Raw genomic sequence first — 55,402 nt, 5'->3', positions numbered from 1 at the left:
TCACGGATTCGCCGAGCGCGATGATGATGAAGAGGGCGCAGCGCTCGGCGAGATGGCCGCCTTCGACATTCCAGTCGCTGGTGAGCGAGCGTCCGAGGCCCAGGACACGGAAGCCGACGGCCGGGCCGGCATATTCGATGCCGAGCGCAATCAGCCAGAGCGCGAAGCGCAAAGGGCCTTCGCTCAAGCCGCCGGCGATCCAGAAAACGCCCGAGCAGGTGAGCCAGATCGTGATGCGCTGGAAGTTGCGGTAGTTGGCGGGCGAGGCGTCCCTGAGGCTCGCCATCGTGAAGATCGAGCGGAGAAGCTGGGCGGTGACGTAGGCGCCGGCGAAGGCGAGGCCGTTCGCGCCGAAGGCCTCGGGCAATGCACAGGACATCACCAGTCCGAGGAACATCAGGACGAAGAGCAGGATCCGGACCGGCGGGCGCTCGGGATCGAGCCAGTTCGTCACCCAGCTCGTATAGATCCAGATCCACCAGACGGCGCCGAGCAGGAAGGCAGCCTGGGCGAGCCCGAGCACGCTGAAATGCTCGAGCAGCGTATGCGAGATCTGGGTGATCGCGAAGACGAAGACCAGATCGAAAAACAGCTCAACATAGCTGACCCTCGCATGCTGGTGTTCGACGCGCTCCCTGAGCAGCGCGCCGGGCTTGTGAGCTTTCGCCATGCAGACCCCTGTCCCCTGCCGCGTGGCTTCGCGCGCAGCCTTGTCAGCGAGGGTGTCCTGTGGCCCGTGCCGCCGTCAATGGCGGAAGTGGCGGTGACCGGTGAAGACCATGGCGAGGCCGGCTTCGTCGGCCGCCTTGATGACCTCGTCGTCGCGCATCGAGCCGCCCGGCTGGATCACCGCGGTGGCGCCGGCTTCGGCCGCGGCCAGCAGGCCGTCGGCGAAGGGGAAGAAGGCGTCGGAGGCGACGACCGAGCCCTTGGCCAGGCTTTCGGCGACACCGGCCGCTTTCGCCGCTTCGGCGGCCTTCCAGGCGGCGATGCGCGAGGAATCGACGCGGCTCATCTGGCCGGCGCCGATGCCGACGGTGGCGAGGTCCCTGGCGTAGACGATCGCGTTCGACTTGACGTGCTTGGCGACGCGGAAGGCGAAGCGCAGGTCGGCAAGCTCGCGCTCGCTCGGCTGGCGCTTGGTCACGACCTTGAGCTCCATGTCGTCGACGACGGCGTTGTCGCGCGACTGGGCGAGGAAGCCGCCGGAGACGGTGCGCAAGGACAGGCCCGGCGCGCGGACATCCGGCAGGCCGCCGGTGAGCAGCAGGCGCAGGTTCTTCTTGGCGGCGATCATGGCGATCGCCTCCTCGTCGGCATCCGGGGCGATGATGACCTCGGTGAAGATCTCGACGATCTTCTTCGCCGCGGCGGCGTCGAGCTTGCGGTTCAGCGCGACGATGCCGCCGAAGGCCGAGACCGGGTCGCAGGCCAGCGCGCGCTCATAAGCTTCGAGCAGCGAGCCGTCGGCGGCGACGCCGCAGGGGTTGGCGTGCTTGACGATGACGCAGGCGGCTGAGGCCTCCGGCGCGAACTCGGCGACGCATTCGAAGGCGGCGTCGGTGTCGTTGATGTTGTTGTAGGAGAGCTGCTTGCCCTGGACCTGGCGGGCGGTCGAGACGCCCGGGCGGTTCTCCGGCGTGCGGTAGAAGGCGGCCCATTGATGCGGGTTCTCGCCATAGCGCATCGTCTCGGCAAGCGCGCCGCCGAGCGCGCGGAAGGCCGGGGCGGTATCGCCCAGCTCATTGGCGAACCAGTTCGAGATCGCGGCGTCATAGGCCGCGGTGCGGGCATAGGCCTTCTGCGCGAGCTTGCGGCGCAGCGTCAGCGTCGTCGCGCCCTTCTGGGCCTCGAGATCGGCGAGGACGGAAGGGTAGTCTGCCGGCTCGACCACGACGGCGACGTCGTGATGGTTCTTGGCGGCGGCGCGGATCATCGCGGGGCCGCCGATATCGATGTTCTCGATGCAGTCGTCATAGGCCTTGCCGGCAGCGACGGTCGCCTCGAACGGATAGAGGTTCACGACGAGCAGGTCGATCGGCTGGATGCCGTGGCCGAGCATCGAGGCCTGATGCTCGGGATGTGAGCGGATGGCGAGCAGGCCGCCATGGACCTTCGGATGCAGGGTCTTGACCCGGCCGTCCATCATCTCGGGGAAGCCGGTGAGGTCGGAGACGTCCGAGACCGGCAGGCCGGCCTCGGCGATCGCCTTGGCGGTGCCGCCGGTCGAGACCAGCGCGATGCCGAGCTTGTGGAGGGCGCGCGCGAAATCGATCAGCCCCGTCTTGTCGGAAACGGAAAGGAGCGCGCGTTCGACGCGGCGAAGCTCATTCGGCATCGGGGTCAGGTCCGGCTTTGATTGCAGGGAGGCAGTTTTCGGCAGACGCGCGCGGGCTATCATGCTGCGCTGCAAAAGGCAAAAGCCACCGTCGCAGAACCGTCACGCGTCGGGCGCGGGTTCCATGGCCTCGCGCTCGGCGATCACGTCGGCGATCGTTCTGCTCGCGCGGGGATTGGCGGCGCTGATGCGATTGAGGCGCCAGGCGACGCGCGATGTCGCCACGGCATCGAAGGCGACGACGATCTGCTCGGTGCGGCGCCTGCCGTCGGAGCCGGCGAGGAAAATGCTCTCCTCGATGGCGATCGTCAGCCCACCGGCCTCGAAGCTCCAGACTTCGCCCGAGGCCAGCGCCAGCAATGCGCCGGTGCCTTCCCGGACGAGACTGGCGCGGACATTCGGGTGGAGATGGAAGCGCAGGGCAGCGGGGAGTTCCGTGCGCGTGCCGGTCACCGCGACCTCGTCCTCGCCGGCGAGCGCCGCGCCGTCGCGCGCCAGCGTCAGGCGGCGGGTATGGGTGGCGCCGAGGCTGCGGCGATAGCCGTCATGGCTGGCGACCCATTCCGGGCCTTCCGCGCCATCCTGGCGGGCGACACGGACATCGCGCGGGCCGGCGACGACGCGCATCTCGCCCAGCACCATGCCGAAATTCGCACTGGAGCGATCATCGAGGACGAGGGTGGAATGGGCGGCGGTGCTGCGCGCGGCGAGCTTCAATTCAGGCAGGCCGAAGCGGCTGGCGCCGCAATTGACGATGATGCGCTGCGGGCCGCTGGAAAACTCGAAGGCGAGGCAGCCGGCATGGGCCTCGACCGAATAGGCGCCGCGCGGGGGCGGACCGGCATCGGTGACGACGATGCTGCGCTCGGCCGAGAGGCGGTCATAGCCGGAATAAGCGGCGTGCTCGGTCGGGCGGCCGCGCGCATCGTCATAGGCGGCGAGTGTCGCCATCAGGTCGGGCGGCGTCGTGCCCATGCCGTTGAACAGGGCGAGCGCGCCGTCGCCATGCCGGAACAGGCGCAAATGCGGCATCATCCGCTCGATCGCGGTCAGCACGCCGCGCGGCGGCTCGAGGCCGCGAGCGGCGAAGGTCTCGCGCAGGGGCAGGAGATCGAGCAGGAACTCGATCAGCAGGCGTGGATTGCGCGAGAGATGGCCGCCATCGGGCAGGATCTGCTCGGTCAATTCCTCGGAGAGCAGAATCTCGATCCTGCGCCGGCGGCCGTCCTGCCCGTCCAGGCAGATCGCGGCGAAGGCGATGGCGATCAGGCCGTTCAACCGGTCGGCGCCTTCGACGGCCCCGGCCAGCGCCAGGCTGACCCGGTCGGTGAGGCGCGAGACATGACGCAGATAGCGCTCGTAGAAGGCGTGGTCGGCCCCTTCCAGCAGCAGCGGAGAATGCGACAGGAAGGAGATCAGCCGGCGCGCCATCACGGCCGGGCGCCGGGCAATGTCGTGACGGTCGCGCCGCCGGACAATGAAATCCTCGACCAGGCTGCGGGCATTGGCGCGGGCGATCGCCGTGTCGGCGGCGCGCATGTGGCGCAGCCAGCCGAAACCGTAGAGTCCCTCTGCCCAGGCATCGCTCGGCGGCGTCGCGTCGAACGGCGATTCACCGTGGCTGCGCAGGGTGCGCCCGGCAAAAGCGTAATAGCCCGCGTAGAAATCGCTGGCCGTCATCGGGTCGGCGGTGCGCAGGTCGTGCGGAGCGAAGAGCAGGCGAGTGGCGTTGCCGCGGCCGAAAGGCCAGAGCTTGCGGATGGCGCCGACGAACTGGCCACGGGTCCGCCGCGCCGCCCGTCCGATCGCGGCCTGGGCCAATCCCCGTCGCTCAGACCAGCCGCTCAAATCCCCCGTACGCTCCGTCACCGGGCGCGGCGGTGCGCCGCGCGAATCCCGGTCCCGTCATAGCCTGATCAGGCGGGTTGCGTAAAATCCCGCCCATCCCGAAAGACGCGGGGATTCGCCCTGCAACTGGTGCGGAAGGGTGCGGATATCGCCGTTCGCATCGATCGCGTCCGCCAAACCGCCGATTTCCTCTGCGCGAACGGGCTCGCGACGAAACTGGGGATTGCGCGCAAGGAAGGCTTCGGTCTGCTCCTCGCCTTCCTGCGGCTCGAGCGAACAGGTGCAGTAGACGAGGCGCCCGCGGGGCTTGGTCAACGCGGCAGCGGCATCGAACAGGCGCGCCTGCAGGGCAGCCAGCCGGTCGCGATCCTCGGGCAGCTTCGTCCATGCGACATCGGGGTGGCGGCGGATCGTGCCGGTCGCGCTGCAGGGGGCGTCGAGCAGCACGGCGTCGAAAAGCTCGGCCTTCCAGGTCACTGCATCGGCGGTGACGACCTCGGCGGTGAGTCCGAGCCGGGCGAGATTGGCCTTGAGCCGACGCAGGCGCGGGCCGGAGCGGTCGAGCGCGGTGACCTGGGCGCCGGTCGCGGCAATCTGCGCGGTCTTGCCGCCGGGGGCGGCACAGAGATCGGCAATGCGCTCGCCGGCCATCGGCGCCAGCAGCTTCACCGGCAAGGCGGCGGCGGCGTCCTGCACCCACCACGCGCCTTCGTCGAAGCCTTGCAGGCCGGCGATGGCCTGACGCTCGCGCAAGCGCACCGAGCCGATCGGCAAGGCGATGCCATCGAGCTTTTCCGCCCAGCCGGCGGGATCGGCCTTGACGGAAAGGTCGAGCGGCGGCTCCTCGCGATGGCTCTGCGCGATCGCGGCGGCGGTGTCCTCGCCATAGGCGGTGCACCAGCTCTCGACCAGCCATTCGGGCGTATCGCCGAAGACTTCGGCCTGTGCTTCGGCGAGGACCGCGTCGCGCTCGCGGGCGAGGCGGCGCAGCACGGCATTGCCGAGCGCGGCATAGCGGGCCGAGCGCGGATCCTCGTGCAATTGCCGGATGGCGATATCGACGGCGGCATGGTCGGGCACGTCGAGGAAGAGGATCTGCGCGGCCGCGGCTGTCATGATGGGCTCGAACGGCCCGGATTTGCGCGGGCTGCCGCGGTCGAGCCGCGCGTCGATAGCCTGCTGGATCGTACCGAGCCGGCGGAAGGCGGTGACCGCGATGGCGCGCGCAAGGCTCGCATCGGCTGCGTCGAGCCCGGATTCAGGCAGCATCCGCTCCAGGGTTTCATCGAGCGCGACGCGGGCGCGCAGCACCTCGTCGATGACGGCGGCGGCGAGCCGGCGGGCTGGCAGGCCCGGGGCATCGTCGAGCTTCGGAGCGTCCGGCTGGGGCGGACGGTGTGTGGAGGAGTGATCTGCCATCTCAGCCCCACGGGCCCGGCTGGTGCGGGGCGCTGCCCCAGGGGTTGTTGGCGGCCTGGGCGGTGAATCCGGCGCCGGCATTGCCGCTGATGATGCCGAGAGCGCGCGCCTGTTCCATCAGGGCGGCGATGCGATTGCCGGTGTCGGGGTGTGTCGAAAACAGATTATCCATGCCGCCGCCGGTCAGGGGATTGATGATGAACATGTGCGCCGTAGCAGGCTTGGCCTCGGCTGTCTCGTTCGGGATGTGCTGGACGCCGGCCGCGATCTTGGCGAGCGCATCAGCCAACCAGACCGGATTACCGCAGATCTGACCGCCGAGACGGTCAGCCTCGTATTCGCGCGAGCGCGAGATAGCCATCTGGATCAGTGCGGCGGCCATCGGGGCGAGGATCGAGAGCAGGATCTGGACGACGAAGTTCGGGCGGTTGTCGCGCGAGCCCAAGAACATGCCGAAAGTGACGAGCGAGGAGATCGCGCCGGCGAAGGTCGCGGTGATCGTCATGGTCAGCGTGTCGTGGTTCTTGATATGCGCGAGCTCGTGCGCCATCACGCCGGCCAGTTCCTCATAGGTCAGCGTGCGCAGGATGCCGGTGGTCGCCGCCACCGCTGCGTTTTCGGGGTTGCGGCCGGTGGCGAAGGCGTTGGGCTGGTCCTCGTTGATCAGGTAGACGCGCGGCATCGGCATGTTCGCGCGGGCCGCGAGATCGCGCACCATGCCGTAAAGCTCGGGTGCCGTGCGCTCGTCGACCTCCTGGGCATTCTGGGCGGCGAGCGCCAGGCGGTCGGAATTCCAGTAGCTGAAGAGATTGGTCATGGCCGCGAAGCCGAGCGCCATCAGCATGCCGCCCCCGCCGCCGATGAGATAGCCGACCGCGCCGAACAGCGCCGTCAGGCCCGCCATCAACATGCCGGTGCGCACGTAGTTCATCGAATTCCCTTCTCTGGCGCCTATTCGCGCAAGCCCTCGCATCTGCGAGCTTTCGGCCCTATGTGGTGAGGGGAAACCCGATCCTGCAAGAGAATCCTGCAAGGAAACGCGCTGAGATGCCCGAGAAGACCGATCAGGACAGGCCGGTGGTGGCTGCCGAGCCCAAGGTTCTGTCCTCCGCCGCGCAGCGTGCGCTGGCTGAGGCGGCTGTGCGCCGCGCCGCGATCGACGCCCATGCTGCCGAGGTCGCGAAGCAGCGCGAGGTCAACGGCCGTGGCGGGCTGGAGCCGGTGCGCTACGACGACTGGGAAGTGAAGGGCATCGCCAGCGACTTCTGACGGCGGGTCCGCACCGGATTCCCCATAACATTGCCAATTTGTGCTCGTGCGTCCAAAGAGCAGCCGGACAGCAGCGGATTCGCCTCATGGACAGCAACGACAAGCGCCTTGCGGCCCTGCGCCGCCTTCTCGCCGAGGCGCATGAGAAACTCGGCCTGAAGCTCGGCTTCCGGCTCTGGGACGGCAGCATGGTGCCGAGTGCCTGGCCGGCGGATGGGCTCGCCATCGGCATCGCCGATGCCGGCGTGATGGCGGCGCTGATGCGCAAGCCGAAGCTCGACACCGTGCTCCATCTGCATATCGCCGACCGCATCTCGATCCTGAACGGCTCGATCTTCGATCTCGCGGCGGCGCGGCCTGAGGGCAGGATCGGCAAGCTCGCGCGCAACATCCCTAAGGGCGCGGTGTTCGATTTCGTCCGCCGCTTCCTCTTCGCGCCGGGCAAGGCCGCGGCTGCGGTCAGCCATCGCAAGGGCGACGAGATCGCACGCGACGGCGATCCGACGACGAACAAGGCGAATGTCGCCTATCATTACGACGTCTCGAACGATTTCTATCGGCTCTTCCTCGACGAGGAGATGGTCTACACCTGCGCCTATTTCACCGAGGACCACGGCGATATCGGCCGGGCGCAGCAGGACAAGCTCGACATGATCTGCCGGAAGCTGCGCTTGCAGCCCGGCGACCGCTTTCTCGATATCGGCTGCGGCTGGGGCGCGCTGGTCTGCCATGCCGCCCGCTATTACGGCGTCGAGGCCCATGGCGTGACGCTGGCCGAGGAGCAGCTGAAATATGCGCGCGAGAAGGTCGAGCGCTGGGGCCTGCAGGACAAGGTGACGCTGCACCTGCGCGACTACACGCAGATGGAAGGCGAGTTCGACAAGATCTCCTCAATCGGCATGTTCGAGCAGGTCGGCATCCGCAACTACCCGACCTATTTCCGCACGGTGAACCGGCTGCTCCGGCCGCGTGGCCTCTACCTGCACCACACCATCTCGCGCCGCGCCAAGAAGACCGAGAAAGCCTTCAACAAGATGCCGGCGGAGTATCGCGCACTGGTGCGCTACATCTTCCCGGGCGGCGAGCTCGATCATTTGGGCATGTCGATCACCAATCTCGAGCGCCATGGCTTCGAGGTCCATGATGTCGAGGGCTGGCGCGAGCATTACCAGCGCACGACGCGGCTGTGGTGGGAGCGCCTCGAGGCCAACAAGGACAAGGCCGAGGCCGAGATCGGGCCCGAGCGCACGCGGATGTGGCTGCTCTACCTGGCGGGCTGTTCGCTCGCCTTCGAGCGTGGCGGGGCGCTGATCAACCAGACGCTGGTCTCGAAGCGGCGCAAGGGCCCCTCCGGCCTGCCGCTGACGCGCGCTGATCTCTACCGCTCCTGAGCGGAACCAGGGCCGGCATGAACGCCGGCCTGCCATGTCATGCTGTCTTGAGGGAGATCGTCCGGCGCTGTGCCGCGCCGAGGCTTACTTCTTGACGAAGAGATCGAGCTTTCCGTGATGCTCTGCCAGCAGATAGTAGAAGGTCAGGCGGGATTTGGTCTTGTCGGCCTTCATGTGCTCGCAGACCGATTTGATCGAACCGTCGAGATCGCCGGACTTCAGGCCGAGCTTCTTCTTCAGGAAGTTCTCGCGGACGCGGTCGAGTTCGGCCGGATCGGTGCAGGCGACGTAGCGGGTATCGGGTTTGCCCATCACGAGCGCGTAGGATTTCGTCATGCCGGCGAAGGCGGCTTCGTTGAGCGGCTTCTTGGCGAATTTCTTCACGTCGGCGAGATGGTCCATCTGGTAGCCCCTTCCTGGCCCGCACCGGAGTACGGGCGGTTACGTGTCGCGGGCGAACGTTAACGCGGTTCTGCGCGGTCGGCGAGAGGGCAAAGCGGGGCGATTTCCGGTTTTTGGAACCGCCGGGGCCAATCTTTGGTCGAAGGCGGGAATGCGTGAGGGGGATGGCCGGGGCGATGTCAGCATGGGTTGAGCGACGGCCGGTGCGGTGCTGCGATGCAGCTTCCGCTGGAGCGATCTGATGAAGCCGACAATCCTGATGGTGCCGCGCATGCCGGCCGCGCTGATCGCGCGGCTGGAGGAGCATTTCACGCTGCTGGGGCCGATGGAGCATTCGACGCCGGAATCGCTGCCTCCGGAAGCGGAGCAGGCGCAGGCGCTGCTGACCATGGGCAGCCTCAGCACCAACGCGGCGCTGATCGATGCGCTGCCGAAGCTCCGGCTGATCTGCTGCTACGGCACGGGCATCGAGGGGGTCGACCGGGCGCATGCCAGGACGCGGGGCATCACGCTCGCCAATGCGGGGGATGCCAATGCGACCGGCGTCGCCGAATTCGCGATGGGGCTGTTGCTGGCCACGGCGCGGCAGATCCCGCAGGCCGACCGCTTCGTCCGGGCCGGGCGCTGGCAGGGCAATGCTGTCCAGCGCATGGCCTCGGTACCGGGATTGGCCGGGCGCAAGCTCGGTATTTACGGGCTTGGCGCCATCGGCAGCCGCATCGCACGCCGCGCCGAAGCCTTCGAGATGGAGATCGGCTACCATAACCGCAGCCGGCGCGCGGAGATGCCCTATCTCTATCACGACAGCCTGCTGGGCCTTGCCGAATGGGCCGATGTGCTCGTGGTGTCGGCTCGCGCCAGTGCGGAGAACCGCCATGCCGTCAATGCGACCGTGCTCGCGGCTCTGGGGCCGCGCGGGCATCTGGTCAATATCTCGCGTGGCATCGCGGTCGACGAGGACGCGCTGTGCACGGCGCTGGAGACCGGGGTGATCGCCGGCGCGGGGCTCGACGTCTACGAGAAGGAGCCCCATGTCTCCGACCGGATGAAGGCGCTCGACAACATCGTGCTGACGCCGCATATCGCCGCCGCCTCGGACTCGGCGCAGACCGCGCAGCAGGATGTCATGATCGCCAACCTGCTGGCCTTCTTCGCCGGCAAGCCGCCGGTTTCGCCCGTGCCGCTCTGATCGCGTGTTGCCCTCGGCCTCAGGGCAGAACGACCACCGGCGTGCCCATCTGGACGCGTGCGTAGAGGTCGATCACATCCTGGTTGTGCATGCGGAAACAGCCATAGGAGGCGGCGGTGCCGATGGTGTTCGGCATGTTGGTGCCGTGAATGGCGTATTCGCCGCCCGGCCCGAGGCCGATGACGCGCGCGCCCATCGGGTTGCGCGGCGAGCCGCCGGGGATGACGTCGGGCAGGCGGGGATTGTCGCGCTTCACCTCGGCCGGTGGCGCCCAGGCCGGATCGATCTGCAGTTCCTCGACATATTTGACGCCGCGCCACTGCTTGCCGGCCTTGCCGACGGCGATGGTGTAGCGGATCGCCTCGCCGGGAGAGACGACGTAATAGAGCTTCCGCTCGCCGGTGCGGATCACGATGGTGCCGGGATCGAAGCGTCCGTCGCGCATTCCGACGATCTCGCGCGCCCGCGCCGGCAACGCGACCGGAATGGCGGCCGACAGGGCAAGGGTCGCGATGGCGATATGCCTGAACATGTCTGGAACTCCCGCTCGAAATTGCGGGAGTCGTGACGCGAAAGCTGTGAAGCGCGGGTTGAGCTATATGGTGAAGCTGCGATTCAGGATGAATCGCCGGTGAATCCGGGCTTCAGGCCGCCGGCCGGGCCCGGTGCTGTTGCGGCAGCAGGAAAGGCAGGCCAGGCGCCGGCGCGCGGCTCAGCGTCAGGTCGACCTTGAAGACCTGGCGTAGAAGGGCGTCGTCCAGCGTCTTCGCCGGCGGCCCCTGCGCGATGATGTGGCCCTGGTCCATCACGACGAGATGGTCGGCATAGGTCACGGCGAGGTTGAGGTCGTGCAGCACGATCAGCACCGCGACGCCGCGCGCGGCAATGCTGCGGGACATGTCGAGCAAGGCGAGCTGGTGGCAGAGATCGAGGCTGGCTATCGGCTCGTCCAGGAAGAGCACCTGCCGCTCGGCGACGCTGCGGCCGGCTTCGAGCTGGCAGAGCACGCGGGCGAACTGGACGCGTTGCTGCTCGCCGCCCGAGAGCGTCTGGTAGCGCCGGCCGGCGAGGTCGATCACGCCGGCGGCCGCGAGGCTTTCGGCGACGATCGCCTCGCGCCTCTGGCGCGTCAGGGCCCGGCCGATGCCGTCGACGCCGAGGCTCGCCACCTCGTAGACGCTGAAGGGGAAGGCGAGGCGGGCATGCTGGGCCATGACCGCGCGCAGGCAGGCGAGGCGCCAGGCGGGAACCGCCGCGAGCGCTTCGCCGGCGATGCGAATCTCGCCGCCGGCCGGCTTGATCTCCCCGGTCAGGAGCTTGAGCAGGGTCGACTTGCCGGCGCCGTTCGGGCCGATCAGGATTGTCGTCGTGCCTCCGGCGAGTTCAAGGTTGGCGTCTGTGACGAGCCGGCGCTCGCCCGCGAGAAAGCCGACGCCATGGCCGGAGAGGATCGGATTCGCTTCAGACATCGATCAGGCTCGTGCGGCGGAGCAGCAACCAGAGGAAGAAGGGCGCGCCGATCGTGGCGGTGACGATGCCGATCGGCAATTCCGCCGGGACGACGATGAGGCGGGCGACGATATCGGCGCCGACCAGCAGCATTGCGCCGCCAAGCGCCGAGAGCGGCAGCAGCAGGCGGTGATCCGGGCCGACCGAGAGCCGGATCAGATGCGGCACGACGATGCCGACGAAGCCTACCATGCCGGCCGAGGCGACGCTGGCGCCGACGGCGAGCGCAACCAGCAGGATCGCCAATGCCTTGATGCGCTGTACGGGGATGCCGAGATGATAGGCCTCGGCCTCGCCGAGCATCAGCCCGTTCAGGCCGCGGGCCAGCAGTGGCATCAGCAGGAGCAGCGGCAGGATGATCGGCGCGACCACGGAGAGTTTCGTCCAGCTTGCGCCGCCGAGGCTTCCCAGCGACCAGAATGTCAGGTCGCGCAACTGCCGATCGTCCGACACGAAGGAAAACAGGCCGGTGAGGGCGCCCGCCATGGCGCCAAGCGCGACGCCGGCAAGGAGCATGGTCGCGACCGAGGTTCGGCCGCCACGCGTCGCGATGAGATAGAGCGCGAGCGTCGTGATCAAGCCACCGCAGAAGGCGCCGACCGGAAGGGCCGCGAAGGGCAGCTTCATCATGGTGCCCGCGAGGAAGCGGTCGCCGAGAACGATCGTGGCTGCCGCTGCAAGGCCGGCGCCGCTCGACACGCCGACGAGGCCAGGATCGGCGAGCGGATTGCGGAACAGCCCCTGCATCAGCGCGCCCGATACGGCGAGGCCGGCGCCGACGAGCAGGCCCAGCAGCACGCGCGGCAGGCGAATATTGAGCACGACGAGGACGTCACGCCCTTCGAGCAGGCTGGTATCGCCCGTGATGCGCGCCATCAGGATCTCGGCGACGCGGCCGGGCGCGATCGGGATCGCGCCCTGGCCGATGGCGACGATGGTCAGGAACAGGCAGGCCAGAGCGAGGCCGGTGACGGCGAGCAGGCCGGCGCGGCGCCGGCCCGCGATCAGCGTCGTCAGGGTCGCGGTCGCGGCCGGGGTGGGTGCCGCGAGGGTCACGGGGCGGCAGCGGTCTTGAGCGGCGGGATGGCGGCTTCCGGATAAATCGCGGCCATCAGGTCCCGGGCCGCCATCGGCGTGCGGGGGCCGAAGCCGAGCAGGTAGAGCCCATCCATATGGACCAGTCGCTTCTCGCCGGCCGCCGGAATCTGGGCGAAGGCAGGCATCGCGAAGAGCTCGTCGGGCGTGATGTTGTGGGCGCTGCTGTTGCGCATCATCAGCACCATCTCGGGCGCGGCGGCGGCGATCGCTTCATCGGTCATCGGCTTGTAGCCCTCGATCGCATCGGCGACGTTGATGCCGCCTGCGAGCGTGATGATGCCATCGGCCGAGCTGTTGCGGCCGCCAACCAGGGCGCGCCCGTTCTGCAGCGAGAGCAGGAAGAGGATGCGTTTCTTCTTCGCGATGCCGGAGCGCAGGGTCGCGAGCTCGTCGAAGCGCGCCTTGGTCTGCGCCGCCAGGCGCTCGGCGGGAGCGGCCGCGCCGATCGCGGCACCGATCGCGGCGATCTTGGTGGTGACGCCCTCCGGGGTCAGTCCGTCACGGATATGGGCGATCTTCACGCCGGATTCGGTGAGCAGCGACACCGCATCCGGCGGACCTGCGCCGTCGATCAGCATGATCAGCGAGGGCTTCAGCGAGAGCACGCCCTCGGCCGAGAGGGCGCGGACATAGCCGACATTGGCCTTCTCCTTCAGCGCTTCCGGCGGGAACTGGCTGGTCGAGTCGATGCCGACGATGCGGTCCTGCAGACCGAGCGCATAGATCACCTCGGTGATGACGCCGCCGGCGACGACGATGCGATCCGGCGTCTGCGCCAGCGCCGTGCCCGGCAGGGTGGCGGGGAGCCCGAGACCGAGCGCGCTCAGGGCGAGGGCTGCCGCTATCTCGCGGCGGTTCGGCTGCCGGAGGCCGCGATGCGCTTGGGTGATGCGCGAGCGAGACATATCGCAACTCCATTTGGGCGAGAGCGGATTTCACCGCCAAAGATGCCCAAGCAAAAAGGTTGTATGCAGTTTAAAATCATTCCATTCAAAGTAGATCTTGTTTATAATTATTCAAAACAATATCTACTTCATGGTGTTATTGACGCTGATATTAGCCTTTACTACAAGGGGTCAAGGGCAACGCCACAGCGCAGCCGGCCTCGTCAGGCGATACTGCCGGGTAGTCGGTCGTCGCTCATGCGCATTTCCGGGTCGAACCCTCCTTTTGGAGACGGTCGAGCGGGGTGGCGATCGCCCGGAATCGTTCGTTCTCGCCAATTCCGGCGCGTCAGATGCAGGGTTTACCGATGTTCATCGCCATGAATCGCTTCAAGGTCGTCAAGGGCGAGGAAGCCGCCTTCGAGACGGTCTGGTCCTCGCGCAAGACCCGCCTCGACGAGGTGCCGGGCTTTCTGACCTTCCACCTGCTGAAGGGGCCGGAGAAGGAGGATCACACGCTCTATTCCTCCCATACGAGCTGGGCCTCGAAGGAGGATTTCACGGTCTGGACCAAGTCCGAGCAGTTCCGCGAGTCGCATCGCAATGCCGGCCAGCCGCGACCGAAACCGATGTATCTCGGCCATCCCGAGTTCGAGGGTTTCGAGACCGTGCTGAGCGAGACCAATCCGCATCTGCCCCGCCAGGCGGCCGAGTGAGGCCTTCAGCCGATGACGACCGCTGACACCATCGCGCGCGATCCGATGGAGCATGCGCGCTCCCTGTTCGCCGCCAAGCCCGACGGGCTGATCGAGGCCGTCGCCCGCGAGGCCAAGGTCTCGACGCGCGCGGTGCTTGAGCTCCTGCCAGCCGAACAGCGGCAGCTTGTGGCGCCCGAGCGTTTCGAGGACGTCTGGAAGGAGCTCGCGACCTGGGGAACGGTGCTCTTCCTGATGCACACGCCGGACATCGTGCTGGAATGCGAGGGCTCGTTGCCGGTCGGCAGCTTCGGCCATGGCTACTATAATATTCATGGCGACAGCCCCATCGGTGGGCATATCAAGGCCGAGAACTGCCGGGCGATCTATCTGGTCGACCGCTCGACGGGGCAGGGCCGGCGCGCCTGCTCGGTGCAGTTCTTCAACGGCGCCGGCGAGGTGATGTTCAAGGTCTTCGTGCGGCGCGATGCCGCGCGCGCCTTGCTGGCGGATCAGCTGGCGAGGTTCGAAGCGCTCAAGACGGCCTTCGCCTGAGCCCTAAAAACGACACGGTAGGCAGTTCATGCATCGCGCGGTACGAGGCTGCGCGATGCGGCCACCGATGAAGGCGATGAGCGCTATTTACCAGTCGTTAACCATGTTGACGCAGCCTTCGCGGCAGAAGGCCTGCTGCGCATGACCGCATCTCGCGACCAGGAATCCCTGGACGACGATATGCGCCTGTCCGGCGAGAGGCCGTCAAACGGTCCGACGACAGGGGTCGATATGGCCGCGCATGTCACCATGGAACGAGCCCTTCTGCCGCATGGCCGCCCGGCGATGACGCTGGCGGCCGGGCGTCGCTTCGTGGCGGCGCGGGTGCCGGCGCTAAGTTCGAGCTTCGGTTCGGCGGTCCTGCTCGGCCTGCGCTTCGTCCAGGCCCGCCTGATCTCGGTCTGGGGCCTGATCATCGCGGCGGCCCTATGCCCGCCCTTCGTTTTTGCCGCTTTTGCCGTGTTTTCCGCGGCTGCAAACTTCGTTTCGATCGCCTCGCTCCTGCGGCTGGAAGCAGTGTTCTTCCAGAACAGTGACCGAGCGCGGCTCGGCCTTGCGTTCCGGCTCGCCGCTGCCGTCGGGCTGGCTTTCCTGACCATCGCTACCATTGTGCTGATCGGTCTTGCGGTCACCGGGTGGGTCGCACCGGCAGTCGCCTTCTTGTTCCTGGTCTCGCTGGCGGCGCGCTCGGTGCTGCGCTTGCTCTGGTCGGAGGCGACGGCGGAAGGCGATTTTCGCGCCATCGGAAACAGTAACGTCGTCCAGGCGGTCGTGCAGCCAGTCATCATGCTGATCCTGATCGGGATTTTCGGGCCGAAGGCACTCACGCTGTTCATGGCCGATGCGCTCGGGCATGTCCTGGCGGCCGCCTATCTGCTACGGCGCCGGCGCGACGCCGTCGCGGCGCTGGTTCGACCGGCGCTGTGGTCCCGGCAAAGCCTTGTGCAGGCGGCCTTCCGCTGGCGGGACGCGCCACGTGCATTGCTGCCTTCCGCGCTGTTGGCCTACGGATTTGCGATCGCGCCGCTGCTCGCCTTGCCCTATGCCAGCAACACCGTGCTCGCGGCGCAGGTCGCGCTGTCGATGCGACTCCTGGACATGCCGAGCCAGATGTTCGGCACGGTCTCGATCCCGCTCGTGCTGAACCGCCTGCGCACCCATGCCGGCGCACGCCGGCGCTTTTGGGCACGGATCATAACGCTTGGCCTAGTGGTCGGTGCCACGGCCCTGTTCAGTGCCGTTGCCATCGCCGCGCTCGTGGCCGACCATTGGCTCGTCGGCACCAAATGGCAGGACCTGGGCCAAGTCGTCGCGTTGCTGGCGGCGTTCTATATCGGCATCGCCGTGCTTGGGCCGCTGCAGGAGGTGGCAACGCTCTCGCGCCAACCCTTCTGGCAGGTCGCGATCAATGGTGTCGCGCTCGTCGCGATCGTGGCGGCGATGGCGTGGTTCCGTGCCCTCTCGCCGGAGCTGCTGCTGACGATCGGTGCCATTTCCATCCTGAGGACGCTGACGCATACCGTCTTCATCTGGCTGCACCTCGACGATCCCGCCGAGGCTCCTTCAAACGGCTACGCCGCATCAGGCGCGGCCCGCTGAGGGCTATTCGCGCCGGATCAGCCTGTCGGCGATGAGCGACGAGAACAGCCCGGGCTTGAACTCACGCTCCAGCCGCTCGGGATCGTAGATCGTGGCGACCCAATCCAGGAAGGGGATACCCTTCACTTCGCCCTCGCGGCGATAGGCCTCGAAAAAGGCGTCGAGGATACCGGTCTTGGCGAAGCGGAAATGGCCGTAGCGCAGCGCGAGCTGGCGCATGGCCTCGTCGAGCGGACGCCCTTCATGGACGAGCAGATAGAGCGCCGAGAAGAAGCCGGCCCGATCGGCGCCGGACTTGCAATGCACCAGGGCGGGCTCGTCGAGGCTCTCGAAGAAGGCCTTGGCGCCGAGAATGGTCTTGCGGTCCGGGGCGCCGCGCGAGCGCAGCACGAAATCGACGAGTTGGATGCCGTGGCGCTCGCAGGCTTCCTTCTGTAGCGGCCAGGAGCCGTGCTCACGCCCGCCGCGCAGATTGACGATGGTTTTCACGCCCTTTCGGGCGAAGGCCGCGATCTGGCCGGGTGCCGGCTGGGCCGAGCGCCAGAGCCGCGGGGTGACGCGGTGCGCATTGAGATAGGCGAGCCGGAAGATGCCGTGGTCGACCAAGATCATATTGGCCCAGGCGCGCAGGCGCTGGCCGCGCCCTTCGATCGGCCGGTCCCAGCGGGCGATGCGGGCCATGCGGCGGGCATAGCGCTCTTCGTCGGGGCGCATGCGGCTCAGCACGGCCTGATCTCGGGGCTGTTCATGGGGCGCCGGATAGCAGCGCGGGCGCGCCTGCGCAAATCGTCTGATGACCAATCATGGCGGAAGGGGTTGGACTTTTCGCCGCGAACTTGCATAAGGCCCGGCAAAATTCCCAAGCGACAGGTTCCAGCATGCGCATCGACGCCATCTCCATCGGCAAGAACCCGCCCGAAGAAGTCAATGTCCTGATCGAAGTGGCGATCGGGGGCGAGCCGATCAAGTACGAGATGGACAAGGAGGCCGGCACGCTCTTCGTCGACCGTTTCCTCTATACGCCGATGCGCTATCCCGGAAACTACGGCTTCATCCCGCATACGCTTTCGGAAGACGGCGACCCTTGCGACGTTCTGGTCGCCAATACGCGCCCGCTGGTGCCCGGCTCTTATATCGCGGTGCGTCCGATCGGCGTGATGCTGATGGAGGACGAGGGCGGCGGCGACGAGAAGATCATCGCCGTGCCGGTGCCGAAGCTGACCAAGCGCTACGAGAACGTGCACAACTACACCGATCTGCCGCAGATCACGCTCGACCAGATCCAGCACTTCTTCGAGCACTACAAGGATCTGGAGCCGGGCAAGTGGGTGAAGCTCAAGGGCTGGGGCGACGCCGCCATGGCCAAGAAGCTGATCGTCGAGGCGATCGACCGGGCGAAGGCAGAGAAGAAGGGCTGAGTGCCTGCGGCAGCCGTCACCTGCGTTGACGAAGGGTGTCATCCCGCACGCGCTGCGGCACGCAGTGCTGCTGCGCAGATGCGGGACCGTCTTCAGATAGGGGCGCCTGCCGGTCACGCGATCCCGTGTCTGCGCAGCGGCACTTCGCGCCGCGACGCGCACGGGATGACACTCGCCTTCCGGAAGCGAGATAGCCCTCAGGCCGCGATCGCGTCCGCCAGCGCCACCGTCCGCCTTGCCATCTCGGCATGCAGCAGTTCGACCATGCGGCCGTCGAGCTGGATCGCGCCCTTGCCCGCATTCTCCGGCAAGTCGAAAGCGGCGATGACGGCGCGGGCCTTGGTCAGCTCGGTCTCGTCGGGGGCGAAGACCGCATTGGCCACCGTGACCTGCGAGGGATGGATCAGGGTGCGGCCGTCGAAGCCGAGATCGCGGCCCTGCTTGCATTCGGCCAGGAAGCCGGCCTCGTCCTTGATGTCGTTATAGACGCCGTCGAGGATGTCGATGCCATGGGCGCGGGCAGCGAGCAGCGCGCTGGTCAGCCAGGGCAGCATCGGCGCGCGGCCGGGCACGAAGCGGGCACGGGTTTCCTTGGCGAGGTCGTTGGTGCCCATCACGAAACAGGCGAGCCGCGTCACGGGATCGCGGGCGGCACGGGCGATGCGCTCGACATCCAGGATGGCGAGCGGCGTCTCGATCATGGCCCACACGGCGATCGAGGCGTCGGCCCAGAGACCATTCAATTGATGGCCGACCTCGTGCAGCGTCTCGGGGCTTGAGACCTTCGGGATCAGGATCGCCTGCGGCTTGGCCTCGGCTGCGGCGGCGAGATCATCAGCGAACCAGGGTGTCCCGACGCCGTTGACGCGGATCACCAGCTCGCGCCTGCCATAGCCGCCGGCCTTCACCGCGGCGCAGACGCGCGCGCGCGCTTCAGCTTTCGCCTCAGGGGCGACAGCGTCTTCGAGGTCGAGGATCATCACATCGGCCGCGATCTCGCGGGCCTTTTCGAGCGCGCGGGCGTTCGAGCCGGGCATGTAGAGGGCGCTGCGGCGGGGGCGTATCGTGCTCATGGTCTCTCCTGACACGGGCCGGCTGTAGCTCTTGCAATTTCTTCACGCGAGCCGGGGTCCACTTCGCTTGAAAATGCTTTGGTGCTGCGCTGCACAGTAGACCAACGCAGATGCAATGCCAGCGCTGCGAAAGGCGGAGGAAATGGGGATGGCGTGGCTGGCCGGGGTCGATGGCTGCAAGGGTGGTTGGATCGTCGCCATCGCGTCCGATGACGGGAAGACCGCGCCGGTGGTCCGTGTGGTGCCGCGCTTTACCGATCTGTTCGCGGGCGAGATCGTGCCGGGCCTGGTCGCGGTGGACATGCCGATCGGCCTGCCGGACCGGGTGCAGGGTTCCGGGCGTGGGCCTGAGCAGGCTGTGCGGGCGCTGCTGGGAGACAGGCAATCCTCGGTGTTTTCGATCCCGGCGCGTCGGGCGGTCGAAGCGACCGATTATTGGGAGGCGTGCGCACTGGCTTTCGCGGCCTCCGACCCGCCGCGCAAGGTCTCAAAACAGGGTTTTCACCTGTTCCCGAAGATCCGTGAGATCGACGGGTTGCTGCGATCTGAGTTCGGTCTGCGCGAACGCGTATACGAGATCCATCCCGAGCTTGCGTTCCGGACGATGCGAGGCGCGCCGCTACTCCACCCCAAGAAGATCAAGGGCGTGGTCAATCCCGAAGGGCTCGCCGAGCGCCGCGGTCTGCTGATGGCGGCCGGCATTCCGGCCGAGGCGGCGAACTCACGCCCTCCGCGCGGGGCAGGCGTTGACGATCTGCTCGACGCGCTGGCAGCCTTGGTCGTCGCCCGGCACATTGCCGCTGGGCGCGGACGGCCCTTCCCCGATCCGCCGGGACGCGATAGCCACGGACTTCCGATTGCGATCTGGACTTATCGTCCGGTCTCCGAGCCTCGTCAGGATATCGTCATGAGCGCACGCCCCGTCACCCGTCCGATGATCGAGGAAGCGGCGGGGCGCATCGCCGGCCATGCCCGCGTCACGCCCGTGATGCGATTGGGCACGGGCGCTTTCGGCTCCGCGGCGGATATCTCGCTCAAGCTCGAATGCCTGCAGCATGCCGGCTCGTTCAAGACGCGCGGCGCCTTCAACAATCTGCTCTCGCTGCCGGTGCCGCCGGCTGGCATCTCCGCGGCATCCGGCGGCAACCATGGCGCGGCGGTGGCCTATGCCGCGATGAAGCGTGGCGTGAAGGCGACGATCTTCGTGCCGGAGATCTCGCCTGCGGCCAAGATTGAGGCGATCAAGCGCTTCGGTGCCGATGTCGTGGTCGGCGGCGCGCAATATGACGACGCGCAGGCGGCCTGCGACCGTTTCGTCGCGGAGACCGGCGCGCTCAAGATTCATCCCTTCGCCGCCGCGGAGACCATCGCCGGCCAGGGCACGCTCGGCCGTGAATGGGATTTGCAGGAGCCCGATCTCGACACCGTGCTCGTCGCGGTCGGCGGCGGCGGCCTGATCTCAGGTATCGCCAGCTGGTTCGCGGGCAGCAAGGTCAAGGTCGTCGGCGTCGAGCCGGAAGGCTCGCGCGCCTTGCAGGCAGCGCTGGATGCGAAGGGGCCGGTCGAGGTCAAGGTTGCCTCGGTGGCGGCGGATTCGCTGGGCGCCCGCAATGTCGGCCAGCTCGTCTATGACGTGACGAAGGACAGCGTCGATCATGTGGCGCTGGTGCCGGATGCGGCGATCACGGAAGCGCAAGCGCTGCTCTGGCGCGATTTCCGCCTTGCGGTCGAGCCCGGCGGGGCGGCGGCGCTGGGCGCGCTGCTCTGCGGCGCCTACAAGCCGGCGAAGGGTGAGCGGCTCGGCGTTCTCGTCTGCGGCGCGAATGTCGACTTGGCGAAGCTGGCTGCGATCGTGAGCTGACATTGCGGCTTTCGTCGGGGCTGGACGCCGCCCCTGGTTGCAACGCAAACTCGTCTGCGATCAGGAGGCGATATATGCCCGGCTCTAGCCCCAAGACCAGTTCCGGCCGTTTCTTCGAGGATTTCCACCTCGGCGACAGCATCGTCCATGCGACGCCGCGCACGGTCCGGGCTGGCGACGCCGCGCTCTACTCGGCGCTCTACGGCTCGCGCTTTGCTGTGCAGTCATCGGACGCTTTCGCGAGCGCGATCGGCTATCCCACCGCGCCGATCGACGATCTTCTGGTGTTCCACATCGTCTTCGGCAAGACCGTGCCGGATGTCTCGCTGAATGCTGTCGCCAATCTCGGCTATGCCGACGGGCGCTTCCTCAAACCGGTCTATCCGGGTGATACGCTCTCTACCACCTCCGAGGTGATCGGGCTGAAGCAGACCTCGGCGGGCGATGCCGGCATCGTCTATGTCCGCTCGATCGGCCGCAACCAGCGCGGCGAGATCGTGCTGAGCTATGCGCGCTGGGTACTGGTGCGCAAGCGCGAGCCCGGCACGCCGGCCCATGCCGAGCAGGTGCCGGAGCTGGCCAAGGCCGTGCTGCCGGAGCAGCTCGGCGAGGGCTGCCCCCGGATCGAACTCGCGGCTTACGACGATGCGCTGGCCGGCTCGCCCTTCCGCTGGGCCGACTATGCTGTCGGCGAGCGGATCGACCATGTCGACGGCATGACCGTCGAGGAGGCGGAGCACCAGCTTGCCACGAGGCTCTACCAGAACACGGCGCGGGTGCATTTCGACGCCCATGCAGCGCAGGGGACCCGCTTCGGCAAGCGCCTGATCTATGGCGGCCATGTCATCAGCCTGGCGCGGGCGCTGTCCTTCAACGGGCTCGGCAATGCTTTCCACATCGCCGCAATCAATGGCGGGCGCCACGTCGCGCCGCTCTTCGCCGGCGACACGGTCTATGCCTGGAGCGAAGTTCTGGGCAGCGCCGAGATTCCGGGGCGCAGCGATATCGGCGCGCTCCGACTCCGGCTGGTCGCGACCAAGAACCGGCCCTGTGGTGACTACCCGCTGAAGGCGGGTGACCAGTACGATCCGAGCGTGATCCTAGATTTCGACTATTGGGCAGTGCTGCCGCGCTAACGTTTTCGTAACAAAATGACGATTTTCAGAATCTGTAACTTTGTTCTGCCGATGCCGCATTGCAGCGCCGGAACGGTTTCGTTAGACAACCAGTCACTCTAGAATGATCCCAAATGGGTCCGTCCTTGTCGAGGGACCGCTTGATCGGAGAACGATATTGGCCGAGGTCAAGCCCGCAGCTCGCCCGCTTTCGCCCCACCTGCAGATCTATCGGTGGTCCTGGACGATGGCGATGTCCGTCGCCCACCGCGTCACCGGCACGGGGCTCTATATCGGCACGGTGCTGATCGCCGCCTGGCTGGTCGCGGCCGCGTCCGGCCCCGCCGCCTTTGATACGGCGCAGGCGATCGCCGGCTCCTTCCTCGGCCGGCTCGTACTCTTCCTCTACAGCTTCTCGCTGATCCACCACATGTGCGGGGGCTTGAGGCATTTCGTCTGGGACATGGGCAAGGGCTATGACTCCGAGACCCGAATGAACATGGCGAAGTTCACGCTCGTCGCCTCGGTGAGCCTGACGGTCCTGGTCTGGATCGTCGCCCTGGTCCTGCGCTGAGGAGCTGCGCCATGCTGTCCAATTCCTCGATGCGCACCCCGCTCGGCCGCGTCCGCGGCCTCGGTTCCGCCAAGTCCGGCACCGGCCATTTCTGGCTGCAGCGCGTCACCGCCGTCTCGAACCTCATCCTGACGGTGATCTTCATCGGCGTCGTCATCGCGCTGGTCGGCCGGCCCTATCCGGCCGCGGTCGCGCTGCTGTCGAACCCCTGCGTCGCGATCCTGATGTTGCTCTTCATCCTCTCGGCCTGCATCCATATGCGGCTGGGCATGCAGGTCATCATCGAGGACTACATCCATGGCGAGGGAGCCAAGGTCCTCGCCGTCATGGCCAACACCTTCTTCGCCATCGCCGTTGGTGCCGCCAGCGTCTACGCGGTGCTGAAGCTGTCTTTTGGAGGCTGATCCGATGGCGATCACAAAGTCCCGTCCGGTCCCGGCCTATACCGGCACCGCCTATCCCATCACCGACCACACCTTCGACGTCGTCGTCGTCGGCGCCGGCGGCGCCGGGCTTCGCGCGACCGTCGGCTGCTCGCAGGCGGGCCTGCGCACCGCCTGCATCACCAAGGTGTTCCCGACCCGCTCGCACACCGTCGCGGCCCAGGGCGGCGTCGCCGCCTCGCTCGGCAACATGGGCAAGGACACCTGGCAGTGGCACATGTACGACACCGTGAAGGGGTCGGACTGGCTCGGCGACCAGGACGCCATCGAATATCTCGTGCGCAACGCACCGGCCGCCGTCTACGAGCTCGAGCACTGGGGCGTGCCTTTCTCGCGCACCGAGGACGGCCGCATCTACCAGCGTCCCTTCGGCGGCATGACCACCGAATTCGGCGAGGGCCCGCCGGCCCAGCGCACCTGCGCCGCGGCCGACCGCACCGGCCACGCCATGCTGCACACGCTCTACGGCCAGGCGCTGCGCTACAATACCGAGTTCTTCATCGAATACTTCGCCATCGACCTGATCATGGACGAGGATGGCCATTGCCGCGGCGTGATCGCGCTCAAACTCGATGACGGCACACTGCACCGCTTCCGTTCGCAGCAAACCATCCTGGCGACCGGCGGCTATGGCCGCGCCTATTTCTCCGCGACCTCGGCCCATACCTGCACCGGCGACGGCGGCGGCATGGTGCTGCGCGCCGGCCTGCCGATGCAGGACATGGAGTTCGTGCAGTTCCACCCGACCGGCATCTACGGCTCGGGCTGCCTGATCACCGAAGGCGCGCGCGGCGAGGGCGGCTACCTCACCAATTCCGAGGGCGAGCGCTTCATGGAGCGCTATGCCCCTTCGGCCAAGGACCTCGCCTCGCGCGACGTCGTCTCGCGCTCGATGACGATGGAGATCCGGGCCGGCCGTGGCGTCGGCAAGGACAAGGACCACATCTACCTGCATCTGGATCATCTCGACCCGAAGATCCTGCACGAGCGCCTGCCGGGCATCTCGGAAAGCGCCAAGATCTTCGCCGGCGTCGACGTGACCCGCGAGCCGATCCCGGTCCTGCCGACTGTGCACTACAACATGGGCGGCATCCCCACGAACTATCACGGGGAAGTGCTGACGAAGGTCGGCGGCGATCCGGACACGGTGGTGCCCGGCCTGATGGCGATCGGCGAGGCGGCCTGCGTCTCCGTCCACGGCGCTAACCGACTCGGCTCCAACTCGCTGATCGACCTCGTGGTCTTCGGCCGCGCGGCCGGGCTGCGCTGCGCCGACACGGTGACGGCGGGCGAGAAGCAGCCCGAGCTGCCGAAGGGTTCCTCGGACCTCGCGCTCACCCGCCTCGACAAGTATCGCAACGCTGCGGGCGGCACGCCGACCGCGGTGCTGCGCGACCGGATGCAGCGGACGATGCAGAACAACTGCGCCGTCTATCGCGAGGGCGCCACGCTGGAAGAGGGTCACAAGCTCATCCACGAGGTCTGGAACGGCATCGCCGATGTTGGAACCAAGGACCGCTCGCTGATCTGGAATTCCGACCTGATCGAGACGCTGGAATTCGACAACCTGATCACCCAGGCGGTCGTCACCATGGACTCGGCGCTGAACCGTCCGGAAAGCCGCGGTGCGCACGCCCGCGAGGACTATCCGAACCGCGACGACAAGGACTGGATGAAGCACACGCTCGCCTGGATCGACGACGAGAAGCGCACGATCACGCTCGATGACCGGCCGGTGCACACTTACACGATGTCCAACGACATCGAGTACATCAAGCCCAAGGCACGGGTGTACTGAGGGACTCCGATGGCTGAATTCAATCTCCCGAAGAACTCCCGCCTCGTCGAGGGCAAGGCCTGGCCGAAGCCGGCCGGTGCCAAGAAGCTGACCGAGTTCAAGGTCTATCGCTGGAGCCCGGACGATACCGAAAATCCGCGCACCGACACCTATTATGTCGATCGCGACGATTGCGGGCCGATGGTTCTCGATGCGCTGATCTGGATCAAGAACAAGGTCGATCCGACGCTGACCTTCCGCCGTTCCTGCCGCGAAGGCATCTGCGGCTCCTGCGCCATGAACATGGACGGCAAGAACGGGCTGGCCTGCACCACCGGCATCGACGAGTGCGGCGCCAAGGGCAAGGTTGCGATCTATCCGCTGCCGCACATGCCCGTGGTCAAGGACCTCGTGCCTGACCTGACGCGCTTCTACGCCCAGCACGCCTCGATCGAGCCCTGGCTGAAGACGACGACACCGGCCCCCGAGAAGGAGTGGCGCCAGGCCAAGGACGACCGCGAGAAGCTCGACGGGCTCTACGAGTGCATCCTCTGCGCCTGCTGCTCGACGTCCTGCCCGAGCTACTGGTGGAACGGCGACCGCTATCTCGGCCCGGCCGCGCTGCTGCAGGCCTATCGCTGGCTGATCGATAGCCGCGACGAGGCGACGGGCGAGCGTCTGGACAATCTGGAAGACCCCTTCCGGCTCTATCGCTGCCACACCATCATGAACTGCGCGAATGCCTGCCCGAAGGGCCTGAACCCGGCCAAGGCGATCGCGGAAGTGAAGAAGATGATGGTCGCCCGCCAGGTTTGATGGCGCGCGTCATCCCGTGCGCGCTGCGGCATGTGAATGCCGCTGCGCAGACACGGGACCGTTTTCCGCCAAGGGCGCGTTCTCGTTTGAGGGCGCGCTTTTTTGTTGAAGGGGCGCCTTTTCCTGAAAACGGTCCCGCATCTGCGCAGCAGCACTGGCGTGCCGCAGCGCGTGCAGGAAGACAGCTTCAGCGGATATAGCGCTCCGGCCGGAACGGCGTCGGGTCGATCGGCGGCTTCTCGCCGCAGACCATGGCGGCGATGATCTCGCCGGTGATCGGGCCGGTCGAGAAGCCGATATGCTGGTTGCCGAAGGCGAGCCAGAGGCCGGGATTGAGGGGCGCCTCGCCGATCATCGGCAGGGAATCCGGCAAGGTCGGGCGTGCGCCGCGCCAGGTTTCCCCGACGACCTCTTCGAGCGGAAAGGCCTCGCGGGCCGACGCCGTCGCGCTGTCGATCTGCCGGTGGTCATCGGCCGCGTCGCGGAAGGAGAGGTCGACGCCGCTGGTGACGCGAAAACCCTGCTCCATCGGCGCCAGGTAATAGGCGCCGTCGACGTCGTAGAGCGGACGCGACAGGCCGGTGCCGGCTGCCGGCTTGAGATGGCGGTGATAGCCGCGCTCGACATCGAGCCAGGGATCGATTCCGAGCGGCTTCAGCAGGTCGCCGCTCCAGGGACCGAGCGCAACGACCGCAAGATCGGCCTCGAAGCTGCCTGCGGCGGTGCTCGCGCGCCAGCCCTTGCCGGTGCGGGCGAGGCCGGTGATCGCGGCCTGCTCGATCCGGCCGCCGCGCTCGGCGAAGAGCGCCGCATAGGCTTCGGTAACGGCGCCGGGGGAATCGACCGAGCCGACGCAGGGGATCAGCAATCCGGCCGGGAAAATCGGATTCAGGCTCGGCTCGAGACCGGAAATGCCCTGCCGGTCTAGAATTTGCGACTCGATGCCGTGGCGCTTCAGGAGATCATGCTCGGCCCGCGCGGCGCCATGGCCGGCTTGTGTGCGCCAGAGCTTGAGCGTGCCGGTCTCGCGCAGGCGATGCGAGACGCCGGCCTCGGCCATCAGGGCGCGGTGGCGGTCGACCGTGCTCGCGGTCAGCGCCTGCAAGGCGGCGATGCGGGCTGGGCCCTGCGAGGGCCGGGCTTCCCAGAGGAAGCGCAGCAGCCAGCCCGGCCGGCTGAAAGCGCGAGCCCAGCTCAGGTTGAGCGCGGGATGGTGGTTGCCGAGATAGCTCGTGATCTTGGCGTAGAGCGAGGGGTTGTTCAGCGGCAGGATCGAGGAGGCCGCGAGCACGCCGGCATTGCCGTAGGAGGTTTCGCGGCCCGGCTCCTTGCGATCGATCAGCGTGACGGCGATGCCGCGCTTCTGGAGCGCGAGCGCGCAGGAGACGCCGACCATGCCGGCGCCGAGAACGAGAGCTGTACGGGTCAAGGCGATGTCGTTCCGGCTTCGGCCGGCTCCTTCAGCCAATGGTCGAGGAAGGCGTCGAGCCAGAGCCGGATTGCCGGGTCGTGCTGGAACCAGCCGGGAATATGGGTATGGCCGAGCTGGGCGCCGGGCATCAGCGTGCGCTCGTAGCCGCGCACCGACCAGCGATACATCATCGCCGGCGTCACCTCCGGATGGAACTGGATGCCATAGGCCTTCGAGCCAGTGCGAATGGCCTGGACCGGGAAATCGCCGCCGGTGGCAAGGCATTCCGCCCCGGTCGGACAATCGAAGCCGTCGCGGTGCCACTGATAGACCGTGCCGGGCCAACTGAAGCCAGCCGTCGCGGCGTGGGAATGGCCGCTTTCCGTGATCGCGAGCGGATAATAGCCGACCTCGGCGCGGCCTTCGCCATGGGTATAGACGCGCGCGCCCATATGCTTCGCCAGCATCTGCGCGCCGAGGCAGATGCCGAGGAAGGCGGCGTCCTCCTTCAGGCACGTGCCGATCCAGTCGATCTCGGCCTTGACGAAATCCTCGGGATCGTTGGCGCCCATCGGGCCGCCGAAGATCACGGCACCGGCATGCTCGCGCATCGTCGCTGGCAGAGGATCGCCGAAGCGCGGCTTGCGGATGTCGAGCGTATGGCCGCGCGCCTGCAGCAGGCGGCCGACGCGGCCGGGTGTCGAATGCTCCTGATGCAGCACGACCAGCACCGGCTTGGGCGCGGGCCCAGGCTTGCGGGCGGTAAGGGGGGAGCGGGTGCGGCGAGCCGGACGCAAGGGTAAGGCGTGGTCGTTCATCGCGGACTTCAAGGTCGCTCGCGCGGAACGTCGAAGAGGGACGGTGCGCGAAGCCATGCCAGATCGCTCCCGAGCATGCGGTTCCAGACGGAACGAAGCAAGCAATTTATGCGCCGGAATGCGGCAATGGTCCCGCAATCTTCAGGTTGCCTATCGCCACAGCAACGACCGCGAGGGGCGCACAACTTGACGTCACCGGTCATTTCTGAGATGAGAATGAACGTTCATTCTCATTCGTATCGAGTTCCGATGCCACCTGTGGTTCCCGCGTCGCTGTCCGAATCCGCCCTGTCGGAGCGCCATATCCGTATTCTCGATGCGGCCGAGCGCGTCTTCGCGCGCGCGGGCTTCCATGCCGCGACGATGCAGGATGTCGCGGCCGAGGCGAGCATGAGCCCGGGCAATCTCTATCGCTATTTCAGCTCCAAGGACGCGATCATCGAGGGCATGACCGAGCGCGACCGCAGCCTGATCGCGGAGGATTTCGGCAAGCTCTGCCCGAAGAACGGCTCGCTGCTCGACCAGCTCGAGGCACTCGGCCGCAAGCATCTCGTGCAACAGCCGCGTGAGAAGGCGGTGATCGCGCTGCAGATCTGGGCCGAGGCCGCGCGCAATCCGGGCATGGCGCGGATGTGCGCGGATATCGAGGGCACCGTGATCGAAGGGCTCGCGGCGGCGATCCGCGAGGCCAAGTCGAACGGTGAATTGCCGCCGCGGCTCGACGAAGGCCGCTTCCTGATGGCGATTTCGATGATGGCGGACGGCTTCTTCTGCCGGCGCGCGATGGACCCGAATTTCGACATCATCACCGCTGCCGACACGCTTTTCACCAGCATGCGCCAGCTCGCGCAGACCATGCTCCTGCCCGAAACGGAGACGCAGCCGTGATCTCTGCTTCCGCCAGGCTTTTCCCGTTTCCGTCCGGCCCGACGGCCGCAACAGGATCCTTTCCGATGCCTCTTCGTTCGATCGTTCCGCTCTCCGCGATGATCGCGCTTAGCCTGCTGGCCGCCCCCCTTCCGGCGTGGGCCGAGACCGCCAAGCAGCCGGCAGCGTCCGCGGCAGCCGGTCCTTCCGTCACGGTGACGCAGGCTCAGACCACCGAGATCGTCCAGAGCGTGGTCGTCTCCGGCTCCATCGTCGCGCGCGACGAAGTCCTGGTCGCGCCGGAAGTCGACGGCCTTTCGATCGTCGAATTGCTGGCGCAGGAGGGTGACAAGGTCGCTCAGGGGCAGGTGCTCGCCCGGCTGAACCGCACGACGCTCGATGTCCAGAAGGCGCAGAACGACGCCCAGATCGCCCGCGCCGAGGCGCTCGTCGCCCAGGCCAAGGCCCAGATCGCCGAGGCCGACGCCAATCTTGTCCAGGCCAATAATGCTTTCGATCGCACCAAGGCGTTGCGCGACAGCGGCAATGCCAGTGTCGAGATGTTCGACCAGCGTGCCGCCGCAGCGCGCTCCGGGCAGGCGCGCGCCAACTCGGCCCGGCAGGCGCTGGCGATGGCCAGCGCCGATCTCGCGCTCGCTCAGGCGCAGGGCAAGGACATCACTGTCAAGCTGGCGCGCACCGAGATCAAGGCACCGCGCGCCGGCACGATCAGCCGCCGTACGGCCCGGCTCGGCGCGATGGCGAGCATGCTGCCGCAGAGCGACCCGCTGTTCCGGATCATCGCCGATGGTGCGGTCGAGCTGGAGGCGCAGGTCGCCGAGGTCGAACTGCCCCGGCTCAAGCTCGGCCAGAGCGTCGCGGTTACGCCGGCCGGTGCCAAGGAAGCCCTGGCGGGTAGCATCCGCCTGATCATGCCGGAGGTCGACAAGGCGTCGCGGCTCGGCCGCGTGCTCGTCGCGCTCGACGGCAATCCGCCGGTCGCGATCGGCTCCTTCGCACGCGGGGTCATCGAGACCGGCCGCAAGCGCGCTGTCACGTTGCCGCTTTCCGCGATCACCTATAACCGCTCGGGCGCGACGGTTCAGTCGGTGAAGGACGGCAAGGTCACGACCAGGCCGGTCACGCTTGGGCTCCTGGGCGATGGCCGCGCCGAGATCGTGAGCGGCATCAGCGATGGCGAGACCGTGGTAGCCCGCGCCGGCACCTTCGTGCGCGACGGCGACCTCGTCACGCCCGTCCCGACGAACTGACGGGCGGCCGCGATGAACGTCAATTTCTCCGCCTGGTCGATCCGGAAGCCGGTTCCGGCCATCCTGCTCTTCGTCGTGCTCTGCGTCCTTGGGCTGCTGGCCTTTTCGAAGCTGCCGGTGACGCGCTTCCCGAATATCGACATTCCGCTGGTCTCGGTCACCGTGACGCAGTCCGGCGCGGCGCCGGCCGAGCTCGAGAGCCAGGTCAGCAAGCGTGTCGAGGACACGGTCGCGAACATCACCGGCGTGAAGCACGTCACCTCGACACTGACCGACGGCCAGTCGCTGACGCTGATCGAGTTCCGGCTCGAAACCAACACCGACCGGGCCGTCAACGACGTCAAGGACGCGATCGCCAAGATCCGCGCCGACCTGCCGCGCACGATCGACGAGCCGATCATCCAGCGCATCGATGTCGAGGGCCAGTCGATCCTGACCTATGGCGCGGCCTCGGCCGGCATGACGCTCGAACAGCTCTCCTGGCATGTCGACGACGTCGTCGCGCGCGAATTGCAGGGGTTGAAGGGCGTTGGCCGGGTCGAGCGCTATGGCGGTGTCGATCGCGAGATCCGCATCTCGCTGGACCCCGATCGCTTGCTCGCGCTCGGCATCACAGCGGGCGAGGTCAACCGCCAGATCCGCGCGACCAATGTCGACCTCGCCGGCGGGCGCGGCGAGGTCGGCGGGCAGGAGCAGGCGATCCGCACGCTCGCGGGTGCGCGCACGGTCGCCGATCTCGCGGAGACCAAGATCACGCTGTCGGGCGGGCGCGAGGTACGCCTGAAGGAGCTCGGCCGCGTCGAGGATTCGAATTCCGAGCCGCGCGCCTTCGGCCGCCTCAACAAGAGCCCGGTCGTGACCTTCGCGGTGTTTCGCTCGAAGGGCTCGAGCGAGCTCTCGGTCAAGGATGTCGTGTCGCAGCGCGTCGCCGAGCTGAACAAGCGCTTCCCGGACATCAAGATCACGCCGATCGACGATGCCGTTGCCTATACCCACGGCAACTACAAGGCGGCGATGGAGACGCTGCTGGAGGGCGCTGCGCTCGCCGTCATTGTCGTCTTCCTGTTCCTGCGTAACTGGCGGGCGACGCTGATCACGGCGATCGCCCTGCCGCTCTCGGCCATTCCCACCTTCTGGGCGATGGAGCTGATGGGCTTCTCGCTCAATCTCGTCAGCCTGCTCGGCATCACGCTGGTGACCGGTATCCTGGTCGATGACGCCATCGTCGAGATCGAGAACATCGTCCGGCACATGAAGATGGGCAAATCGCCCTATCGCGCCGCGATGGAGGCGGCCGACGAGATCGGGCTCGCGGTCATCGCGATCACGCTGACCATCGTCGCGATCTTCGCGCCGGTCTCCTTCATGGGCGGCGTCGCCGGCCAGTATTTCCGACAGTTCGGCCTCACCGTCGCGGTCGCCGTGCTGTTCTCGTTGCTCGTCGCGCGCCTGATCACGCCGATGATGGCGGCCTATCTGATGCGGCCGGTCCACCATGCCGACCCCAAGGACGGGTTCGTCATGGGCGCCTATGTCGGCCTCCTGAAAACGACGCTGAAGAAGCGGCACATGCCGTTCTTCCCGCGCTTCGACGGCACAGGCCGTTGGCGGACGATGCCGTTCAACACGGCCTATGCGACGCTCGTCGTCGGATTCATGTTCCTGGTCGGCTCGATCCAGGCGACGCAGATGCTGCCGACCGGCTTCATCCCGGACGAAGACACCTCGCGCGTCGTGGCTAGCGTGGAATTGCCGCCAGGCTCGACGCTGGAGGATACCCGCGTCACCACCGACAAGCTCGTCGACGTGCTGAAGACGATCCCCGAGGTGCGCGATGTTTTCGTGCTCGGTGGGGCATCGCCGACCGGCCAGCGCGAGGTGCGCCGTGCCGCGGTCTTCATCCTGCTCAAGCCCAAGGCCGAGCGCGACATCAAGCAGAAGGAGCTGAAGGTCACCATCGCCGAGAAGCTCGCCAGCGTGCCGGACGTGCGCGCCTGGTATGTCAACGAGCGCGGCGAGCGCGAGATGGCGTTCTCGATCCTGTCCAAGGATGGCGAGGCGTTGGATGCAGCCGTCGCCAAGATCGAGGCGCGGATGCGCCAGGTCGACGGCTATCTCAACGTCGCGACGGCGGGCTCGCTGAGCCGGCCGGAATTGCGGGTCACGCCGAAGCTGGAGGAGGCCGCCAATCTCGGCGTCACGCCCGAGGCGATCTCGGAAGCCGTGCGCGTCGCCACGATCGGCGATGTCGGGCCGAACCTCGCCAAGTTCAACGCGGGCGACCGGCTGGTGCCGATCCGCGTCCAGCTCGACGAGGCCGCCCGCACCGACATGCGCAATATCGCGGCCTTGCGCGTGACCAATGCGACCGGCGTCTCGATCCCGATGACGGCGGTGGCCGATATCGGCTTCGGCGAAGGGCCGAGCTCGATCGACCGCTATGACCGCGTCCGCCGCGCCCAGATCGGCGCCGACCTGAAGCGCGGCTTCGAGCTTGGCACCGCGCACGACACGTTCCAGGAGATCGTCAAGGAGGTCGGCCTGCCTCCGGGCGTCTGGATCGCCGCGACCGGCGATGCCGAGATCCAGGGCGAGGTCGTGCAGGGCTTCGTCACCGCGATGACGACCGGCCTGATGCTGGTGCTGGCGGTGCTGATCCTGCTGTTCGGCTCGGTTTTCCAGCCGATCACGATCCTGCTCTCGCTGCCGCTCTCCTTCGGCGGCGTGGTGATCGCGCTGCTCGCGACCAACAACGCCGTCTCGATGCCGGTCTATATCGGCCTGCTGATGCTGATGGGCATCGTCACCAAGAACGCGATCATGCTGGTCGATTTCGCGGTCGAAGAAGTCGGGCGTGGCAAGGACCGTTTCACGGCGCTGATCGAGGCCGGTCGCAAGCGGGCACGGCCGATCCTGATGACCACGATCGCGATGGCGGCGGGCATGCTGCCCTCGGCCTATGGTGTCGGCGACGGCGGCGAGTTCCGTGCGCCGATGGCGATCGCGGTGATCGGCGGCCTGATCGTCTCGACCGTGCTCTCGCTGGTCTTCGTGCCGTCCTTCTACATGGTGATGGACGATCTCTCGCGGGCGACCGGCTGGATCTTCGGCCGCTTCTTCGGCAAGGCCGAGGACGAAAGCCAGTGGGAGCCGATCGAGGAGCATGCGACACCCGCGATCGTGACGGCGGAAGCGATGTCGAAGCCGACTCCGCCGCGCATGGCGGCGGAGTGAGGCGTCAGGGCTGGAGTTCGAGCGGGAAGGGCGTGCGTTCGTGATGCGCGGACAATTCCCAACGCGCTATCGAGCCCGCTTCCCAAGTATGCAGCATAGCAGCCACTGCGATGCGGTCATTGGCCAAGATCAGCGGCTGGAGATGGTCCAGAAGGGCACTCAGGACCGGTTCCATCACGCGGTGACCGCGCGGGATTTCAGTCAGAATTTCAAGGCTTGCGGCCGCAGCTTTAAAATCACCCTCAGCGGTATGGAGCAAGGCCTTCATATGCACGAGCCCGAACGCATCTTCGAGCGGTAGTTCAGGCCCTCGTCGAAGAGGGGCCGGCTCGCGGGTAAAAGTTCCTAAGTTCAAGGGCCTCAGTGACGGCAAGGCGTATTCTTGGATAATGCGTTCGAAACGCCGCTGAAGATTCGGCTCTGTCCAGCGGGCTAGCCAGTTCTCGTATCTGAAGACCTGGGACACCGCGCGTGGCGACTCCAACGCAGGGTCAAAGCTCAGGCCGACAAACAACGCGATGTCGAAACGATCGGCTTCACCCGTCCGATAAATGCTGAAGCCGCGGACGACATGATGGATGGGCACGAGATAAACCTCATGCCCGCGGATCATGAGGTCTCTGCGCTGCCGATAGGGACTAAGGAGCCTTTCGATCTGTCGCTGCGTCGTCACTGTCTGGGCCTCAACTCAATCACGAGAAGCCTCGTCACAATTCCCCGGATGCGCATGGCTGCGTCTGCGATGATGTCCGATTGCGATCGCGAGAGCTCGCGCCCCGTTTTGATGTCGTAAAGGCAGCGAGTGCCGTCAGATACCTTTTCGAACACATCGAATCTGGCGGTTCCGGCTGTTCCATAGGCTTGTTCACCCATCTCTCGCCGTTCTTTGAAGTAGGACCTTTCTGCGACGACGTCAGGGTTGTTCCATGCATCGACGCTCCGCTTGAGCCGAAGATGAACTTCCGTGCCATATTTCTGCATCGTCGCGTAATTGCTCGGCGGTCCGGCTTCTCGGGCCGCATCATCCAGCATTTCGTGAATTTTGGGGAGGTAGGGGCAAGCTCGCTCGACTTCGGCACGATCGACTTTACCGACCCAAGAAACATCGAACGAGCCTGCTTGCCCAGGCGCATAGTCGTTGGCGCGAAAGCCGAGAACGGTCTGAAGACCGGTCACATCTCCCAAGGTGTTGAACCAATTGAAAAGGCTGCCGGCCGCCTGCGACCATGAACTGCCCGATCCTCGGTTGCGCCCCCATCTTGCTTCGACGATCTCGGCAGTTGGCTCCGGCCCCTCAGGTGTCCAGCCGCCCTGCTAACGACCTCTCCGTCGGAACCGCCGTTGCGGATCGTCTGTGTATGACCCGTCGTTTCGAAGCTGGTCTTGTTGCCATCGGGCTGGATGACGGTCTGACGTTCGTCGAAGCCGGCGGCGCGCGAGGCAGCGCATTCCGACTGGATCGTCGTGCCCTCGCCGTCCGTGACGGTCTGCTCGAAGATGGAGCCATCCTCGTTCCAGCCCTCGCCGAGCGAGGACCAGCCGGTATCGGCATCGAGCGAGCTGCCATCGGGAGAAAGGAGATCTCCTTCGCCTGCGCCGCCACCGAAGCCTCCGCCTCCGCCCCCGCCGGCACCGCTGGTCCATTGTCCGCCGCCGGCATTGCCGGACGGGACGCGGGGTTGGCTCGGGTTGTATTTGCGGTGGAGATGATCGCGCCTGATCAGGCAAAGTTCGGCGCGCAGCCGCAGCAGGCGAAGCTGGGCGACGCGCAGCTCGCGATCCGCGTGAGGACGATGGAGGATCGGCATGAGGGGCTCCTGGACGGGAGCCCTAGTGTGATGCCGCCACGGCATGCGGGGATAAGTTGGCGCGGGCCTCAGCCTGCCAGGGCCTGCCGGCGCGCTAGCGCGTCCCGATAGGCCTGCGTCAGTTCGCCGAGCACCGACTGCTCAGGCTTGGGCGCGTCGAGATGGAGGTGCCTCAACTCCTGCATGAAGCGCTCCCAGAGCGCCGGGCCGCCTTCGCTGAGCAGTTCGGCGCGGATCGAGAGTTCCTCGGTTACCGGCAGGAAGTGGCGGCCCCATTCGCCCATCGCGGCGAAGACGGGGACCAGCGCGATGCCCATCTCGGTCAGACTATAGATCGCCTTCTGCTTGTGCGTAGCGTCGTCGCGGCGCGAGAGCAGGCCTTTCTCGACGAGGCGCTTCAGGCGATCGGCCAGAATGTTCGAGGCGATGCCTTCGTCCGATTTCGCCAGCAATTCGCGGAAGTGTCGGCGGTTGCCGAACATGATGTCGCGGAGCACGATCAGGCTCCAGCGATCGCCCAGGATTTCCAGCGTCAGATTGATCGGACAGCCTGAACGGCCGGTCTCGCGCATGCTCATCTCCAGAACCGCTTGCAATATAGGATCGGTTTCGCTATCCATCAACTGATTGCAAATTAAAACTGGTTTTAATCGGGCACAGTGGGAGGATGCGATGGCCAAGGTGATCGTCTGGAATCTGATGACGCTGGAAGGGTTCTTCGAAGGCAAGGAGAAGTGGGATCTCGGCTTCCACGGCGATGCCTGGGGCGACGAGCTCTCCGAGCTGAGCAGCGATTTCGGCCGCAAGGCCGGTCTGCTGGTCTTCGGGCGTGTCACCTATGAGGGGATGAAGGCCTACTGGACGACGAATGCGGACGAGGGAGAGGGCGAGGTCAAGAACTTCATGAACGCCCTGCCGAAGCTCGTGGCGTCACGTAAGCTGACCGGCTCCGACTGGAACAACACGACGGTGACAGCGGATATCACCGGCGAGATCGCGCGCCGGAAAGCCGAACCTGGCAAAGACATCTATGTCTTCGGCAGCGCCGAATTGACGGAGTCGCTTTTGGCGGCTGGTCTCGTCGACGAGGTTATGATCGCGGTCGCGCCGGTCACCATCGGGCAAGGCACGCCCCTGTTCAAGCCGAATGCGGAGAAGCGTCATTATGCGCTGATCACGGCCCGTCCTTTGAAGAACGGCACCGTGATCCTGCATTACGGCGTCAAGGCTGCGGCCTGAGGGCGCGGGTTCAGCCGCGCCGGACCAGCAGCACGGCGGCGAGAATGGCGACGCCGCCGAAGGCCTGGCCCGGGGTCGGCTGCTCGACGAAGATCGCCCAGGCGGCGAGCACGCTGACCAGAGCGGGCCAGACCATGACGAGCGAGGCGGCGCCGGCGCCATAGCTGCCGAGCGAGAGCGTGATCAAGCCCTGGCCGAGCGCATGCGAGACGAGGCCGAGTGCTGCGACCGCAAGCCAGCCCTGCAGGCTCATCGGGACGATCTGCTCGCCGAGCATCAGCGCGGCGGTAAGGCAGAACACGGCGCAGATCACGCTGGAGACGAGGCTGACATAGCCGGCGCCGGACCGATCACGGGCGCGGCGCACCGCCAGGATATAGGCGGCGTAGGACAGGGCAGCGCCGAAGGCGAGCCCGTCGCCGAAGAGATTGCCGGTGACCTGCCCGGCACCAATGAATTTCGGCAGCACCAGCAGGATCGCGCCGGCGACCGCCAGCATCAGTGCACCGAGAATGCGCCGCGAGGGCTTGTCGCCGAGCAGAAGCCAGCCGCCGAGCACGACGCCGACCGGCGAGAGATTGCCGAGCAGCGAGGCGTTTGCGATCGTCGTGTGGCCGAGCGCAGCATTGTAGAGCGTGACGTCGATGCCGAAGGTGAGGCCGGCCAGCGCGACCGCGATGAAGGCACCGCTTCCGATCGTTCCGGCAGCCGGCTTGCGCTGCTCCAGCGCCGTCCAGGCGATCAGGACCGGCACGGCGAAGAGCATGCGCCAGAAGCCTGCGGCGGCCGGTCCGACATCGGCAAGGCGTACGAAGATGCCGGAAAAGCCGATGCAGGTGGCGCCGGTGAGCAGCGCGATGAACATCGCCAGCGCGGGCGATGCAGGCCGGACGGGAATGGCGGGGGCGGACATGGTGTCTTCTGATAAAAGGTGAAACCAGCTTCGGCCGCGACGGCGCGGTCTGCTCGGCTTCGTTCATGCGACGATATAGGCCGCTTCCTTCAATCGGAAAAACGGATTATTCTGATTTAACCATTCTTAAAACCGATCGATCGCACCCGTTCCAAGGAGGCACGTCATGACCGCTCATTTCGACCTCGCCGCGCTCGGCATGCTGGTAGCCGTGGCGGAGACCGGCGGCTTCACCGCGGCGAGCGCCCGGCTCGGCCGGACGCAATCGGCGATCTCGGTGCGGATCCAGGATCTGGAGAGCCAGCTCGGCCACAAGCTGCTGGAGCGCTCGCGCCGGGGCGTCACGCCAACCGATGCGGGCGAACGCCTGATCGCCCATGCGCGGCGCCTGCTGGCGGTCGAGCGCGAGGCCCTGGCCGATCTCGCTGGCGAGTCGCCCTCGGGCCGCCTGCGCATCGGCGTGCCCGACGACTATATGGATGCCTATCTCAGGCCCTTGATCGCGCGCTTCGCGGTCGAGCATCCCAAGGTCGAGTTGGAGGTGCATTGCGATCTCTCGAAGCGGATCGAGCCGGCACTGAAGGCGGGCGACCTCGACCTCGCCGTGGTCTCGCAGGACCCAAGCCGGCCGATGGGCGAGGTGCTCCGGCGCGAACCGATGATCTGGGTTGCGGCGCGCGGCCACCGTCCGGAATTGCAGGAGACGCTGCCGCTCGCCCTGTTCTCCGAGGGCTGCCGGGCACGCTCGCGCATCCTGGGCGCGCTGAATAGCACCGGCCGGGCCTATCGGCTGGTCTTCTCCTGTTCGCATACCTCCGGCGTGCTCTCGGCGGTGGAGGGCGGCTTCTGCGTCACCGCGATCACCGAGAGCGCCGTGCCGCCCTCGCTGCGCCGTCTCGGCGCGGCCGAGGGGCTGCCGCCGCTGTTCGAACTGACGGTCGGGCTGATCATGGCGCCGCGGCCGGGGTTGGCGGCGCAGCGCTTCGCCGACTCGCTACGCGAGGAAATGAGCGCTTTCCGGCAGGCGGCGTGATCCGGTCCATTGCCCTTCGGCCTCGCGATCACTAGTGAGAAGCCATGAAATTCCTCGACCAGGCCAAGATCTATGTGAAGGCGGGTGACGGTGGCGCCGGCTGCGTCTCCTTCCGCCGCGAAAAGTTCATCGAGTTCGGCGGCCCCAATGGCGGCGACGGCGGGCGCGGCGGCGATATCGTCGTCGAATGCGTGCAGGGCCTGAACACGCTGATCGATTTCCGCTTCCAGCAGCATTTCAAGGCCAAGACCGGCGAGCACGGCATGGGCAAGGATCGCCATGGCGCGAATTCGCCGGCGATCGTGCTGAAGGTGCCGCCGGGCACCGAAATCCTCGACGAGGACGGCGAGACCAAGGTCGCCGACCTGACCGAGCCCGGCCAGCGTTTCGTGCTGTGCAAGGGTGGCAATGGCGGCTTCGGCAACGCCTATTTCAAGACGGCGACCAATCAGGCGCCGCGCCATGCCAATCCGGGCCTCCCGGGCGAGGAGCGCTGGGTCTGGCTGCGCCTGAAGCTGATCGCCGATGCCGGCCTCGTCGGGTTACCCAATGCCGGCAAGTCGACCTTCCTTGCCACAGTCACGGCGGCGAAGCCGAAGATCGCCGATTATCCGTTCACCACGCTGCATCCCGGTCTCGGCGTCGTGCGCGTGGATGGGCGCGAGATGGTGCTGGCCGATATTCCCGGCCTGATCGAGGGCGCGCATGAGGGCCATGGCCTCGGTGATCGCTTCCTCGGCCATATCGAGCGCTGCCGCGTGCTGCTGCATCTGGTCGAGGGCACCAGCGAGCATGCCGGCAAGGCCTACAAGACCGTGCGCGAGGAACTGGAGGCCTATGGCGAGGGGCTGGCCGAGAAGCCGGAGATCGTCGCGCTCTCCAAGGTCGATGCGCTGACGCCGGAAGTGCTCAAGGAGCAGGTAGCCCGGTTGAAGCGGGCGGCCAAGCGCATGCCGATCATCCTCTCGGCCGCCTCGGGCGAAGGCGTCGACGCGGCGCTGCGGGCGCTTTTTGCGGTGGTCGAGGAAGCTCGCCGCGAGGACGAGCGCGAGAACGCTCCGGTCGAGGAGATGGGCTGGCGGCCCTGAGACTGGGCCGCCGCTCTAGCGGGAATTCCGTCCGGCGCCTGGCAGGTGTGGCTAGGCTCAGGTCAGGGCACCGCGCGCGGCGACCGGCCAGAGCGCCTCGACATGGGCGTCCGGCCCGTGCAGGCCACGGACGCAGACATACCAGTCGTGCAGGTTGACCGTCGGGTCGCAATGGCCGGGGATCAGCAGAAGCCGGTCGCCGCGATGGGGCACCGCCACCGGGTCGCCGGTCAGGATGCCATGCTCGTCCGAGGGCTTCGTGTAGATCACGCCGTCGCGGCGGAAGGGCACGGGCATGCCGGAATCGACCGCCGCGGCCTTGTGGCCGGCATCGACGATGGCGCGATCTGGCACCGGCTTGCTCATCACGCCGGCGAGGACGAAGAGCGCGTGCTCGAAGCTGCGGAACGGTGTGCCGTCGGCCTGACGATTGCGGGCGTAGTCTGCGTCCATGAAGATGTAGGAGCCCGGCTGAATCTCGTTCCAGATGCCGGACTGGGTTTCCAATTCATGGGTGCCGGTGCCGGCGCCGGTGACGACCTCGCAGGGCAAGCCGTGATGCTTGAGCCGCTCGACGGTGTTGCGTGCGGCAAGTCCCGCGCGTTCGATCGCCTCGCGGCGCTCGTCGATCGAGCGCATATGCTGGGCCGAGCCGTGATAGGCGTGGATGCCGGCGAAGCGCAGGGTGTTCGAGCGTGCGATCGCCTCGGCCAGACGGACGGCCGCCTCGCCGGGAGCGGCGCCGCAGCGTCGGCCGCCGACATCGATCTCGACATAGACATCGAGCGTCACATCGTTGCGGGCTGCCGCCTCCGCCGCCTCGCGCACGCCGTCGGGATGGTCGACGCAGAGGCCGATCTTCGCCGAACGGGCAAGCCGGGCGAGACGATCGAGCTTGGCCGCGCCGACGATCTCGTTGGTGACCAGCACGTCGCCGACGCCGCCTGCGACCAGAATTTCCGCTTCACCGACCTTCTGGCAGCACTGTCCGACCGCGCCATGGGCGATCTGGCGCAGCGCAATCTCCAGGCTCTTGTGTGACTTGGCATGTGGCCGGAGCCGGATGCCATGTGCCTGAGTGAAAGCCGCCATGGCGACGAGATTGCGCTCGAACGCGTCGAGATCGAGCACGAGGGCGGGGGTTTCGATCTCGGCGAAGCTCTGGCCGGGCTGGGCCGGCGGGGAAAGCGGCATGAAGTCTCCTGAGTCGGTTGTGGCCATGGGAAGACAGCTTCGTGTCCGTAGCAAGGCCCCCCTTTCGCGCCCCGGCATGCGCCAGTGGCGCTTGCCGGGCGGCCATGATAGGCCCCCGGCATGAAGATCGGCCGCGTCACCGACGATACCCTCGCGCTCTTTGCCCGTGTCTGGCGCGAGCAGATCAGGTCCTATCTCCCGCAGATGCTGATGATTCTCGGGCTCGTCGTGGTCATCGCGGCGACGACGAGCTTCTATCCGCTCCTGATCAAGGCGGCATTCGACGCCTTCGCCGATCCGCTGACGGCCGAATCGACCGGCTTCGTCCGGCGCATGGAACGGCTGGTCTCGAAATCGATCGGCTACGAGATCGGCGTGATCAACGCGGTTGCGACCGTGGTCGTGATCGTCACCGCGATCAAGGGCTTCTCGCTGCTCGCGCAGACGGTGATGACCAACAATGTCGTCAGCCGCATCGAGGCGGACATGCAGACGGCCCTCTACGGCCATCTGATCGATGCGGACCTCGCGCAGCTCCAGCGCGAGAATCCTGCCTCGCTCACGCAGCGCTTCACCACCGATTTCACCTTCGTCAAGGAAGCGCTGACGCGCATCGTCAATATCGCGATCCGCGACGTGGTCACAGCGGTCGCGCTGGTCGGTGCGCTGATCTGGATCGACTGGCAGATGACGCTGGTCGTGCTGCTGATCGCGCCGGTGATCGCTTATCCGATCGGCAAGATCGGCCGCAAACTCCGGCGCATGGCCAATTCCCAGCAGGAACAGACGGGGCTTATGGCCAATCTCGTCACCGAGAGCCTGCAGGGTGCTCGCGTCGCCAAGACCGACCGGCTGGAACCCTATCTGAAGGCGCGCGCCGCCAACGCCTTCGAGACGATCCGGGCGCTGAAGATGAAGGCGGCCAATGCACGCGGGCGGCTCGATCCGCTGCTCGAGGTCGGCGGCGGCATCGCGGTCGCGGGCGTGCTTGCGGCGATCGGCGTGCGCATCACCTCCGGCAATTCGACGGTGGGTGATTTCACCGGCTATGTCTCGGCACTGCTGCTCGCGGCCCAGCCGATGCGCTCGCTGGGGAATCTCAATGCCATCGTCCAGGAGGCTGGGGCCTCCCTGAAGCGCTACTACGCGCTGATGGACGAGAAGCCGCGGGTGCTCGACCGGCCGGATGCGAAGCCGCTTGCGGTCTCGGCCGGCGAGGTCGCCTTCCGCCAGTTGCGCTTCCGCTATCGCGAGGACCAGCGCGCGCTGGAAGGCATCGATCTCGTCGCGCAGGGCGGAAAGACGATGGCGCTGGTCGGCCGTTCAGGCTCGGGCAAATCGACGCTGCTCGCTCTGGTGCCGCGCCTCTACGACCCCAGCGAGGGGCGCATCGAGATCGACGGGCAGGATCTTCGCAGCGTCACGCTGACCAGCCTGCGCCGGCAGATCGGTGTCGTCAGCCAGGATGTCGTACTGTTCGACGACAGCGTGCGGGCGAACATCGCCTTCGGGCGTCCGGATGCGTCGCAGGACGAAATCATTGCCGCGGCGAAGGCCGCCGCCGCGCATGAGTTCATCATGGCGATGCCGGGCGGCTACGACGCCTCGGTCGGAGAGCGCGGCCACAAGCTTTCGGGCGGCGAGCGCCAGCGGATCGCGATCGCGCGCGCTATCCTGAAGAACGCGCCGATCCTGTTGCTCGACGAGGCGACGAGCGCGCTCGACACGGAGTCCGAGCGGCTGGTCCAGCAAGCGCTGGCGACGTTGATGAAGGGGCGCACGACCATCGTCATCGCGCACCGGCTCTCGACCATTCGCGAGGCCGACATGATCGTGGTCATGGACGAGGGCAAGGTCGTCGAGACCGGCAGCCATGACGAGTTGCTGGCGCGCGACGGCGGCTATGCCCGTCTGCACCGGATGCAATTCCTGGAAGGCTGAGCGCGGCGCTCCTATCGGCAGAAGTCGGCGCAGCCGGCTTCCCAGAATGCTTTGCCGGATTCAAGCGCCGGCACCGACGGGCGCGGTTTGAGGCCCGGCAGGTCGGCGGGGACGGGTTTGACCTGCTCCCACCAGCCATGGGCGCATTGCGAGCGGAAGGCCATCTGGTCGGAGATCGAGGTCCCTTCCTGCTCCAGGACTGTGTCGAGCGCCGCGCAGGTTTCCCGCAAGCGCGTGTCGTTTTCGTCGCTGGGATCGTTGGCGTAGTCGTGGAAGGCTTCGGTAAAGCTCTCCATCTCGCGGGCGATATGGGGCCAGTCACCGCGTCCAAGATTCCAGGCGTCCATCCATTCGCGCACCACCGTCTCGACCGCCTCGGCCTTGGGCTTGTCCTTGACCTTGCGGGCCGTGGTCAGCATGTGGCGCATCAGCTCGGCGCGGGCATGGGCATGGCGGGCGCGCAGAGCCGCCTCCTGCATCTGCGCGATGGCTTGCGCCGCGTCCTGCTGCAGCGCTTCGACGAAATGCGGCATGGCCTGGTCTCTCAAGGCAGTGTGGCGAGGCGTTCGATCATCCGTTCGAACAGCTCATGGGCTTTCACGGTCGCGACGACATGGGCGTTGGGCTCGCGCTTGAGGCGGCCGTTCCAGTCGATCGTGGTGCGCCCGCGCAAGGGGCCGTCGCCCGTTTCGACCGCGACGAAGCAGCCGCGGCCGTCGAACAGCTCAGGCCAGAGCAGGTAGGCGATGACGCAGGGGTCGTGCATCGGGTGGCCGTTCGAGCCGAGCCCGCCGGGGCGCGGGCGCGTCAGCATGCCGTGAACGGCCTTGCCCGCCGCGTTGCCGAGTGCGCCGATGCGGGCGATCTGGTCATGGCTGGCGATGGCCTGCAGCGTGACGCCAAGGCCAAACATCACGATCGGCCGGCCGCAGTCGAAGACGACCGCCGCGGCATGCGGATCGACATAGGTGTTGAATTCAGCGGCGGGCGTGATGTTGCCGAGGCCGATGGCGCCGCCCATCAGCACGATGCGCTTCACTTTCGGCAGGATGTCGGGCGCCAGCCGGAAGGCGAGCGCGAGATTGGTCAGCGGGCCGAGCGGGCAGAGCGTGATGCCGTCCGCCGGCGCCGCGCGGCAAATCTCGATGATCGCCTGCACGGCATGGCCGGGCGCGGCTTCGCTCCTCGGCTGGGGCAGGTCGGCACCGGCGAGCCCATCCGGGCCGCAGACGAATTCGGCAGTTTCCAGCGCAAAGACAAGCGGGCCCTCGGCGCCGCAATGGACGGGGATATCGTCGCGGCCGGCGAGATCGCGGATGCGCAGGGCATTCGCCGTGGTCTGCGTGACCGGGACATTGCCGGCGACCGTGGTGATCGCCCTGAGATCGATCCGTTCAGTGCTGGCGAAGGCGAGCAGCAGGGCGACGGCATCGTCCTGGCCGGGATCGGTGTCGATGATGATGGCTTCGTGCATTGCTTCAGGCCGCCTTGGCGTTGCCGGCCATGATCAGGTGCGCGATGTCGTCGGCGGTGAGATCGCCGAGCGGCTGGTCCACGTATTTGCGGCCCGCGCCCATGATCACGACGCGGTCTGCCAGCGCCACCACGTCGCGCATGTTGTGGCTGATCAGGATGACGGTGCGTCCGTCGGCCTTGAGCTTGCGGATGAGGTCGAGGACAAGCGCGCTCTCCTTGACGCCGAGCGCGGCGGTCGGCTCGTCCATGATGATGATCTCGGCGTTCCAGCGCAGCGCCCGGGAGATCGCGACCGCCTGGCGCTGGCCGCCGGAGAGCCGCTCGACCGGTCGGGTCATGTCGGTGACGGCGGCTGAGAGCTGTGCGAGGTAACGCTGCGATTCCGCGATCATCTTCTTCTTGTCGAGGACGCGCAGGAAGGGCAGCAGCACCGGCTTGGTCAGCTCCGAGCCCATGAAGACGTTCTGGGCGATGGAGAGGCGAGGCGCCAGCGCGAGGTCCTGGTAGATCGTCGCGACGCCGTTCTCCAGCGCATCATGCGGCGAGGCGAAGGTCACCGGCTTGCCGCGCAGGCTGATCGTGCCGCTCGTCGCCTCCTCGGCGCCGGAGATGACCTTGATCAGGCTCGACTTGCCGGCGCCGTTGTCGCCGCAGAGCGCCACGACCTCGCCCTTGAAGATGTCGAGATCGACATCTCTGACGGCCACGACCGGGCCATAGGCCTTGCCGACGCCGCGCAGCGAGAGGAGGGGAGTGGGTTCGGTCATGGCCTGTCCGGGGATTTGCAGCCGCAGGTGTCGGTCATGCCCGGGCGAGACCGGGCATGACGATTGCTGTCCTCACTTCTTCAGGAACTGCTGGACGTTGTTCTTGTCGACCAGCACGGCGTCCGTGAAGAGATAGGGGCCCGAGGTGATGCTCTCCTTCGGCTTCTTGTCGACGACGATCGCCTGGATAGCATCGACCGCCTGCTTGCCCATTTCCTCGAAGGGCACCGCCACAGTCGCCATGAAAGTCGAGTTCGGGTCGGCGATGCGCTCGTAGCTCTCCTTGCCGCCATCGACGGAGATGAGCGGAATCTGGCCCTTCTTCACACCCTGAGCCTGCAGGAGGTCGTCGATGATATAGGCTTGGCCGTCGAATGAGGCCCAGATGCCGTTGATCTTGCCCTGGTTCTGCAGCAGCAGAGCCTGCATGCCGGCGCGGACGTCGTCGCGCCAGCTCTGGGTGCGGGCCATCGAGAACTTGCCGAGCTCTTTCACCGCCTGGTTCTCAGCGAGCACGGCGTCGAGAATCCGGCCACGGATGCGCGAGGCGACGTTCAGGTCGAAGCGGGCCGAGATGATGTTGCCCTGGTAGCCGAGCTGGCCGAGCAGGTAGAGCGCGGCATCGGCGCCGACCTTGTACTCGTTGGTCTGGATGTCGAAGAGCGCATGCGGACTTGCGCCCGATTGCACGGTGATCACCGGAATCTTGGCATCTTTCGCCGCCTTGAACTGGGCGTCGGCCTCGACCGGCTTGCCCATGGCGATGATGATCGCGTCGACCTTCTTGGCGATCAGCGCATCGAACTGCTCGGCGTGCTTGGGCAGCGCGCCTTCCGAGTTCAGCAGCGTGACGTTCCAGCCCTTCGCCTTGGCGGCGGCCGCGGCGGCATTGGCGACGCGGGCATGCGTCTCCGAGGTGAACTGGAAGCCGATGATGCCGACCTCGAAAGCCCCGGCCGACTGGCCGAGAGCGACGAGCGCCGCGGCAGCCACCAGCATTTTCCTGAACCCGAACATGAAACCCACTCCCCTTATTTCTGCTTGTCGTCGTCGAAATCAGACCTTGAATGCCGCCTTCTTCATCGCGCTGGCCGAGAAGGCGACCGAGCCGATGATGATCGCGCCGAGCACGATGTCCTGGATGTAATAGGGCGCGCCCATCAGTACCAAGCCGTTGCCGAGCACCTTGAGCACCAGCGCCGCAAAGACCGTGCCGGGGATGTTGGGCTTGCCGGGCTCGAACATGGTCATGCCGAGCAGCACGGCTGCGATGGCATAGAGCAGGTAGTCGCCCGCCATGTTCGGTGCGGCCGAGGACAGGTTGGCGGCGAGCAGCATGGCCATCAGGCCGGCGAAAACGCCGGAGAGCAACAGGCCGATGCGCTTCATCCGGGCGGTGGCGATGCCGGCGAGACGCGCGGCCTCATCCGCCTCGCCGGTCGCGACCATATGCGCGCCGGTCCGCGTCCATTTGACGAGCCCATAGGCGAAGAGCGTGGCGCCGGCCATCCAGAGCACGAGATTGGGGATACCGAAGGTGTAGCCGCGGGCGAGCCCGGTGAAGCCGACCGGCCAGCGCCCGACGAAAGCGACGCCCTGCGTGATCATGAAGGCGAAGCCCTTGGCGATGGCGGCGGTGCCGAGCGTCATGATCAACGAGGGGATGCGCAGCACGGTGACGCCGTAGCCGTTCAACGAGCCCAGCACGATGCCGATGCCGATCGCGGCGGCGACCGCGACAGCCGGGGGGTATTGCGCATGAACCAGCCAGCCGCAGACGACCGCCGCGAGGCTCGCCATTTCGGCGACGGAGAGGTCAAGCTCGGAGACGGTGAAGGCCAGCGCGAAGCCGAGTGCGAGGATGGCGAGGAAGCTCGTGTCCTTCAGCACGTTGATGATGTTGGTCGTGCTGGCGAAATTCGGTGCGAAGATCAGGAAGAACAGGATCAGCGCGAGGCCGGCGAGCGCCGTGCCGTAATGTCCGATCAAGTCGCGCGGGTCGATGCGGCCCAACTCAAGTCCCCTTGGCGATGGTGGAGATCGGCGAGAGAATCTCGATGCCGCCGGTGATCGGGATCAGGGCGCCGGTGACGAAGGCGGCGCCATCCGAAAGCAGGAATGCGATCACGTTGGCGACATCCTCGGGCCGTCCCAGTCTTCCCAGCGGCGTCCGCACCGCCGCTCCCTCGACCAGCGCATTGAACTGCTGCGCGAATCCGTTCCTCACCATTGGCGTATCGATGATGCCGGGTGCAACCGCATTGACGCGGATGGCGTGCTTCCCGAGCTGCTGGGCCATGCCATAGGTCAGCGTCGCAACGCCGCCCTTGGCCGAGCCATAGGCGAGGTTGGCGCCGCCATTGCTGTGGGCGATCGACGAAATATGGACGATGGCGCCGCCTTCGCCCTGGGCGATCATCTGCCGGGACGCGGCCTTGGAGATACGGAACACGGCCGAGAGATTGAGATCGACGAGCCTGTCCCACTCGTCATCATCCATCTCCACCATCGGGACCGGGCGTGAGGCACCGGCTCCCGTCACGAGATGGTCGAGCCGGCCGAAGCGGGAGACGGCGAGGTCGACGAGAGACCGGGCGAAATCGCGGTCGCGGAGATCGCCGGCGAGCATCGCCGTCTCGGCCCCAGCCGCGGCAGTTTCGTCGGCCACGGCTTCAAGACCAGGTTGATCGAGCCCGGACAGAACGAGCCGATGCCCGGCCTGCGCGAGAATGAGAGCGAGTGCGCCGACGATGCCGCCGGAAGCGCCGGTCAGAAGCGTGACGGGTCTCTTGTCCGCGGGGCTGTTCATGGGCGCGTCTGTCATGAGGGTTCTTACGTCGCGTCCGCCGTCTTGGCGAGGCCGGGCAGAGCAGCCGTTTCCTGCGCCAGCGCGACAAGGTCGGCCGAGATCGGGGCGAGCGCGGCTTCGCTCTGCCGATAGAGGGCGTAGAGCGCGTTATAGGTCGGGCGGCGGGCAGGATCGGGCTCGTAGCGCCGGGCGATCGTCACGAGGGCATCCTGTGCGGCTCCGAGCGAGGCGAAGCGGCGCAAGCCCGTCCAGGCAATGATCGCAGCGCCAAGCAGGCCGGGCTCTTTGGCCGCGCCGACCGCGATCGGGCGGCCGCAGATATCGGCCTTGACCTGCGCCCAGACCGGGTTGGCCGCAGCGCCGCCGCCGAAGCGGATTTCGTCGACGCGATTGCCGAGCGCGCCCTCCGCCCGCTCCAGCACGAGGCGGTTCTGGCAGGCGACGCCCTCGAGCACGGCATAGGCGAGATCGGTCGGACCATGCCGGCGGCCGAGTCCGATGAAGGCGCCGCGCAGGTTCGGGTCCCAATAGGGCACGCGTTCGCCCTGCAGATAGGGCAGGAAGAGGATCGGCTGCGGATGGCGCGGGCCGGCGAGAACGCGCTCGATCGTCCCGCCGACGGGGCCATCGCCGCCGAGCAGGCCGGCGAGCCAGGCGGCGGTGTCGGCGCCGTTCTGGCTGGGGCCGCCGAGATGCCAGAGGCCGCGCCAGTCGACGGAGATGAGCCCTTCCGCTTCCGCCGGATCGGGGCCGAGCACGCCGAGCACCTCGGTGGTGCCGGAGATGTTGTAGGCATAGCCCGGCCGCAGCGCGCCCAGTCCTGCGACGGCCGCCCAGGTATCGTTGCAGCCGCAGAAGACGGGAATGCCAGCGAGTCGGTCAAAGGGAGCGGGCAAGTTGGCGCCGACGGATGCGACGATCTCGGTGGGTTCGAGGATCGTTGGGATCACGCTCGACGGGAGGCCGCTAGCATCAAATCCCGAGCGGCCATCGACGCTTTCGGCGCAAGCGATCAATCGTGCAAGCGAAACGGGATCGCTCGTCTGCCGGCCAGTCAGGCGGAAGTTCAGGTAATCCTTCGGCTCCAGCACGGAAGCGAGCGCACGGGCGTGTTGCGGCTCGTTCTCGGCGAGCCATGCAAGGCGCGCGAGCGGGTGGAAGGCGTTGATGCGGCTGGCCTCGGGGTGATCGGGAAGTGCTGCCCGCAGCCGAGCAGCCATGCTGTCCGAGCGCGCATCCTTCCAGGTCATGGCAGGGCGCAGCTCCTGCCCGTCGCCGTCGAGGAAAACCTGCGTCCGGGTCACGCCGCAGATCGCGATGCCCTGGACACGGGCGAAGAGCTCCGGTTCCTGCTCGGCGAGCTTGCCGGCCGCTTCAAGCAGCTGTGCCCACCAGGCTTGTGCGGCAACTTCCGAGCGATCGAGATGGTCGTTCAGGGCGGGACCGGGAACGGCGTGCTCGGCCTGCGTCACGCCATGATCGTCGATCAGCGCGGCGCGGAAGCTGCTGCCGCCGAGATCGCAGGCGAGGACGACGTTCATCGTCCGGCTCTGATCAAGACAAAGCGGCGACAGGGCGAGAGAGCAAGCTTCACGAGGGAACCTTCGGGCATCAAGTCTTGGAGCGCCATAAACCGCTCGCGAGTCAAGGATGATGCGTTCAGGCGACTCGCTTGGCTGCCTTCAGGATATCGTCGACCAGCCTTTGCGAGGCCAGCGCTTCCTCGCCGGTGGCGACGGGGTCGCGATCCTGCTCGATCGCATCGAGGAAATCGGCGATGACGGCGCGGTGGGCGTCATGCGGGAAATCCATGATGTTAGCGCCGCTGCCGGTCGAGCCCTCGGCCTCGACGATCTCCTCGCGTCCGTCGAGATAGGCGAGGCGCAGCCGCCCGCCGATCAGGGCCGCAAAGCCCTTGGTGCCGGTGATCTCGATGCGCTCGGGATAGCCGGGATAGGCGGCCGTGGTCGTCACCAGCGTGGCAGGGGCGCCGTTGCCGGTCTCCAGCAGGGCGGAAACGTAATCCTCGGTCTCCATGCGGTGGAGGGCGGTGGTGCGGGCCTGCGCCGCCACAACCTTGGAAACTCCAACCAGCGAGCGGAAAAGGTCGAGCGAATGGATCGCCTGCGTGAGCAGCACGCCGCCGCCGTCGCGGGCGAGCGTGCCGCGGCCGGGCTCGTCGTAATAGCTCTGCGGGCGCCACCAGGGCACGGAGAGGAAGGCGGCTTCGATCGTGCCGAGCTCGCCGGAATCGAGGGCCGCCTTCAGGCGCAGGCTCGCCGGGCGGAAGCGATGCTGCAGGGTCACCCCGAAGGTCTTAGCCGTGCGGCGAGCGGTATCGACGAGGCGCTGGCCTCGTTCGCTGGTCAGCTCCAGCGGCTTCTCGACGAGAACATGTTTGCCGGCTTCAAGGCAGAGTGCGGAAACGTCGAGATGGCTAGACGGGGGTGTCAGCACGATGCAGGCATCGACCGCCGGGTCGGCCAGCACGGCATCGAGATCGGTCGTGGTCGGGAAGGGGAATTGCGCGGCATAGGCCTTGGCGCGCTCGGGCGTGCGGCTGACCGCCCAGCGCGTCTCGGCGCGATCGGCGAGGTCGAGCAGGCCTTTCGAATGGGGCAAGGAGGCGGGGCCGAGCCCGATCACGGCGATGCCGAGCTTGCGTGTCATGGCGGGTTCTTTCTCAAGCGCTGGGCTTCGCCGGCAGCCACGCAGCCTTGGCCTGCGCCTCCAGCGCGAGCCGGCAGACGGTGAAGGCGTGATGCTGGCTCATCGCGGTTTCGCTGCGGTTGGCGATATCGGCGGCGAGGTTGCGGAAATAGGTCAGCGGCTCGCTGGCGGCGTCGATATGGCGGGTGCCGGCCTTGTCGACGAGGAAGACGTGGTCGGTGCCGGGGCGGCCGGCGATGTCGACATATTTGCGCAATTCGATCGTACCTTCGGTGCCCAGGATGGTGAGGCGCCCGTCGCCCCAGGTCGGCAGGCCGTCGGCTGTGAACCAGTCGACGCGGATATAGCCGCCGGCCCTGTCGCTGCGCAGCAGAATCTCGCCGAAATCCTCGAAATCGGGGAAGTCCGGTCCGCCGAAATGGCCGACACCCGAGGCGACGATCTCCGCATCGTCGGAGCCGGTGAAATGCAGGAACTGGTCGATCTGGTGCGAGGCGATGTCAGTGAGGATGCCGCCATAATGACGCTTGTCGAAGAACCAGTCCGGCCGGATCGCCCGGTTGAAGCGATGCGGACCCATGCCGAGCGTCTGCACGACGCGGCCGATCGCGCCGTCCGCAATCAGCTTGCCGGCGACAAGCGTCGCCGGGACGATGAAGCGCTCGGAAAAACAGATCGAGAAGATGCGGCCGGTTTCGGCGGCCGCCTGCTCGACGGCGGCGAGCTGGTCGAAGTCGGTGACGCCAGGCTTGTCGACCATGACGTCCTTGCCGGCCCGCATGGCGCGGATGGCGATGGCGGCGCGCTCTGCGGGAATCGCCGCGCAGACGATCAGGTCGATCGCGGGATCGTCGATCAGCCGGTCGGCCGTGCTTTCCGGCAGATTGGGAAAGCGCTCGCGGAAGCCGATGAGGACGCGCTCGTCGCTGGTCGCGGGATCGAAGCCGACGCAGGTTGCGCCGGCTTCGAGGAGACCACCGACCATATGGTAGATATGGCGGTGGTCGAGGCCGATGGCGGCGAAGCGCATGGCTATTGCGGCGCGCCGTGGCCGACGCCGATCTCCTGATCCCAGCGCCGGAAGGCGGCGACGAGACGCTCGGGCGTCAGCGGCGGGCGGGTCGGCAGGCTGGTAATCAGCCCATCATATTCGGGCCGGCCATATTCGGCGAGGACGTCGCGGCTCTCCTGCGGCGCCATGGCGAGCGTGACGCCCTTGATCGCCGGTCCCGGATAGAAATAGCCCTTGTCGTAGGTCACGGCCTGGGCCTCGGGCTTCAGCATATAGGCCATGAGCGCGACCAACGCCGGCAGCTTGTCGGCCGGGACGCCCTTCGGGATGCACATGAACTGGGTGTCCGGAATCCAGTGCGTGTTGGCGAGGACGAAGACTTTCGCCTCCTTCGGCACGATGCCGAGGACGCGCGGATTGATGTCCCAGCCCAGCGTCGAGACGATGACGTCGCGGGTGCCCTCGCCGAGTTCCTTCATCGTCGCAGCGGTGCCGCCCGGATAATAGTCGACGCCGGTGCCGAGCTCCTTGAGATAGGCCCAGGTCTTGTCCCAGCCCTTCATCGGGTCGGTCGGGTCGGCATCGCCGAGGATGTAGGGCAGGCCCTGCAGCCAGGTCCAGCCGGGGCCGGAATTGACGGGCCGCGCATAGGTGAAGCGCTTCGGGTTCTGCTTGACATAGGCGAGCAGCTCCGCGGCGGTCTTCGGCACGGTCTTGAGCCGCTCGGGCGCATATTCGAAGAGCGGGCCGGACGGCGAATAGACCACCGCGACGCCTTCGTTCTGGCCGAAATTGCGCTGCATCATCAGCGCCTGCTCGTGATAGACCTCCTCCGGCTTCGGCAGGTCCTTGGCATGGGATTTCCAGACATCGACCCAGAGCCCCTGCTGGATGCCGTCCGACATGGCGCCGGGGCCGGTCAGCACGAGGTCGATATCGACGCGATTGGCAGCCTGCTGGGCCTTGAGCTTGGCCGGCAGCTCCGGCGAGGGCGCGCGCGAGAAATTCAGGCGCGATATCAGCTTCGGATTGTCCTTGGCGAATTTCTCGATTGCGATCTGGGTCAGCTGCAAATTGCCGGCGACATCGATGATGTTGAGCGCGACGGGCGCGCTCTGGGCCAGCGCTCCGCCGGCCTTCAGCGCGGCGAGGCCGGCCGCTCCGGCCATGACGGTGCGACGTGTCGGGTGGTTCATGATCTCTCCCTGGGTTGAGCTCTCTTTTGCGATGCCGTGAGCGGCATCCGGAGCATTTGCCTGGGATACTAGTGCACCACTTTTCGACGCGCCAGCGCATTCCGCGACATGGCGGGCAGCGCGTTGCGGCATGGGACGCGAGCGGGATCAGGCCTGTTCGAGCAGCAGGGCCTCGGTTGCGCGGCTGAGCAAGGGCGCGGCGGCGCCGTGAATCTCGTAGAGATGACTGGCGGGCACGCCGGCAAGGTCTGGCACGGCGAAACCATCCATGGTGCCTTCCGCCCGGAACAGCGTGTTGAACCGAGCCCAGAGCTGCGGATTGGCGGAGAAGGGACCGCTTACCGCGATGCGGGCCGGGAAGAGCATGCGGCAGGCGTTGGCGAGCGCGCGGGCGAGCAACTGCGCCGCCATCTCGACCTCGGGGAGGGACAAGAGGTCGAGGCCGGCGAGCTGCCGGGCGAGGCGCACCTCGTCCTGGTCGAGATCGGGCCAGTGCCGGCGCAGCGTCGGGAGCAGCGACCAGAGCGCGGCGCCGGTTTCGAGGCAGGCGGTGTTGCCGCAGCCGCAGCGGCGCCCGTTCAGCGCCGCGAGCCGCCAATGGCCGATCTCGCCGAAGGAGCCGGTCGGCGCGAAGGGCTCGCCGTCGACCGCATAAGCCAGGCCGACGCCCCAGCCCCAGTGCAGCAGGATCGTCCCGCCGGCGAAGTTCTCGGGCTCGCGGGCGGCGCGGGCGCGCAGTTCGGCATCGAGATTGCGGCAGATCGTGACAGGCCCGGCCACCGGCTCGAGCACAGAGGCGATGTCGAGCCCCCGCATGCGGGGCCAGCGCGAGGCCAGGAGCCATTGGCCGCGCTTCAGGTCGATGAGGCCGGAGAGCGAGACGGCCGTGCCCGCATGGCTCATGCCCGGCGGCATGGCGTCGAGGAGATCGCGCGCCAGTTCGGCGATCACGGCAGCGATCGCAGCGTTGTCGGCATCGGCCGCGATGGCGCGGCGGCGCTCAGCGACGAGATGGCCGTTGAGATCGACCAGCGCGCCGGAGAGCGACTGGCTGGACACGTAGATTACAGAGGCGCCGATGCGGCGGGTATGGGCGACGAGGATGGCCGGTGGCCGGCCGCGTCCGCTCGCCTCGCCCGTGGCTTCGATGATGAGGCGGCGCGCGATGAGGTCGCCGACGACGCGCGAGACGCTGGTCGAGCGCAATTGCAGGATGCGGCCGATATCGGTGCGCGAATGCGCCTCGCCATTGAGGATCAACCGGTAGATCCGGACGCAGTCGCGATCATGCGCGAGCGCGAGGCGGGATTCGTCGAGCGTCAGCAGGGACAAGGCAGGCCCTATTCGGAACAGTTGCGTTCAAAATTAATCGTTGCGTTTCAGATCAAGCTTCATAAGCTCGGTTCGAGAATATCGGAAAATTTCTGACGTAAAAGGTTCAAAATTCGATGATCGAGATGCATCTCGCCTCCGACAAGGACGAACTCGGCCGGCAGGCGGCGGCGTTTGGTGCGCGGGCGATCCGGGACGAGATCGCCCGCAACGGCGCGGCGACGATCATCGTGGCGACCGGCGCGAGCCAGTTCGAGATGCTGAACCATCTCGTGGTGGCCGAGGGCATCGACTGGTCGAAGGTCACGGCCTTCCACCTCGACGAATATGTCGGCCTGCCCGAGAGCCACCCGGCGAGCTTCCGCCGCTATCTGCGCGAGCGATTCATGGCGCCGCTCAAGAATGCGCCGACCTTCATCCCGGTCGATGGCGAAGGCGATGCCGCGGCGGCGGTGAAGCAGCTCAGCCGGGAGATCGCCGGCAAGCGCATCGCGGTCTGCTTCGCCGGTATCGGCGAGAACTGCCATCTCGCCTTCAACGACCCGCCGGCCGATTTCGATACGGCAGAGCCCTATCTCGTCGTCAATCTCGACGATGCCTGCCGACAGCAGCAATTCGGCGAGGGCTGGTTCCCCAGCTTCGCGGACGTGCCGCAGCAGGCGATCTCGATGAGCATCCGCCAAATCCTGAAGAGCGAATTGATCGTGCTGTCCGTCTCCGACACGCGCAAGGCCGCGGCGACGAAGGCGGCGCTGGAAGGGCCGGTCAGTAACCTGGCTCCGGCCTCGATCCTGCAGACGCACAAGCGAACCGTGCTGTTCATCGATCCGCCAGCCGCCTCGCTGCTGAGCCGGAAAGCCTGATCATGCGCACGCCCGGGCTCGTCGATCTGCAGGTGAACGGCTTTGCCGGGGTGGATTTCAACTCCGGCACGATCACGGCGGCCGAGCTCGACCGGGCGCTGGAGGCGATGCTGGCGACGGGCGTGACGACCTGCCTGCCGACGATCATCACCGCGCATCCGCAGGAGCTGGAAGCGCGGTTCCAAGCGCTCGACACTGCCGTGAGTGGCAGCCGGCTCGGGCCTTTGATGTGCCCGGGCTATCATCTCGAAGGGCCGTTCCTGAATCCGTCGAGCGGCTATGCCGGCTGCCATCCGCCGGAAGCGATGACGGCGGCGAGCGCCGAACTCGTCGCGCGCCTCGACACATTGCTGTCGCGGCCGATCCTGATGGTGACGCTGGCGCCGGAAGTCGAGGGCGGCGTCGCTCTCGTCGGCCGACTGACGAAGATGGGCAAGGTCGTCGCCATCGGCCATTCCGCCGCCGATTTCACGGTCGTCGAGGCGGCTGCCGACGCCGGTGCCACGCTTTCGACCCATCTTGGCAACGGCCTGCCGCAGCAGATGCACAAGCTGGTCAATCCGCTCTTCGCGCAGCTCGCGGAAGATCGGTTGATGGCGGGCTTCATCGCCGACGGCATCCATATCCATCCGAAGGCCCTGAAGAGCCTGATCCGAGCCAAGGGTTTCGAACGCTCGATCCTCGTTACCGATGCAGTGGTCGCGGCCGGTGCCACGCCCGGTCGCTACAGCTTTGCCGGCATGCCGGTCGATCTCGCCGCCGACGGCTCGGTGCGCCAGCCCGGCGGAGTTTCGCTCGCGGGCTCGGCACTGAAGCTCGACGATGCCGTCCGCAAGGTCGTCGCCTGGGATATCGCGACGCCGGAGGAGGCGATCGCGATGGCGTCGACCCATGCGCTGGCCTGCATCGCGGATGCACTGGCCGGCGCCGGCATCACCTTGCCGGCGAGCGCGATCGACTGGTCGCAGGAGCTGCGGGTTCGCAGCGTCCGCATCGGCAAGGAAAGCCGCGATTTCGCCGCCGGAGCGGCAGCCTGAAGACGTTATCGACCAAAGCAAGAAGGGGAGAAGCATGAGCGAATTTTCGAAAGGCGTGGATCGTCGCACTGTCCTGGGTGGGCTCGGCGCGCTGACTCTCGGCGGGGGCAATGCGCTGGCCGCCCTGCCGGCCCTGCCCTCGGCGCCGGT

General features: G+C 66.9%; 54 protein-coding genes (2 of these 54 running past the window's edge). 23 read left to right on the top strand and 31 right to left on the bottom strand.

The window, feature by feature from the left end; genetic code table 11:
• From Q0Q36_RS02355 to htpX, 5 genes are all read right to left on the bottom strand, one after another.
• Positions 1-670 carry the 5' portion of a low temperature requirement protein A gene (locus tag Q0Q36_RS02355; RefSeq protein ID WP_293795236.1) on the bottom strand. The gene continues 509 nt to the left of window position 1, outside the view, so 670 of the gene's 1,179 nt are visible here — the first part of the coding sequence; its start codon is at positions 668-670; its stop codon lies beyond the left edge, outside the window.
• 75 nt (positions 671-745) lie between these two features.
• Positions 746-2,338, bottom strand: coding sequence for a bifunctional phosphoribosylaminoimidazolecarboxamide formyltransferase/IMP cyclohydrolase (purH, locus tag Q0Q36_RS02350; protein ID WP_293795234.1), 1,593 nt, complete (start codon positions 2,336-2,338; stop codon positions 746-748).
• Positions 2,339-2,440: 102 nt separating this feature from the next.
• A complete protein-coding gene (locus Q0Q36_RS02345; protein ID WP_293795233.1) occupies positions 2,441-4,159 on the bottom strand; it encodes a heparinase II/III family protein in 1,719 nt (572 codons plus the stop codon).
• Positions 4,160-4,243: 84 nt separating this feature from the next.
• Positions 4,244-5,605: an RsmB/NOP family class I SAM-dependent RNA methyltransferase gene (locus Q0Q36_RS02340; RefSeq protein ID WP_293795231.1), complete on the bottom strand. Its 1,362-nt coding sequence runs from the start codon at positions 5,603-5,605 to the stop codon at positions 4,244-4,246.
• A gap of 1 nt (position 5,606) precedes the next feature.
• On the bottom strand, positions 5,607-6,536 hold the full coding sequence (htpX, locus tag Q0Q36_RS02335; protein ID WP_293795230.1) for a zinc metalloprotease HtpX: 930 nt from the start codon (positions 6,534-6,536) through the stop codon (positions 5,607-5,609).
• 116 nt (positions 6,537-6,652) lie between these two features.
• Here htpX and Q0Q36_RS02330 point away from each other — a divergent pair, with 116 nt between their 5' ends.
• Positions 6,653-6,874, top strand: coding sequence for a DUF1674 domain-containing protein (locus tag Q0Q36_RS02330; protein WP_293795229.1), 222 nt, complete (start codon positions 6,653-6,655; stop codon positions 6,872-6,874).
• Positions 6,875-6,960: 86 nt separating this feature from the next.
• A complete protein-coding gene (locus Q0Q36_RS02325; RefSeq protein WP_293795228.1) occupies positions 6,961-8,265 on the top strand; it encodes a class I SAM-dependent methyltransferase in 1,305 nt (434 codons plus the stop codon).
• A gap of 84 nt (positions 8,266-8,349) precedes the next feature.
• Here Q0Q36_RS02325 and Q0Q36_RS02320 read toward each other — a convergent pair whose 3' ends face one another.
• A complete protein-coding gene (locus tag Q0Q36_RS02320; RefSeq protein WP_265056921.1) occupies positions 8,350-8,667 on the bottom strand; it encodes a DUF2853 family protein in 318 nt (105 codons plus the stop codon).
• A gap of 241 nt (positions 8,668-8,908) precedes the next feature.
• On the opposite strand from Q0Q36_RS02320, the gene Q0Q36_RS02315 reads away from it, so the two are divergent.
• A complete protein-coding gene (locus Q0Q36_RS02315; RefSeq protein WP_293795227.1) occupies positions 8,909-9,856 on the top strand; it encodes a 2-hydroxyacid dehydrogenase in 948 nt (315 codons plus the stop codon).
• Positions 9,857-9,875: 19 nt separating this feature from the next.
• On the opposite strand, the gene Q0Q36_RS02310 is transcribed toward Q0Q36_RS02315, so the two are convergent.
• From Q0Q36_RS02310 to Q0Q36_RS02295, 4 genes are all read right to left on the bottom strand, one after another.
• Positions 9,876-10,388 carry a L,D-transpeptidase gene (locus Q0Q36_RS02310; protein ID WP_293795226.1) on the bottom strand — a complete coding sequence of 171 codons (513 nt, stop codon included), beginning with the start codon at positions 10,386-10,388 and terminating at the stop codon, positions 9,876-9,878.
• 112 nt (positions 10,389-10,500) lie between these two features.
• On the bottom strand, positions 10,501-11,325 hold the full coding sequence (locus Q0Q36_RS02305; protein ID WP_293795225.1) for a heme ABC transporter ATP-binding protein: 825 nt from the start codon (positions 11,323-11,325) through the stop codon (positions 10,501-10,503).
• Complete coding sequence (locus tag Q0Q36_RS02300) at positions 11,318-12,346, bottom strand: iron chelate uptake ABC transporter family permease subunit (RefSeq protein ID WP_293795314.1); 1,029 nt, start codon at positions 12,344-12,346, stop codon at positions 11,318-11,320. Before Q0Q36_RS02300 ends, Q0Q36_RS02305 begins: the two co-directional genes overlap by 8 nt.
• Positions 12,347-12,417: 71 nt before the next feature.
• Positions 12,418-13,368: a hemin ABC transporter substrate-binding protein gene (locus Q0Q36_RS02295; protein WP_293795224.1), complete on the bottom strand. Its 951-nt coding sequence runs from the start codon at positions 13,366-13,368 to the stop codon at positions 12,418-12,420.
• A 347-nt stretch (positions 13,369-13,715) separates the two neighbouring features.
• On the opposite strand from Q0Q36_RS02295, the gene Q0Q36_RS02290 reads away from it, so the two are divergent.
• The 3 genes from Q0Q36_RS02290 to Q0Q36_RS02280 all read left to right on the top strand — a co-directional run bounded on the left by Q0Q36_RS02290 (position 13,716) and on the right by Q0Q36_RS02280 (position 16,196).
• Positions 13,716-14,063, top strand: a complete 348-nt coding sequence (locus Q0Q36_RS02290) for an antibiotic biosynthesis monooxygenase (protein WP_293795313.1) — start codon at positions 13,716-13,718, stop codon at positions 14,061-14,063.
• 12 nt (positions 14,064-14,075) lie between these two features.
• The gene (gene hutX / locus Q0Q36_RS02285; RefSeq protein ID WP_293795223.1) at positions 14,076-14,597 is read left to right on the top strand and encodes a heme utilization cystosolic carrier protein HutX; all 522 of its coding nucleotides are present in this window, start codon (positions 14,076-14,078) and stop codon (positions 14,595-14,597) included.
• Positions 14,598-14,738: 141 nt separating this feature from the next.
• The gene (locus Q0Q36_RS02280; RefSeq protein WP_293795222.1) at positions 14,739-16,196 is read left to right on the top strand and encodes a hypothetical protein; all 1,458 of its coding nucleotides are present in this window, start codon (positions 14,739-14,741) and stop codon (positions 16,194-16,196) included.
• Positions 16,197-16,199: 3 nt separating this feature from the next.
• On the opposite strand, the gene Q0Q36_RS02275 is transcribed toward Q0Q36_RS02280, so the two are convergent.
• Positions 16,200-16,922 (bottom strand): sulfur transferase domain-containing protein, encoded by a 723-nt coding sequence (locus tag Q0Q36_RS02275; protein ID WP_293795221.1) that lies wholly within the window; start codon positions 16,920-16,922, stop codon positions 16,200-16,202.
• Between the two features lie 152 nt (positions 16,923-17,074).
• Between Q0Q36_RS02275 and ppa the strand changes: the two genes are divergently transcribed.
• On the top strand, positions 17,075-17,614 hold the full coding sequence (ppa, locus tag Q0Q36_RS02270; protein ID WP_293795220.1) for an inorganic diphosphatase: 540 nt from the start codon (positions 17,075-17,077) through the stop codon (positions 17,612-17,614).
• Positions 17,615-17,811: 197 nt separating this feature from the next.
• On the opposite strand, the gene Q0Q36_RS02265 is transcribed toward ppa, so the two are convergent.
• Positions 17,812-18,687 (bottom strand): CoA ester lyase, encoded by an 876-nt coding sequence (locus tag Q0Q36_RS02265; RefSeq protein ID WP_293795219.1) that lies wholly within the window; start codon positions 18,685-18,687, stop codon positions 17,812-17,814.
• A 148-nt stretch (positions 18,688-18,835) separates the two neighbouring features.
• Here Q0Q36_RS02265 and Q0Q36_RS25080 point away from each other — a divergent pair, with 148 nt between their 5' ends.
• From Q0Q36_RS25080 to Q0Q36_RS02230, 6 genes are all read left to right on the top strand, one after another.
• Positions 18,836-20,548 (top strand): serine/threonine dehydratase, encoded by a 1,713-nt coding sequence (locus Q0Q36_RS25080; protein ID WP_367187150.1) that lies wholly within the window; start codon positions 18,836-18,838, stop codon positions 20,546-20,548.
• Positions 20,549-20,622: 74 nt separating this feature from the next.
• Complete coding sequence (locus Q0Q36_RS02250; RefSeq protein ID WP_293795218.1) at positions 20,623-21,684, top strand: MaoC family dehydratase; 1,062 nt, start codon at positions 20,623-20,625, stop codon at positions 21,682-21,684.
• Between the two features lie 154 nt (positions 21,685-21,838).
• Complete coding sequence (gene sdhC / locus Q0Q36_RS02245; RefSeq protein ID WP_293795311.1) at positions 21,839-22,237, top strand: succinate dehydrogenase, cytochrome b556 subunit; 399 nt, start codon at positions 21,839-21,841, stop codon at positions 22,235-22,237.
• Between the two features lie 11 nt (positions 22,238-22,248).
• Positions 22,249-22,641, top strand: coding sequence for a succinate dehydrogenase, hydrophobic membrane anchor protein (gene sdhD, locus Q0Q36_RS02240; protein WP_293795217.1), 393 nt, complete (start codon positions 22,249-22,251; stop codon positions 22,639-22,641).
• Between the two features lie 4 nt (positions 22,642-22,645).
• On the top strand, positions 22,646-24,478 hold the full coding sequence (gene sdhA, locus Q0Q36_RS02235; RefSeq protein ID WP_293795215.1) for a succinate dehydrogenase flavoprotein subunit: 1,833 nt from the start codon (positions 22,646-22,648) through the stop codon (positions 24,476-24,478).
• A 9-nt stretch (positions 24,479-24,487) separates the two neighbouring features.
• A complete protein-coding gene (locus Q0Q36_RS02230; RefSeq protein ID WP_293795214.1) occupies positions 24,488-25,273 on the top strand; it encodes a succinate dehydrogenase iron-sulfur subunit in 786 nt (261 codons plus the stop codon).
• 187 nt (positions 25,274-25,460) lie between these two features.
• Here the strand turns inward: Q0Q36_RS02230 and Q0Q36_RS02225 are convergent, their stop codons facing one another.
• A complete protein-coding gene (locus Q0Q36_RS02225) occupies positions 25,461-26,702 on the bottom strand; it encodes an FAD-binding oxidoreductase (RefSeq protein WP_293795213.1) in 1,242 nt (413 codons plus the stop codon).
• A complete protein-coding gene (locus Q0Q36_RS02220) occupies positions 26,699-27,502 on the bottom strand; it encodes a glutamine amidotransferase (RefSeq protein ID WP_293795212.1) in 804 nt (267 codons plus the stop codon). Before Q0Q36_RS02220 ends, Q0Q36_RS02225 begins: the two co-directional genes overlap by 4 nt.
• Positions 27,503-27,751: 249 nt before the next feature.
• Between Q0Q36_RS02220 and Q0Q36_RS02215 the strand changes: the two genes are divergently transcribed.
• The 3 genes from Q0Q36_RS02215 to Q0Q36_RS02205 all read left to right on the top strand — a co-directional run bounded on the left by Q0Q36_RS02215 (position 27,752) and on the right by Q0Q36_RS02205 (position 32,874).
• The gene (locus Q0Q36_RS02215) at positions 27,752-28,390 is read left to right on the top strand and encodes a TetR/AcrR family transcriptional regulator (RefSeq protein WP_293795211.1); all 639 of its coding nucleotides are present in this window, start codon (positions 27,752-27,754) and stop codon (positions 28,388-28,390) included.
• 65 nt (positions 28,391-28,455) lie between these two features.
• Positions 28,456-29,640, top strand: a complete 1,185-nt coding sequence (locus tag Q0Q36_RS02210; protein ID WP_293795210.1) for an efflux RND transporter periplasmic adaptor subunit — start codon at positions 28,456-28,458, stop codon at positions 29,638-29,640.
• 12 nt (positions 29,641-29,652) lie between these two features.
• A complete protein-coding gene (locus Q0Q36_RS02205) occupies positions 29,653-32,874 on the top strand; it encodes an efflux RND transporter permease subunit (RefSeq protein ID WP_293795209.1) in 3,222 nt (1,073 codons plus the stop codon).
• Between the two features lie 4 nt (positions 32,875-32,878).
• On the opposite strand, the gene Q0Q36_RS02200 is transcribed toward Q0Q36_RS02205, so the two are convergent.
• From Q0Q36_RS02200 to Q0Q36_RS02185, 4 genes are all read right to left on the bottom strand, one after another.
• Positions 32,879-33,487: a hypothetical protein gene (locus Q0Q36_RS02200; RefSeq protein WP_293795208.1), complete on the bottom strand. Its 609-nt coding sequence runs from the start codon at positions 33,485-33,487 to the stop codon at positions 32,879-32,881.
• 56 nt (positions 33,488-33,543) lie between these two features.
• Positions 33,544-34,050, bottom strand: a complete 507-nt coding sequence (locus tag Q0Q36_RS02195) for a hypothetical protein (protein ID WP_293795207.1) — start codon at positions 34,048-34,050, stop codon at positions 33,544-33,546.
• On the bottom strand, positions 34,047-34,682 hold the full coding sequence (locus tag Q0Q36_RS02190) for a hypothetical protein (protein WP_293795206.1): 636 nt from the start codon (positions 34,680-34,682) through the stop codon (positions 34,047-34,049). The genes Q0Q36_RS02195 and Q0Q36_RS02190 overlap by 4 nt, the downstream gene beginning before the upstream one ends.
• A gap of 68 nt (positions 34,683-34,750) precedes the next feature.
• Positions 34,751-35,254 (bottom strand): helix-turn-helix domain-containing protein, encoded by a 504-nt coding sequence (locus Q0Q36_RS02185; RefSeq protein ID WP_293795205.1) that lies wholly within the window; start codon positions 35,252-35,254, stop codon positions 34,751-34,753.
• Between the two features lie 100 nt (positions 35,255-35,354).
• Between Q0Q36_RS02185 and Q0Q36_RS02180 the strand changes: the two genes are divergently transcribed.
• Positions 35,355-35,921: a dihydrofolate reductase family protein gene (locus Q0Q36_RS02180; protein WP_293795204.1), complete on the top strand. Its 567-nt coding sequence runs from the start codon at positions 35,355-35,357 to the stop codon at positions 35,919-35,921.
• A 10-nt stretch (positions 35,922-35,931) separates the two neighbouring features.
• Here Q0Q36_RS02180 and Q0Q36_RS02175 read toward each other — a convergent pair whose 3' ends face one another.
• Positions 35,932-36,834: a DMT family transporter gene (locus Q0Q36_RS02175; RefSeq protein ID WP_293795203.1), complete on the bottom strand. Its 903-nt coding sequence runs from the start codon at positions 36,832-36,834 to the stop codon at positions 35,932-35,934.
• Positions 36,835-37,000: 166 nt separating this feature from the next.
• On the opposite strand from Q0Q36_RS02175, the gene Q0Q36_RS02170 reads away from it, so the two are divergent.
• Both Q0Q36_RS02170 and obgE read left to right on the top strand, forming a co-directional pair.
• Positions 37,001-37,867 carry a LysR family transcriptional regulator gene (locus tag Q0Q36_RS02170; protein WP_293795202.1) on the top strand — a complete coding sequence of 289 codons (867 nt, stop codon included), beginning with the start codon at positions 37,001-37,003 and terminating at the stop codon, positions 37,865-37,867.
• Between the two features lie 44 nt (positions 37,868-37,911).
• On the top strand, positions 37,912-38,955 hold the full coding sequence (gene obgE, locus Q0Q36_RS02165; RefSeq protein WP_293795201.1) for a GTPase ObgE: 1,044 nt from the start codon (positions 37,912-37,914) through the stop codon (positions 38,953-38,955).
• A gap of 57 nt (positions 38,956-39,012) precedes the next feature.
• Here obgE and Q0Q36_RS02160 read toward each other — a convergent pair whose 3' ends face one another.
• The gene (locus tag Q0Q36_RS02160) at positions 39,013-40,149 is read right to left on the bottom strand and encodes a DSD1 family PLP-dependent enzyme (RefSeq protein WP_293795200.1); all 1,137 of its coding nucleotides are present in this window, start codon (positions 40,147-40,149) and stop codon (positions 39,013-39,015) included.
• A gap of 120 nt (positions 40,150-40,269) precedes the next feature.
• On the opposite strand from Q0Q36_RS02160, the gene Q0Q36_RS02155 reads away from it, so the two are divergent.
• Positions 40,270-42,090, top strand: a complete 1,821-nt coding sequence (locus Q0Q36_RS02155; RefSeq protein ID WP_293795199.1) for an ABC transporter ATP-binding protein — start codon at positions 40,270-40,272, stop codon at positions 42,088-42,090.
• A gap of 11 nt (positions 42,091-42,101) precedes the next feature.
• Here Q0Q36_RS02155 and Q0Q36_RS02150 read toward each other — a convergent pair whose 3' ends face one another.
• The 11 genes from Q0Q36_RS02150 to Q0Q36_RS02100 form a co-directional block, all read right to left on the bottom strand.
• Positions 42,102-42,623, bottom strand: a complete 522-nt coding sequence (locus Q0Q36_RS02150) for a hypothetical protein (protein WP_293795198.1) — start codon at positions 42,621-42,623, stop codon at positions 42,102-42,104.
• A gap of 11 nt (positions 42,624-42,634) precedes the next feature.
• On the bottom strand, positions 42,635-43,564 hold the full coding sequence (locus tag Q0Q36_RS02145; RefSeq protein ID WP_293795197.1) for a nucleoside hydrolase: 930 nt from the start codon (positions 43,562-43,564) through the stop codon (positions 42,635-42,637).
• 4 nt (positions 43,565-43,568) lie between these two features.
• Entirely contained in the window at positions 43,569-44,333 is a 765-nt protein-coding gene (locus Q0Q36_RS02140; RefSeq protein WP_293795196.1) for an ATP-binding cassette domain-containing protein, read from the bottom strand.
• Positions 44,334-44,405: 72 nt separating this feature from the next.
• On the bottom strand, positions 44,406-45,350 hold the full coding sequence (locus Q0Q36_RS02135; RefSeq protein ID WP_293795195.1) for a substrate-binding domain-containing protein: 945 nt from the start codon (positions 45,348-45,350) through the stop codon (positions 44,406-44,408).
• A 39-nt stretch (positions 45,351-45,389) separates the two neighbouring features.
• On the bottom strand, positions 45,390-46,346 hold the full coding sequence (locus Q0Q36_RS02130) for an ABC transporter permease (protein WP_293795194.1): 957 nt from the start codon (positions 46,344-46,346) through the stop codon (positions 45,390-45,392).
• Between the two features lies 1 nt (position 46,347).
• On the bottom strand, positions 46,348-47,142 hold the full coding sequence (locus tag Q0Q36_RS02125; protein ID WP_293795193.1) for an SDR family NAD(P)-dependent oxidoreductase: 795 nt from the start codon (positions 47,140-47,142) through the stop codon (positions 46,348-46,350).
• 23 nt (positions 47,143-47,165) lie between these two features.
• Positions 47,166-48,683 (bottom strand): FGGY-family carbohydrate kinase, encoded by a 1,518-nt coding sequence (locus Q0Q36_RS02120; RefSeq protein WP_293795192.1) that lies wholly within the window; start codon positions 48,681-48,683, stop codon positions 47,166-47,168.
• A 118-nt stretch (positions 48,684-48,801) separates the two neighbouring features.
• Positions 48,802-49,812 carry a Gfo/Idh/MocA family oxidoreductase gene (locus Q0Q36_RS02115; protein ID WP_293795191.1) on the bottom strand — a complete coding sequence of 337 codons (1,011 nt, stop codon included), beginning with the start codon at positions 49,810-49,812 and terminating at the stop codon, positions 48,802-48,804.
• Positions 49,813-49,825: 13 nt separating this feature from the next.
• The gene (locus Q0Q36_RS02110; protein ID WP_293795190.1) at positions 49,826-50,842 is read right to left on the bottom strand and encodes a Gfo/Idh/MocA family oxidoreductase; all 1,017 of its coding nucleotides are present in this window, start codon (positions 50,840-50,842) and stop codon (positions 49,826-49,828) included.
• A gap of 2 nt (positions 50,843-50,844) precedes the next feature.
• On the bottom strand, positions 50,845-52,020 hold the full coding sequence (locus tag Q0Q36_RS02105; RefSeq protein WP_293795189.1) for an extracellular solute-binding protein: 1,176 nt from the start codon (positions 52,018-52,020) through the stop codon (positions 50,845-50,847).
• A 147-nt stretch (positions 52,021-52,167) separates the two neighbouring features.
• Positions 52,168-53,352, bottom strand: coding sequence for an ROK family protein (locus tag Q0Q36_RS02100; RefSeq protein WP_293795188.1), 1,185 nt, complete (start codon positions 53,350-53,352; stop codon positions 52,168-52,170).
• Positions 53,353-53,468: 116 nt separating this feature from the next.
• Between Q0Q36_RS02100 and Q0Q36_RS02095 the strand changes: the two genes are divergently transcribed.
• The 3 genes in view from Q0Q36_RS02095 to Q0Q36_RS02085 are tightly spaced (at most 34 nt apart) and all read left to right on the top strand, a layout consistent with a single transcriptional unit that may run on beyond the window.
• A complete protein-coding gene (locus Q0Q36_RS02095) occupies positions 53,469-54,215 on the top strand; it encodes a 6-phosphogluconolactonase (protein WP_293795187.1) in 747 nt (248 codons plus the stop codon).
• A 2-nt stretch (positions 54,216-54,217) separates the two neighbouring features.
• The gene (locus Q0Q36_RS02090) at positions 54,218-55,252 is read left to right on the top strand and encodes an amidohydrolase family protein (protein WP_293795186.1); all 1,035 of its coding nucleotides are present in this window, start codon (positions 54,218-54,220) and stop codon (positions 55,250-55,252) included.
• Between the two features lie 34 nt (positions 55,253-55,286).
• Positions 55,287-55,402, top strand: the start of a protein-coding gene (locus Q0Q36_RS02085; protein WP_293795185.1) for an extracellular solute-binding protein. It continues 1,078 nt past the right edge of the window; the window shows 116 of its 1,194 coding nt (coding positions 1-116); the start codon lies at positions 55,287-55,289; the stop codon falls past the right edge of the window.

This window comes from uncultured Allobosea sp. (assembly GCF_945957345.1).
GTDB lineage: Bacteria > Pseudomonadota > Alphaproteobacteria > Rhizobiales > Beijerinckiaceae > Allobosea.
Note: the sequence above shows the minus strand (reverse complement) of the source record. Positions and strands in the feature narration are given on the sequence as shown.

Excerpts from the sequence above, each read along its gene's own strand:
- purH (WP_293795234.1), bottom strand. The coding sequence starts at position 2,338 with ATGCCGAATGAGCTTCGCCGCGTCGAACGCGCGCTCCTTTCCGTTTCC.
- Q0Q36_RS02340 (WP_293795231.1), bottom strand. The coding sequence starts at position 5,605 with ATGGCAGATCACTCCTCCACACACCGTCCGCCCCAGCCGGACGCTCCG.
- htpX (WP_293795230.1), bottom strand. The coding sequence starts at position 6,536 with ATGAACTACGTGCGCACCGGCATGTTGATGGCGGGCCTGACGGCGCTG.
- Q0Q36_RS02330 (WP_293795229.1), top strand. The coding sequence starts at position 6,653 with ATGCCCGAGAAGACCGATCAGGACAGGCCGGTGGTGGCTGCCGAGCCC.
- Q0Q36_RS02325 (WP_293795228.1), top strand. The coding sequence starts at position 6,961 with ATGGACAGCAACGACAAGCGCCTTGCGGCCCTGCGCCGCCTTCTCGCC.
- Q0Q36_RS02320 (WP_265056921.1), bottom strand. The coding sequence starts at position 8,667 with ATGGACCATCTCGCCGACGTGAAGAAATTCGCCAAGAAGCCGCTCAAC.
- Q0Q36_RS02315 (WP_293795227.1), top strand. The coding sequence starts at position 8,909 with ATGAAGCCGACAATCCTGATGGTGCCGCGCATGCCGGCCGCGCTGATC.
- Q0Q36_RS02310 (WP_293795226.1), bottom strand. The coding sequence starts at position 10,388 with ATGTTCAGGCATATCGCCATCGCGACCCTTGCCCTGTCGGCCGCCATT.
- Q0Q36_RS02305 (WP_293795225.1), bottom strand. The coding sequence starts at position 11,325 with ATGTCTGAAGCGAATCCGATCCTCTCCGGCCATGGCGTCGGCTTTCTC.
- Q0Q36_RS02295 (WP_293795224.1), bottom strand. The coding sequence starts at position 13,368 with ATGTCTCGCTCGCGCATCACCCAAGCGCATCGCGGCCTCCGGCAGCCG.
- Q0Q36_RS02290 (WP_293795313.1), top strand. The coding sequence starts at position 13,716 with ATGTTCATCGCCATGAATCGCTTCAAGGTCGTCAAGGGCGAGGAAGCC.
- hutX (WP_293795223.1), top strand. The coding sequence starts at position 14,076 with ATGACGACCGCTGACACCATCGCGCGCGATCCGATGGAGCATGCGCGC.
- Q0Q36_RS02280 (WP_293795222.1), top strand. The coding sequence starts at position 14,739 with ATGACCGCATCTCGCGACCAGGAATCCCTGGACGACGATATGCGCCTG.
- ppa (WP_293795220.1), top strand. The coding sequence starts at position 17,075 with ATGCGCATCGACGCCATCTCCATCGGCAAGAACCCGCCCGAAGAAGTC.
- Q0Q36_RS02265 (WP_293795219.1), bottom strand. The coding sequence starts at position 18,687 with ATGAGCACGATACGCCCCCGCCGCAGCGCCCTCTACATGCCCGGCTCG.
- Q0Q36_RS25080 (WP_367187150.1), top strand. The coding sequence starts at position 18,836 with ATGGCGTGGCTGGCCGGGGTCGATGGCTGCAAGGGTGGTTGGATCGTC.
- Q0Q36_RS02250 (WP_293795218.1), top strand. The coding sequence starts at position 20,623 with ATGCCCGGCTCTAGCCCCAAGACCAGTTCCGGCCGTTTCTTCGAGGAT.
- sdhD (WP_293795217.1), top strand. The coding sequence starts at position 22,249 with ATGCTGTCCAATTCCTCGATGCGCACCCCGCTCGGCCGCGTCCGCGGC.
- sdhA (WP_293795215.1), top strand. The coding sequence starts at position 22,646 with ATGGCGATCACAAAGTCCCGTCCGGTCCCGGCCTATACCGGCACCGCC.
- Q0Q36_RS02230 (WP_293795214.1), top strand. The coding sequence starts at position 24,488 with ATGGCTGAATTCAATCTCCCGAAGAACTCCCGCCTCGTCGAGGGCAAG.
- Q0Q36_RS02220 (WP_293795212.1), bottom strand. The coding sequence starts at position 27,502 with ATGAACGACCACGCCTTACCCTTGCGTCCGGCTCGCCGCACCCGCTCC.
- Q0Q36_RS02215 (WP_293795211.1), top strand. The coding sequence starts at position 27,752 with ATGCCACCTGTGGTTCCCGCGTCGCTGTCCGAATCCGCCCTGTCGGAG.
- Q0Q36_RS02210 (WP_293795210.1), top strand. The coding sequence starts at position 28,456 with ATGCCTCTTCGTTCGATCGTTCCGCTCTCCGCGATGATCGCGCTTAGC.
- Q0Q36_RS02205 (WP_293795209.1), top strand. The coding sequence starts at position 29,653 with ATGAACGTCAATTTCTCCGCCTGGTCGATCCGGAAGCCGGTTCCGGCC.
- Q0Q36_RS02200 (WP_293795208.1), bottom strand. The coding sequence starts at position 33,487 with ATGATCCGCGGGCATGAGGTTTATCTCGTGCCCATCCATCATGTCGTC.
- Q0Q36_RS02190 (WP_293795206.1), bottom strand. The coding sequence starts at position 34,682 with ATGCCGATCCTCCATCGTCCTCACGCGGATCGCGAGCTGCGCGTCGCC.
- Q0Q36_RS02185 (WP_293795205.1), bottom strand. The coding sequence starts at position 35,254 with ATGCGCGAGACCGGCCGTTCAGGCTGTCCGATCAATCTGACGCTGGAA.
- Q0Q36_RS02180 (WP_293795204.1), top strand. The coding sequence starts at position 35,355 with ATGGCCAAGGTGATCGTCTGGAATCTGATGACGCTGGAAGGGTTCTTC.
- Q0Q36_RS02175 (WP_293795203.1), bottom strand. The coding sequence starts at position 36,834 with ATGTCCGCCCCCGCCATTCCCGTCCGGCCTGCATCGCCCGCGCTGGCG.
- Q0Q36_RS02170 (WP_293795202.1), top strand. The coding sequence starts at position 37,001 with ATGACCGCTCATTTCGACCTCGCCGCGCTCGGCATGCTGGTAGCCGTG.
- obgE (WP_293795201.1), top strand. The coding sequence starts at position 37,912 with ATGAAATTCCTCGACCAGGCCAAGATCTATGTGAAGGCGGGTGACGGT.
- Q0Q36_RS02160 (WP_293795200.1), bottom strand. The coding sequence starts at position 40,149 with ATGCCGCTTTCCCCGCCGGCCCAGCCCGGCCAGAGCTTCGCCGAGATC.
- Q0Q36_RS02155 (WP_293795199.1), top strand. The coding sequence starts at position 40,270 with ATGAAGATCGGCCGCGTCACCGACGATACCCTCGCGCTCTTTGCCCGT.
- Q0Q36_RS02150 (WP_293795198.1), bottom strand. The coding sequence starts at position 42,623 with ATGCCGCATTTCGTCGAAGCGCTGCAGCAGGACGCGGCGCAAGCCATC.
- Q0Q36_RS02145 (WP_293795197.1), bottom strand. The coding sequence starts at position 43,564 with ATGCACGAAGCCATCATCATCGACACCGATCCCGGCCAGGACGATGCC.
- Q0Q36_RS02140 (WP_293795196.1), bottom strand. The coding sequence starts at position 44,333 with ATGACCGAACCCACTCCCCTCCTCTCGCTGCGCGGCGTCGGCAAGGCC.
- Q0Q36_RS02135 (WP_293795195.1), bottom strand. The coding sequence starts at position 45,350 with ATGTTCGGGTTCAGGAAAATGCTGGTGGCTGCCGCGGCGCTCGTCGCT.
- Q0Q36_RS02125 (WP_293795193.1), bottom strand. The coding sequence starts at position 47,142 with ATGAACAGCCCCGCGGACAAGAGACCCGTCACGCTTCTGACCGGCGCT.
- Q0Q36_RS02120 (WP_293795192.1), bottom strand. The coding sequence starts at position 48,683 with ATGAACGTCGTCCTCGCCTGCGATCTCGGCGGCAGCAGCTTCCGCGCC.
- Q0Q36_RS02115 (WP_293795191.1), bottom strand. The coding sequence starts at position 49,812 with ATGACACGCAAGCTCGGCATCGCCGTGATCGGGCTCGGCCCCGCCTCC.
- Q0Q36_RS02110 (WP_293795190.1), bottom strand. The coding sequence starts at position 50,842 with ATGCGCTTCGCCGCCATCGGCCTCGACCACCGCCATATCTACCATATG.
- Q0Q36_RS02105 (WP_293795189.1), bottom strand. The coding sequence starts at position 52,020 with ATGAACCACCCGACACGTCGCACCGTCATGGCCGGAGCGGCCGGCCTC.
- Q0Q36_RS02095 (WP_293795187.1), top strand. The coding sequence starts at position 53,469 with ATGATCGAGATGCATCTCGCCTCCGACAAGGACGAACTCGGCCGGCAG.
- Q0Q36_RS02090 (WP_293795186.1), top strand. The coding sequence starts at position 54,218 with ATGCGCACGCCCGGGCTCGTCGATCTGCAGGTGAACGGCTTTGCCGGG.